This window comes from Candidatus Abyssobacteria bacterium SURF_5, from assembly GCA_003598085.1.
In the GTDB taxonomy this organism is placed as follows: domain Bacteria; phylum Abyssobacteria; class SURF-5; order SURF-5; family SURF-5; genus SURF-5.
Window position 1 is genome coordinate 1 of sequence record QZKU01000065.1, and the last position, 44,600, is coordinate 44,600.

Sequence of the window (44,600 nt, forward strand, 5' to 3'; positions counted from 1 at the left end):
ATCTCCAAAACCACAAAGGAAACCCAACAGAGCCAATAAGAAGGAGCAGTCAGCAAAAATCCGCCCCCAAGGGCCGATTTAGATGCGTAAGCCCTAGTTGACAAGGCGGTTGAGACCGAGATGATAAATGGATATATACCCGGCGAGGAAGGATTGAAGCCGGTTCCCCAGGCGAAGCATCGGCTTGAGGTGAGGATTGACAAGGTTTTGACCCTATCGACGGGCCCGCACTCGGACGAATGATGAGAGCCGCAGGTTTCGGATTTGCGGAAAAATCGCCCGTGTTACTTGAAAAAGTTGTGGAAATCTGGGGCTCTTTCTGATAGACTGTTGGCGCAACCCCGGGCCGATAACCCCCGGCAGGACCTTTGGAATCCGCCGAAAGAAAGTCTGTCTGCTACGTCGGCTCGCGGCATGGACTAAGAATGCAGGTGTTTTGTCTGAGGCTGAGCTTCAAAGGAGAGGACGTATGGGTAATAACTACTACCGTATCAACAAGCGCGACATCGATTTCATCATGAATGAGCAGCTCCGCGTGGAGCAGCTCTGCGAACTGGAGAAGTACAAGGACTTTGCGGTGGAAGACTTCGACATGATCATCACCGAAGCGATCAAGTTCGCTCAGGAAGTGCTCGGTCCGATGAATCAGGACGCCGACCGCGACGGCGCGAAGTACGACAAGGGCGTGGTGAAGGCGCCGGAGTATTTCCACAAGGCGTACAAGCTGGCCTGCGAAAACGGCTGGATCGCGATGTCCAACAGTCAGGAATGGGGCGGACAGGGGCTTCCGACCGTGGTCGCCATGAGCGCGGGCGAGATTCTGACGGGCGCCTGCACCAGTTTCATGCTGTATTTCCCCGGCCCTGGCGTTGCGCATATGGTCGAGAACTTCGGCCCGCAGTATCTGCGCGAGTTGTTTTGCGAGAAGCTTTACACCGGCGAGTGGGGCGGCACGATGTGCCTGACCGAGCCGGGCGCCGGAACCGCATTGGGCGATCTGAGGACGTCGGCGAAGAAGGACGGCGACACCTATCTTATTTCCGGCACGAAGTGCTTTATCACCTCGGGCGACCACGACCTGACGCCGAATATCATTCACGGCGTTTTGGCGCGCGTCGAGGGCGGCCCGGCGGGAACGAAGGGCATCACTCAGTTTATCGTGCCGAAGTACTGGGTGAACAAGGACGGCTCGGTCGGCGATTTCAACAATGTCACCTGCGCCGGCATCGAGAAGAAGATGGGCATCAAGGCATCGGCCACCTGCGTTCTGAATTTCGGCGAGAGCGGTCCCTGCCGCGGCTATCTGCTCGGTGACGCCGAGAACCAGGGCATGAAGCAGATGTTCCAGATGATGAACGAGGCCCGCATCACGACCGGACTGCAAGGGATCGCGCTCGCGGCGGCCGCATATGAGAATGCGGTGCAGTACACCCAGGAGCGCATCCAGGGCGTGCACGTGTCCCAGATGAGGGACCCGAACGCGCCGCGCGTTCCGATCATCAAACACTCCGACGTGCGCCGGATGCTCCTGTTCCAAAAAGGTTTTATCGAGGGAATGCGCGCATTCGCGTACCGGCTGGCGATGTTCGAAGACCTCGCGCACGCGCATCCGGACGCAGAAAAGAAATCCTATTATCAAGGTTTCGTGGACCTGATGACCCCGATCATCAAGGCCTACTGTTCCGACATGGGATTCGAGTCGGCGTCCATGGCGATGCAGTGCTACGGCGGCTACGGCTACTGCCAGGAATATCCGGTCGAGCAATACTGCCGCGACTCGCGCATCGCGATGATCTTCGAGGGAACCAACTTCGTTCAGTCGGCGGACCTGATCGGCCGCAAGCTGAACATCGGCGGCGGCATCCTGATGCAGAACTACATGGCATATCTCGACGAGTTCATCGGCGGGCTGAAGGGCGACGGCGAAGTCGGCAAGATGGCCGAGCAGCTTGACGCCGCAAAGAACACCCTGCTGGAGACAACGATGAAGATCGGCGGGATCGCGATGGAAGGCGACCTCGATTACGTCATGTCGGTGTCGACCCGGTACCTGCACATGTTCGGCGAGATCGTGATCGCGCGCGAACTGATCGAGCAGGCAGCCATTGCAGCCGAGAAGATCAAGAGCGTCGCGTCCGACAGCCAGGATTACGCCTTCTACTCCGGGAAAATCCACTCGGCAAAGTTCTTCGTCAATAACGTTTTGCCGGGCGTCGAAATGAAGGCAAAGGTGATTGCAAACGGCGACCGGAGCTGCATCGAGATTCCGGATGCCGGTTTCTCGCTTGCGTAACAAATGGGGCTGATACGGATCGCCTGATTTCGGGAGAGAGAACGGCCGGCCGTCGAAGTCAAGGAGGCTTCGGCGGCCGGCTTAATTTTTGTGGCGTTTTAGGTCAGAAGGGCTCGATGTGAATCTGCACGTCGGTTACGCCCGGGATTTGCTGTTTGAGGCTGCGCTCGAGCCGGTGCGCCAGGGCGTGGGCTTCGCCGACTTCCATTTTCTGGTTCACCACAATGTGAAGGTCGATGTTGATATCATCTTTCCGGCCGCGCGTCCGGATTTTGTGGCATTTTTCAATGCCCTCGATTTTGGCGCAGACCTCTTCGACGCGCGTCTTGTCCAGAACCATACGATCGACCAACACCATGGAACTGCGCCGGAGGATCATGAAGCCGGCATGGCCGATGGCGAAGGCGATGCCGATTGCGACCACGATGTCCCAGCGCGGGTACCCCATGTGCGCGAGCACGAGCGTTCCGATGACCGATATTGAGACGAAGATGTCGCTTCTCGTTTGGGCCGAGTCGGCTATCAGCACGTCACTCGAAAGCTCCTCTCCCCGGCGGCTTTCGTAGCGGGTTACGAAGATATTGACGATAATGGTGATAATCATGACGCCGAAACTGGCCGGCGAGACCTCGATCGGCTGCGGATTGAACATTCGACGAAAGGCTAACTCGATCACTTCGAAGCAGGTAATGAAAAGGAGGATCGATATCGCGATTGCCGTGAAGGTCTCATATTTCTTGTGACCGTAGGGGTGCACCTCATCGCGTTCCTTTGCGGCGACGGTAAGGCCGACAAGACCGATGACATTCGAGGCCCCGTCAAGAAGCGAATGGAAGCCGTCGGCGATCATGCTGAGTGAGTTGATTAAATAGCCGACCGCCATCTTTGCAAGCGCGACCGACCAATTCAAGAGCAGAACCAGCAGCAGCACCCTGCGCGCGCGAGCGAAGTTATCAAGTCTTGCCAAGCCGCGTCCATCCTCCTTCTTCTTCCGATGTCAAGTTTATCAGTCGACTGGTCCATCTGCAAAATGGAACGAGCAAACATCCTGCGGTGGCGCCCGTCCCAAATTCACATGATTCGCTTGCGGAACCTCAGAATGCACATGGCTATCATGAACAAGCCGAAGATAACGAGAGGATATATCTGTGGCCAAAGGATTCCGGCGCCGACTCCCTTAAGAACGATGCCTCGAATGATAATCAGGAAATAGCGTACCGGCATCAGGTACGTCAGGTACTGGATCCATACGGGCATATTCGCGATCGGAAAAATGAATCCGGACAGCAGGATCATCGGCATGATAAAAAAGAAGGTTACAATCATCGCTTGCTGTTGGGTTCTGCAGAACGTCGACACGAGCAGTCCCAGACTCAATGTCGAGAGCAGGAACAGACCGGACAGCGCGAAAAGGAGCGGGATGCTGCCGCGAATCGGGATGTCGAACCAGAAGACCGCGGCAAGCAGAATGATGGTGACGTCAAGCACTCCAATGAAGACGAAGGGAATCAGCTTCCCGAGGATCAGATTTACGGAGCGCACGGGGGTGACGATCAACTGCTCCATCGTGCCGATCTCCTTTTCGCGCACCATGCTCATCGACGTCATGATCGACGTCATGATGAGCAGAATCAACGCGATGACCCCCGGCACCATGAAGTTCCGGCTCTGCAGGCTGGGGTTGTAACGGACTCGGATGCGATCATCCACAAGGAGGACTCCTTCAGCCGTGTGTTCGGCGGCATGAAGAAGGCGCGCATCTCCCACGATGCGCAACCAGGTATACAAGCTGTCCAGCGCATGCCGCTGAGAAATTCCGGCAGCATAGTTGGCAGCCAGCGTCGCTTCATTTGAATTGGTTCCATCGATGAACATCTGGACCTTCGCCGTTCGACCGCGATGCAGATCGCGGGCGAAATCGGGAGGAATAACGATGGCCGCAGTGACTTTGCCGGCATCCAGAGCGGAACGAACGTCGTCATACGCATCGACATAAAGAGTCGCTTTGAAGTACCGCGAATTGAAGAAGCGCCTGAGGTATTCACGCGATTCCGCGGACCGGTCAAGGTCATAGACGGCGGTGGGAATGTTTTCGATGTCGAATGTGGCCGCGTACCCATAAATGATCAACTGCAAGGTCGGCGCTATCAGGATCAATGGGAACATCCGCCTGTCGCGCAGCAACTGGAGCAGTTCCTTGAGGGTGATGTTGAGGATTTCCCTCAGCATTATAATCTCCTCCGGGAGACTCGTCTCGACGACAGAACGAGCATTGCCGCCGAGAAAGCTGCAAGGCTCAGTATGTGCGGAAGGAGAGACTCGGCGCCCACGCCTTTCATGATGATCCCCCTGAGAATCACGATGAAATAGCGCACGGGAACGATATAGGTGACCAGCCGTATTCCCCAGGGCATGCTTTCGATCGGGAAAATGAAACCGGATAACAGAAACGACGGGAGCGCCGTCGTAAGCATGCAGATGGTCCATGCCACCTGCTGGCTGGATGCGATTGTCGAGATGAGGATCCCCAGTCCGAGCGCGCTGAGAAGGAAGAGCGCCGACAGCCAGAACAACAGCGTTATGCTGCCGCGGAACGGCACATGAAAGAATTCCCATGAGACAAAGAGCAGAACAAACATGTTGGCCATCGCTACCACGAAATACGGCGCGATCTTGCCAAGCACCAGGGCCACCCTCGGAAGCGGCGCGACCATCAGCATCTCAATGGTCCCGCGCTCCTTCTCCCTGACAATGGACATTGCCGTCAAAACCGTTGTTGTGACCATCATCACCATCGCGACCAAGCCCGGCACGAAGAAGTTCTCACTGATCAGCTCCGGGTTGTACCAGATGCGGGTTTCAAGATCGACCGGCAGAGCAGGGTCCTGAGCGAGTGCCCCGCTCCGCTGAAATGTTTCGAGGAAAACGCGCGTCGAAAACTGCTGGATAATGAGGTTGATGTAACTGAGCGCGATAGCGGTCGTATTATTGTCGGAGCCGTCGATCAGGATGCCGATCGGGGCCGGCTGCGCTTTTTTGATGTTTTCTTCGAAGCCGGGTGGAATTTTCAGCGTAACCCGTATTTTGCCACTGTCCAGAAGATGCGCAATCCGCCGATCATTCTCGCTATACTCCGTAATGGTAAAATAGCCGCTCTCGGTAAAGTTGCGGATCAATTCGCGTGAGACGGGAGTTCGATCGAGGTCCCAGACAACCAGGTTAATATTATTCAGATCGAGCGAGATGGCGATCCCGAACAGGATCAGCATCACGCCCGGCATGATGAACATGATCATGAGCGAGACGGGATCTCTCAGCACCTGGATGACTTCTTTTTCTATGAGCGCGAACAGGCGCAGCATGACAAGGCTCCGGAAAGTTTCAGTTTTTTCTGGAAAGGGAAACGAAGACGTCTTCGATGGAAGCCGGTATCGGCCCAAGCTCGTAGACGTCTATATCGGCCTGCTGCATCAAGCGTCGAATGATCGAGATTCCGGATTCTCGCTCCTTGACAACGACATGAATTTCCTCGCCGTAGATGTTGCTGTCGGTGACTTCGCCCGACCTGAGCAGCGTCTCGAACGCTTTCTGGATGTCGGAGCAGCGAAGTTTGAGAATCTCCTCGGTCATGACCCGCGTTTTCACGTTGAGCGGAGAATCGCAGGCAACAAGGCGCCCGCGCCAAATGAAACCGATCTTGTTACAGCGCTCGGCTTCCTCCATGTAGTGGGTGGTGACGAAAAGCGTTATCCCCTTGTTCTGCGAGAGGTCATACAGGATGTCCCACAGGGTGCGCCGCGATACGGGATCAATGCCGGCGGTAGGCTCGTCGAGGAACAGTATTTGCGGCTCGTGGACGACGGCGCACGCGAGGGCAAGACGCTGTTTCCAGCCGCCGGATAATTTGGCGCTCAAGTGCTTGCGATACTCGCTAAAACCCATTGTCTCGATTACCGCGTCCCGCCGGAGCCTCGCTTGTTTCCAGTCTTGAAGATAAAGGCGGGAGTAAAAAGCAAGGTTCTCCTCGACGGTGAGGTCATTGTACAACCCGAAGCTCTGAGACATGTATCCAATGATGCGCTTGATTTGTTCGGGCTGCCGCACGATGTCGAAACCGCCGACGGTAGCCGTCCCCGCCGTCGGCCTCAGGATTCCGCATAACATCCGGATGGTGGTGCTTTTGCCCGCTCCGTTTGGCCCCAGAAAACCGAAAACCTCTCCCCGAGCGATCTGCAAATCGAGGTTATCGACAGCGGTGACCGGACCGAATCTGCGCGTGAGGCCACTGGTCTCTATTGCGTTACCATTCGGTTTCTGAACCATCGGGCTCACCCTTGCTAAAGCTGTCTTTGCGTCTGCGAGCCTGGGGAAAGCGAGTCAAGCTCTATATCGCCATACATGCCGGGCTTGAGCAGTCCTCCCGCATTATCTATTCCAACTTTGACCGCGAAAACCAGCTTTACCCGGTCTTCCCGTGTCTGAATGTTTTTGGGGGTGAACTCAGCTTCATCCGCGATATAGGTGATATGACCGGTAAAAGGACGCGCGGGGAAGGCATCCACTCGCACAACCGCTTGTTGTCCGACCTTCAGTTTCCCGATATCGACCTCGTCGATGTATATCTTGACCCACATGTCATCAAGATCGGCAACGGTAACAATGGGCACGCCTGGAGACATAACCTCACCCTGTTCGGCGTTCTTAACGAGGACGACGCCGCTCAGCGGTGCAGTGATCCGCGCTTTCTCGAGGCGGACCTCCGAGAGCCGAAGCGCAGCCTCAGCCTGCTCAACCTCGGCCCGGGCGGCATCAATGCGATCGGGCCGCGAGCCGGCCTCGAGCAATTTCAGTTCCTCGACGGCCACGGCATACTGCCCCCGCGAAACGTCGCGGTTGGCAACGGCGGAATCAAGTTGATGCTGCGAGGCTACCCCTTCCTTGTGAAGGTCTCTGGCACGGCGCCATTCAGCCTCGTCGAGAGCCATTTTCGCTTTCGCGAGTTCGACCCGGGCGCGCGCCTGGCTCAGTTCCTGAGTGCGTGCACCGGCTTCCAAATCTCGAAGCGCCGAGCGGGCAGATTCAAGCAGTCCCCGAGCGCGAAGGACCTCGGCTTCCAGCAGGCTCGTATCCAGTTGCGCGATCAAAGCACCGCGCTTGACATGGTCTCCTTCCTTGACGGCCAGCTCGAGTATTCTTCCGCCGATCTCAGCCGCAATATCGACCTCGGTGGCCTCTATCGTGCCGGTTGCAACGATCAAATGCCTCAGATTATTCCTGTTCGTCACAAAATCCATCCGCAGTCCAATGAATCCCAATACAAGAAAAAACGCCAGAATAACTGCGATTTTCAGAATCGGCCGCTTCTTAGTTTTATCGCTCATGCTCTTGTTCTTTTCCCTGCTGCCGGACCTGCAGCAGTCCCTCGAGGTAGATCTGTTTGATCTCATCTACGGCTTGTTCCGGGGAAAACGTTCCGGGATCAAAATAGCGCCGCAACAGCGTCAACTGCATTCCTCCGAGAAGAAAGGAAGCCGCGATTTGAGGATCGACTTTCTTGATCCGGCCGAGCTCGATTCCTTCGGAGATGACTCCTGCAATCAGCGAGGCGTACGGGGCAACCGCGACATGAAGAATTCGCGCCATCTGTACTTTTGCTCCGGGCCTTTTTCCATAAATGATCTGGAAGATATTACCCTCTTTCGTGAAGAAATGGAAATGGAAAGAGATTAGGCGGTCGAGCTTCTGCAGGCCCGGCGGCTCATTCGAGAGGGCATCGACCAATGCGGACAGATACGACCCGGCGAAACAGGTCACGGTATGGATAAGCAGGTCGTCCTTCGTGCGGAAGTAGTTATAAATCGACCCCTCGGCTACGCCCGCTTTCCTGGCGATTTCCGCCGTCGTCGCCTGGTCGAATCCCTTTTCGGCGGCGATGGCAAGCGTAGCATCGACGATTTTCTGCTTGGTTTCCGATGCCGATGCGGCCTTATTTTTTGAGCTGGCTGTTCGCATGGGTCGTGTCGTCGGGGCCCGCGTGAGTGAGTGCTCACTCATTAAATCTTACCACTGAAGCGGCTCTCTGTCAAATCGTATCTCTGATATCTCCGGCCGCCAGAGCTAGACACGCCTGCTTCTTCGATCACTGGGCGCAATTCGACTGAGCGATCGTTCGGGCGTTTCCCTTTAACCGCATTTTTTCGGTGCGGGAGGAGTTGAAAAACTCTGGCATTTTTATTATAATTATCTTTTCCTCAATATGTGTGGAACGCGTATCTTTATGGAGGCTGTTGAGAAATGCCGACTTATGAGTATGAGTGTACAAGCTGCGGTCACATCTGTGAAGTGTTTCACGGGATGACCGTCAAGCCGCGCGTCAAATGTCCCGAATGCGGGGGGCAAACGAGAAAGAAAATAGGCGCGGGTGCCGGGATCATCTTTAAAGGGTCCGGTTTTTACGAGACCGACTACAAGCGCAAATCCAACGATGCGAAGTGCCAACCGAACTCTCCGAAGCCTTCGGAAACGAAGAACGATAAGAAAACTGATAGCCCAAAAGCCGACTGATGTTGATTCGTAAATCGAGGTGCGCATACAGGTCACTTCCGGATGAACACGAAAGAAATCGTAGATCTGAATCACGCGTACGTCATTGACACGTATGGAAAACAACGGAATCTTGCCTTAGTGAAGGGAAGGGGGACGCGTGTGCAGGATGCGGACGGAAGGATTTATCTTGATTTTCTTTCCGGTCTTGCCGTGAACGCGTTGGGACATTGCCATCCCGCCGTCGTGGATGCTTTGCGGAATCAAGCCGAGACCCTTATCCACGTCTCAAACCTTTATTACATAGAACCTCAGGTTCGGCTGGCGGAGGCGCTCGTATCCCATTCCTTCGCGTCGAAATGTTTTTTCTGTAACAGCGGCGCCGAGGCGAACGAGGCTGCCATCAAATTGGCGCGAAAATGGGGGAATACCTCCGGCAAAGGCGGCCGGATCATTACCTTCAGGAATTCGTTTCACGGGCGCACGCTTGCAACAATTACCGCTACCGGACAGGAGAAATTTCAGCGAAACTTTCAGCCGCTGGTCGATGGGTTCTCATACGCTTCCCTGAACGATATCGAATCCGTTGAGGAGCTTGCAGATGGGCGGACGTGTGCGATTCTTCTCGAGCTGGTGCAGGCCGAGGGGGGCGTGCATGTGGCGTCTCAAGGTTTTGTCGACAGTCTGAGGAGATTCTGTGAGGAACGCGATCTTCTATTGATACTTGATGAAGTACAAACCGGCATGGGCCGAACGGGCCGGCTGTTTGCCTATGAGCATTACAATCTGGAACCCGATATAGTGACCCTTGCGAAGGCGCTCGGCGGGGGCGTTCCCATCGGGGCGATGTTGGCCGGACCGAAGGTGGCCGACGTGCTTCAGCCGGGTGATCATGCAAGCACGTTTGGCGGGAATCCGCTTGCGTCGGCGGCGGCGCTGGCCGTTCTTGACGTCCTCACATCCGACGGTTTTCTGGACACAGCGAAGGGACTTTCAGATTATCTTCTTGGACTTCTGGGGGAGACGGCAAAGCACCATGCGTTTATAAAAGAAGTCCGCGGGTTGGGGATGCTGATCGGAATCGAATTTGATTGGCCGGTCAAGCGCGTGGTTGCAGGTTGTCTCGAACGCGGTCTGATTGTCGGGACCGCCGGCGAAAATGTCCTCCGTCTCTTGCCTCCACTGATAGCCACACGTGAGGACATGGACGAAGCCGTTTCGGTTCTTCGCTCGGTGCTGGAGGTACAGAAGAATGAAAATGCTCAAGCATAAGGACCTTATATCGATTTTTGATCTGGCGAGGGAGGAGATTGAGGAGATATTCTCTCTGGCTCAGTCCCTGAAGAAGCGCCTGCGTGATAACGAGGTTGTCACGCCGCTCGCCGGGAAGACACTGGCCATGATTTTTGAGAAACCCAGCCTCCGAACGCGAGTCACGTTCACGGCCGGAATGACACAACTGGGCGGGAACGCGATCTTTTTGGGGCCGAACGACATCAACATGGGTGTACGCGAATCGGCGGCCGACACCGCCAAAAACCTTGAGCGATGGGTCAACGCCATTATGGCACGCACATTCGCGCATGAAACCGTTCTTGCGCTTGCGCGCGAGGCCTCCATCCCCGTAATCAACGGACTCACCGACCGGTTGCACCCATGCCAGGTACTGAGCGATTGCTTCACCCTGCTCGAAAAATTCGGATCTCTCGCGAACATCAAGGTATGTTTTCTCGGAGACGGGAATAACGTTGCGCATTCCTGGTTGAATGCGGCCGCTCGACTGGGGTTCCACTTCTCGATAGCGTGTCCGCCCGGATATGAGCCGCTGGGTGAAATCGTCGATGAGTGTCGGGCCGAGGCGGGGGAGAGAATTCAGGTTACTCATGATGCTGCGGATGCATTGGAAGATGCCGACGTCGTTTATACCGACGTGTGGGCGAGCATGGGGCAGGAGCATGAGGCTGAGCAGCGAAATAAGGTTTTCGCGCCGTACCAATTGAACAAGGCGGCGCTTTCACTCGCTCGCCCCAGCGCGCTCGTCATGCACTGCCTGCCGGCGCACCGGAACCTGGAGATCACCGACGAAGTGATCGACGGACCGCAGTCGATTGTGTTCGACCAGGCGGAGAACCGGTTGCACGTGCAGAAGGCAGTACTGGTTCTCCTGATGGCGGACTAGACTGAAATCCATTACGCCTTTAGCCCGCTGAGTACCATTCGTTTTACCAAGGGAGAAGCGACGGGAAGATGAGAGACAGCGTCAAAAAAGTGGTGCTTGCGTATTCCGGCGGACTCGATACTTCGGTGATCCTCCGGTGGATTGTTGATAACTACGACGCCGAAGTGGTCGCGTTCACAGCCGATCTCGGGCAGGGCGAGGAGCTGGATTCCCTCGAGGAAAAGGCGAAGAAGACCGGCGCCAGCAAAATCTACATCGAAGACCTGAAAGAAGAGTTTGTTCGCGATTTCGTGTTTCCCGCCGTCAAAGCGAATCTCGTTTATGAGGGTACCTACCTTCTTGGAACCTCGATAGCCCGTCCTTTAATCGCAAAAAAACAGATCGAGATAGCACGCAAGGAAGGCGCCGATGCCGTCGCGCACGGAGCAACCGGCAAGGGAAACGATCAGGTGCGTTTCGAGCTGACGTATTTTGCGCTCGAGCCGGCAATCAAGGTGATCGCGCCCTGGCGCGAGTGGTCGTTCAAATCGCGCACCGATCTGATTACCTATGCCCGCGACTGCGGCATTCCGATTACCGTAACCGAGCGGAAACCTTACAGCAGCGATCGAAACCTGTTCCATATCAGCTTCGAGGGAGGTATTCTGGAGGATCCCTGGAACGAGCCTCCCGAGGACATGTTCCTTCTGTCCGTTTCACCGGAACGTGCGCCTGACAAGGCGACCTCTTTGGAGATCGAGTTTGAACACGGCGTTCCCGTCGCTCTCGATGGGAAACTCCTGGGTCCGGTCGAGATGCTGACCAAGCTGAATGAGGTGGCTGGCCGAAACGGCATCGGGCGGGTCGACATGGTCGAGAACAGGTTCGTCGGCATGAAGTCGCGCGGCGTCTACGAGACACCCGGCGGGACGGTCCTGCACGTCGCGCATCGGGCGCTGGAGTCGATCACGCTCGATCGCGAGGTAATGCACCTGCGCGATTCGCTGATTCCGCGGTACGCCGAGCTTGTGTACTACGGCTTCTGGTTTGCGCCCGAAACGGAATTGCTGCGAAAGATCGTCGACGAAACACAAATTTCGGTGAGCGGAACGGTCCGCCTCAAGTTGTACAAGGGTAACTGCAGCGTGACCGGTCGAAAATCGGAGCGCTCATTGTATCACGCCGATTTCGCCACATTTGAAAAGGAAACCATCTATAACCAGGCGGATGCGGCCGGCTTCATCCGGCTGAACGCGCTCAGGCTGCGCATCCGGGCGCTCATCGACAAATAGGATCGTGCGCACCGACCGGGGAAATCAAGCATGACCGCAAAATTATGGGGTGGCCGGTTTCGGAAGGAGCAGGATAAGCGTGCCCTGCTTTACTCGCAGTCGATCACGTTTGATTATCGGCTGTATCCCTACGACATCGGGGGTAGCATCGCTTATGCGAAAATGCTCGGCCGGTGCGGCTTCATCAAGAAGAAAGATACCGACGCGATCGAGAAAGCCTTGTCCGATATCCTCGCACAGATGGATGCCGAGAAATTTTCATTCGATATCGATCTGGAGGATATCCATACGAATATTGAGGCAGCCCTGGTGACGCGGGTGGGTGCGGATATCGGAGGGCGGCTGCATACCGGCCGCAGCCGAAACGATCAGGTGGCGCTCGATATGCGGATGTACGTGAAGGATGAGGCACTGGAGATCAGGGGCGGCCTGCAGCAGGTCCGCCGAGCGCTGATCGCGCAGGCCGAGAAAAATCTGGACGCAGTCATGCCGGGATTCACGCATCTGCAGCATGCGCAGCCCGTTCTTTTAGCCCACCATCTCCTCGCGTACAATGAGATGCTCGTACGCGATGAGGAAAGATTTCTCAAGGCCTATGAAGCGGCCGACGTGATGCCGCTCGGTTCGGCCGCACTTGCAGGAACAAGCTTTCAAATTGACCGGCAGTTTCTGGCAAAAGAATTGAACTTTGCAAAGCTCTCGAATAACAGCATCGACGCTGTTTCCGATCGAGATTACCTTATCGAGTTGCTTTCCGCCTGCGCCACATTCATGATGCACATCTCGCGCCTGAGCGAAGAGCTTATTCTCTGGTCATCGTCGGAATTCGGATTCGTTGAGATGGATGACGCTTTCACGACCGGCTCCAGTATCATGCCTCAGAAAAAGAATCCGGATATCGCCGAACTCGCGCGGGCAAGGACGGCAAAAGTATACGGCAACCTGATGACCTTGCTTTGCCTGATGAAGGGGTTGCCGCTCGCGTATAACCGGGACCTTCAGGAGGATAAGCCGTGTGTCTTTGATTCGGTGGATATCGTCAGAGACACTCTGGATGTGTTCGCCCCCATGATCGAAACACTGGTCGTGAACGCGAAGAGGATGGAGCAGGAATGTAAAGCCGGTTTCCTCAATGCCACCGATCTGGCCGACTATCTCGTGAAAAAGGATGTGCCGTTCCGACAGGCTCATGCGATAGTGGGAAAGGTGGTAAGCTTCTGCATCCGGGAAAACGCGGCGATAGAAGACCTTCCTCTCGAGAAACTGCAGGAATTTTCTCCTCTCTTCCAGAAAGACGTCTACAAGGAGATCAGCCTTGCTGCCGTCATTAATTCTCGTCGAGCGCCCGGCGGAACTGCCCGGCCGAACGTCCTGAAGGCAATCCGAAGAGCTAAGAAAGACCTGGGCATGGAATAGGTTTTCTTCTCTCCTTTCATCCTCCTCTCCAATACCGGGCACTTAAAATACTCTGGCACAAAGCTTGCTAAAATAGTATTACGCGCCGGGTGGGGACTCCCCTTTTGGGCAAAAAAGGGGTATATGGAGAGAGTACGCTTACAATTTTGGAATGCACTCGGATATCTGTCCACCTTCTTGTATCTCCTCTTCGTGCTGCTCGCTGGCATCACTTATGCCGGTTACCTGCCGGATGCGCTGAAAAGGCATGTCTCCTCTCTTCTGCAGTATCCATTCGAGAAAATCTTGCCGCCTCAGTTCATGTGGGCGTTCTTCGCTGCGGCTGCCGTTTTTTCCCTCTACATAGCTGTGCTCAGCGATCGATGCAGAATCCGGTGGCGGCCCGCTGGACTGGAAGCCTTGCCGGCGCCGGACGGGGGATATCTTCAAAAGGTAGGGACGCTCTATCTCAGGCAGGAACTTGATGATGTCCTCCCGAGCGTGCGCCGTGAAGCGAAGAGGTTTTTCAGGCAGGGGGAGAGACACTTCGCCGCGAACCAGTACCAGGCGGCGGCGAGCGCGTATCTGAAGTCGATCAATGCGGCGCGCACCATATCCGCTCATCTGAATCTTGGAGTATGTCATTGTTACCGGTCAGCGTTTGACAGGGCCATGGAGAATTTTGAACTCAGCCTTGCGCTCGCGCGCAGAAGCAAGAACGAAAAGTTGGCGGCGGCCTCTTTGTGCAATATGGGGATTTCGCACCGCGAGCGCGGCAAACTGACGGACGCGCTCCTTGTGTTTAAGCAGGCGGTTGGCATCGGCGGGAAAATGAATGACTTTATAAGCCAATCCTGCAGTCAGGGAAATCTCGGCACCCTCTTTATGGCGGAGGGGAGGCCGGATGAAGCACTCAAGCCATGGCAATCTGTGCTAAAAGGTTTTGAGTCGACGGATTATCGTGCTGGTCTGGCGGTCGCGCTCGATAATGTCGGAAGCGTTTATGGGATGAAACGCGAGTACAGATGCGCGCTGGATTATCACAAGAAGGCTCTCGCACTTTATAGAAGCATCGGTAATCTGCCGGGAGAGACACAGGCATTGACCAATGCGGGTCTGATGTATCTCAGGCTGGGGAAATTACGGAAGTCGCTCAAGACAAATCGAGAAGCCCTCCGGCTGGCGGGCTGGCTCAATTGTTCAAGCGATCGGGCGAGGGCGCACGGCAATATCGGCCTGCTCTACGAGAAGAAACGAAAATTGGGGGACGCGCTTAAATCGATGGACAAGGCGCTCGAGCTTTATGAGCGGATCGGAAACCCGATCGGTGCGGCCACCCAACTGATGGCGATTGGCGGCCTCTACGGCAGTCAGGGTAAAAGGGCCGAAGCCCTCAAGAGACTTGGAGAGGCAAGAGCCAAATTTGTCCAAAGTGGAATCCTGAGCAGCCCTATCGAGAGCGCAATCGAGAGGGCGCTTCGACAAAATCCTTACGATAAATCCCCCCGCAAAGGACCTCGCGAGTTCATTCAATCGCTCTTCATCAGGAGACCGAAGAAGCAACCCGCTCCAAAAGCGCTTTAGTTTAAGACAAGCGCTGGGCAGATTTTCCTGTTGCGCCAAACATGAGAATCCGTATATACTAGCGCCACCCCATACGCTTGTCGATTGGTAAGGGGGGGTAGAAGACGCAAAAAGGGGCGGTCAGATCCCTGCTAAAGGGCAGTGCGGGCTGAGGGTGTATCCGCTGCTGCGATTAGTCCTTGATATAAACCGGGACGGCCTGACTCATCCATCCATTTTTTCATGATGTAGGCCGTCCCGCTCTTCTTATGCCTGATACTCCGCCCGGGGCGCGCAGGGTGGCGGTAATTTCATGAATGTGACATGATTTTTCGATAGGGTCGTCCGCACAAGGGGGAAGTCTGCAATCTCGTCGGGCATCAACTCAATTCGAGAAGGTCCCTCGTGGGCGTCTGTGCGCGAGCAAGAGAGTCGAACGAAAGGAATCAAAAATGGCTGGCAAGGATTTCACCCCGCGGCAGTTGATCAACCGTGCAATAGGAAAAGAAGTTGAAGCGAACATGATGTACGAGATATATGCCGAAAAAGTGGAGGATGAGCAAGGAAAGAGCTTGTTGAAAGAACTTGCGCGGGAAGAACTTGCTCACAAACACACGCTGGAGAAGATCAATCCGGAGAAACCGGGAGCCTTCAAGTCCCAGTCGCTCCCGACCGGAGAATTTATTGAATTTGCGGACAGACCGCAGATCACGAAACAGTCAACCATGCAGGAGGTTCTGCGGTATGCAATTGGAGAGGAGATGGAAGCCTTGAGTTTCTACACCTCCCTGTCAGAGTACGCCGGCAATGAAGAGGTTCGGGGTCTCCTGAACCGGATCGCCTCTGAAGAGAAGAAGCACAAAGACAAGTTGGAACGCATGTACGACGAGATGTATCGGCCGGAGAATTAAAAGTCCCGGATCATCAAGCTTCAAAGTCTGTCGCCAAGTCCCCAGCTGATAGATTGCCCGGCCCGTAAACAGGCAGGGATATCGTCCGGACGACTAAGAACAATGGATAGATTTGCCCAGCCGGGCAGAGGAGGATGATTAATGCTTGAACTTTACCAGAAGGAAGGATGCCCGTATTGCCAGAAAGTACGTGCGAAGATGACCGAACTTGATCTCGATTATATTTGCAGAAACGTTCGTGACGGTGGCAGCAAGAAGGCCCAACTCCTCGAGAAGCTGGGCGGTATGGTTCAGGTGCCTTTTCTGATCGATACCGATCGCAATGTTGCGATGTACGAGTCGGAGGATATCATCAAATACCTGGTTGAGCACTATTCCTGAACGGTTATGGGATCAAGACCTGAGATAATTGACAGTACCTGCGGGTCGTGTTAGAATGTACGCAAGCTAGGGGTGTGCTGAGCACTGAGAGTCCTCATTCAGGCAACCCTTTGAACCTGATCTGGTTAATACCAGCGTAGGGAAGCGCAACAACGGCAACTGCGGGCGAAAGAATAGAAGCTGCCGCATTTCCTACGGGGGATGCGGCAAATTGTTTTTTTGGCATCATGATGAGAATCCAGCTCAACGGGGAGCCGTATGAATGTCCCGACGCCGCCACTGTCGCCGATTTGCTCGGGCGATTGGGAGTGACGGGGAATCGGGTGGCGGTTGAATTGAACCTCGATATTTTGCCAAAGGGCGAATACGGCGCAACAAGGCTGAAAGAGGGCGACCGCATTGAGGTTGTACATTTTGTCGGAGGAGGCTCTCAATAATGATCGGGGGAGATTATGAATGACGATCTTATTATTGCAGGTCGAAAGTTTCGATCGCGTTTGTTGATCGGAACCGGGAAATATGCGACCTTTGAGCAGATGCGCGAAGCGCTTGACAAATCGGGTGCGGAGATCGTGACCGTTGCCGTTCGCCGGATCAATATTTCCGACAGGAGCAAGGAGTCGCTGCTCGATTATATCGATACGCGCAAGTACACGCTGCTGCCGAATACCGCCGGCTGCTATTCGGTTGAGGACGCGGTGCGAACGGCGCGATTGGGGAGGGAGGCCGGCCTGTCCGATCTGGTCAAACTCGAAGTGATCGGCGACGAGAAGACGCTGTTCCCGGATAACGCCGGTCTGATCGAGGCCGCCAGGATACTCATTAAGGAGGGATTTGTCGTCCTTCCGTATACCAATGACGACCCGATCGTGTGCAAGAGGCTCGAGGAGATTGGATGCGCAGCCGTCATGCCACTTGCCGCTCCGATCGGATCCGGCTTGGGCATCAGAAATCCATATAATATCCGGATAATTCGGGAAAATGCCAAGGTGCCGGTCATTGTTGATGCCGGCGTGGGAACCGCCTCGGATGCGGCTATAGCGATGGAACTGGGAGTCGACGGCGTGCTGATGAATACCGGAGTCGCGGGAGCGAAAAACCCGGTGCTGATGGCAGAGGCGATGCAGCTGGCGGTTGAGGCGGGCCGAAAGGCCTTCCTTGCCGGTCGAATTCCCCGCAAGCTGTATGCTACCGCCAGCAGTCCGTTGGAGGGCGTCATTGCCGGTTAACTTCAATCTCTATCTTATAACCGATCGCCGCCAGTGCGCGGGCGACGACCTTGCGGCCTGTATTGAGCAGGCCCTGCGCGGAGGCGTTGGCGCGGTCCAGTTGCGGGAAAAGGACCTTCCCACACGCGACCGATATGAGCTCGCTCTGAAGTTGCGTTCCGTTACCCGCGCGAGCGGGGCCTTGCTGTTAATAAATGGCGACGCAGCACTCGCACGTGCGGTCGGCGCCGACGGACTACATCTCCCGCAAGACGGGCTGCCGGCGAACGTATGCCGGCGGATCGTCGACCCGCATATGCTGATCGGCGTCTCGACTCACACGCTGAATGAGGCGAAGGATGCTGAAGCAAGGGGCGCCGATTTCATAACGTTCGGTCCCGTTTTTCAGACGCCATCGAAGGCGCAGTATGGCTCTCCCGTTGGTCTTGAGGCGCTTCAGACGGCTTGTCGGACAGTGACTGTGCCGGTTTTTGGTCTCGGAGGGATTTCCGCTGCGCGAGCGGAGACAGTTGCTACGGCGGGAGCGGCGGGCATCGGCGTCATCTCTGCGATTCTCGCGGCTCCTGATAGAGAGGGCGCCGCGAGGGAAATAGCGCGCGCCTGGAGAAAGGCGCTGGCACGGTCGGACGAAACCATGACGAAAGGTTGATTCACATGAACCAGGTTCTGCAGGCAAGACAGGGCATCGTGACGCCCGAGATGGAAAAGGCGGCAACCGACGAACGGCAGTCGCGAGAGTATATCCGCGATGGGATTGCCGACGGCAGCATCATCATCACCAGAAACCGGAAGCATACGAATGCGAACGTTCTGGCCATCGGCAAGAACCTCAGAACGAAGGTGAACGCCAATATCGGCACTTCCGGCGATAAGGCTGACGTCGAAGAAGACTTGCGCAAATTGGAGGTGGCGATCGAGGCGGGCGCGGATACCGTAATGGATCTCAGCGTTGGCGGAATGGTGAACGAAGTCCTCAAGGAAGTGCTGGCGCGTTCATCAATACCTGTCGGAACGGTCCCAATCTATCAGGCCGCCCTGCAGGCGCCCCTCCGAAAGAAATCCTTTGTCGAACTCGAACCCGATGAAATATTCGAGACAATCGAAGAGCACGCACGGCTCGGGGTGGATTTCGTGACCGTTCATTGCACCGTGACGCAGGAATCGGTGGCCCGCTTGCGAAAACACCGGCGTATTCTGGATATCGTCAGCCGTGGAGGCGCGCTGATGCTGGAATGGATGGCTCACAACAAGAAGGAAAATCCGCTGTTCGAGCATTTTGTCCGCCTGCTCGCGATCGCAAAGAACTACGACATGTCGCTCAGCCTCGGTGATGGGATGCGGCCCGGCTGTCTTGCCGACGCCACCGACCGCGGCCAGATTCAAGAACTCGTATTGCAGGGCGAGTTGGTGGAACAGTGCCGGCAGGCGGGGGTTCAGGTTATGTGCGAAGGCCCCGGGCATGTGCCCCTCGACCAGATAGCGGCGAACATGATTGTGCAGAAGCGTCTGTGCCATGGCGCGCCTTTTTACGTGCTCGGGCCACTCGTTACCGACATAGCTCCCGGCTACGATCATATAACGGCTGCGATTGGCGGCGCGGTCGCGGCTCTTGCCGGAGCGGATTTCCTCTGTTATGTGACGCCGTCGGAGCACCTGCGTCTTCCCTCTGTTGAAGACGTGAAGGAGGGAGTGATTGCTTCGCGAATTGCGGCGCATGCCGCCGACGTGGCGCGAGGAATCCCGGGCGCGGTGGAACGCGACAATGCCATGGCCCGGTGCCGCAAGAATCTCGATTGGGAGGGCCAGATAGCTCTTGCGATTGATCCGCAGAGGGCGCGAGAGTTGCGGGAGAGCAGCCGGCCGACCGACAGCGAGGTATGCACGATGTGCGGAGAGTTTTGTGCGATCAAAGTGACGCGCAAGGCATCCGCCCTGTGAGGAGCACCTGTTGAAACGTTCCGTCCAGATTGTGCTGCTTTCGCTCATCCTGCTCTTGGCGCTTCTGTTGCGAATCTGGCACTATACCGGTCCAATCGGCAGTGACGACCACGACTATTATCTTGCCGCCTATGACATCTATCAGGGCGCGTATCAGCCTACCGAGAACTACTGGAAGAACCGCTTCGCGATGATCCTTCCGATCACGGCATCGTATGCCGTTCTGGGAACAAACGAGTATGCCGCGGCTGCGTGGCCGATGCTTTCGGCGCTGGGTGCAATCGCAGTCTGCTTTTTCCTCGGGAAGTCCCTCGTAGATGCCCGGGCCGGTCTGCTTGGCGGATTGCTGCTGGCTTTTTACCCTCTGGACATCCATTATTCAGGCCTGATCCTTCCTGATATCCCGCTGTCTTTCCTGATGGCGGCATCGGTATTGGCTTTTCTGCGTGCGACCGAAGGCGGCAGGTTTTCGTTACCTCTGTTTTTCACTTCTGGCCTGCTCATGGGCGTCTCCTATTCCGCTCGCTCCATGTCGATCATCCTGCTTCCTTTTTTCCTGGTTTATGCGGCTTTCTTTGTGCGAAAGATCAAATGGGGATACGCCTTGTTTGCGCTAGGAGGTTTCGCCGTTCTCGCTCTCGAGGGGCTCTATTATCATCTGCATGATTTAAGCCCGTTCTACAATCTCTGGCTTAACAAACAGGCCGCTCTTGAGGTAAACGCATCCGGTGAATGCTCGACCAGTCAGCTCTACTATCCTCAGGTGGTAACGAGAAATCTTTCCGTTTTCGGCCCCTATTTCTATCTGTTCGTGCCGGCTCTGCTGCTGCCTGTAGTGAAGAGGGAGAGGGGTCCCCTGATTCTGGCGCTCTGGGCGGGCATCATTCTGCTGATTCTGCAGTTCGGGATCGTAAGTCTTTCTCCTCTGATCCATGTGGTCAAGGTGAGAAAATTTCTGAACTACGCCACCGTCCCGCTTATCCTGCTTTCAGCGTGGGCGCTGCTGCAGCTCCGGCTGCGGCTGCGAATTGCGGTCGTAGTTCTGGTGGCGGGGCTTTCTTTATATTTCCTGAGACCATACAGGTACAGCATGAATTCAACACCCGAAACGAGCGGCTCGAATATACGGCAGGTGGCGAGATACCTCGCGGAGGCGCCCCCAAAGCCCATTTACGCCGATCCTCGAACGCAAGCGATGCTGACGATCTTTTCTGAATTCTCCTTCACGCCGGAGAGATTTCGGAATCTGTACGAAGTGAAATCTGCATACGACTTGAAGAATTGCTACGTTGTAATAAACGGGTATTATGCGCAGTTCGATTCGGCAAAGCCGTGGGTGCCGCGGTTTGTGGGTCATTATCCTGAAGGCATTCCTGGCGAGTGGGTTCTCAAAGACTTTTATCTTTCGGGCGTCTATACGGTTCCTTGAGGGTAAGCATGAGCGGCTTTCTTGAAATCAAGCGACATCTGAATAAACCGGATGAGCGCTACAGATGCGAGCTCGTCCGGCGCGAGCCGGCCAAGATAGTGCTGAAATACAGGAGTGATCGTTCGTTTCAAAGCTCCAAATTGGGCGTCACGTTCCCGCCCGGCTGCGTGACGCTTGCCTTTTACTGGCTCGATAGGCCTTATGTCTTCTGGGCGATCTATTCACCGGAGGGGGAGCCGCTCGGGTATCTGGTTCATATCTGCCGCGAGATGGAGATTTTTTCGGATTCTCTGACCTACGTGGACTTGCTGCTTGATATCTGGTTTTCTCGGGACGGCGATTACCTGATTTTGGATCAGGATGAGGTTGATGACTGCGTTCGTTCAGGCAAGCTGGCGGATGCCGATGTCGCCTATATAGATGCGGCGAAGGAAAAAGCTATCGCCGATTTCCCCCAGAACGCAAAAAACGCGACGATGCTTGCGGCTGAGCTTGACATTTCCCGCTGATCTTTTTAAAATGGACGGTGTTCTCACCTCTGCGCCATCGCGGTAAAGTATCCGGAATTCCTGAAAAAGGGAACGAAATATGTCTGTACAAGAATTCTTCAGCGTGCTGAACAGCATCGCCCTGCAAACCGGTGTTTTCAGCCTCAAGTGGGGCCATTTTCTCATGTGGGCCATTGGCCTCATCTTCATATACCTCGCCATCGGCAAGAAGTACGAGCCGCTGTTGCTGCTCCCTATCGGGTTTGGGATTTTTATTGTGAATTTTCCACTCACGCCCATGATGGGGGTCAATCCCGAAACAGGGCAGGAGCATCTGCTGCAAATCTTCTACCATTACGGCGTCGCGTGGGAGGTGATTCCCTGCGTCATCTTTTTGGGATTGGGCGCGCTGACCGATTTCGGCCCGCTCATCGCAAACCCGAAAACGTTGCTGGTGGGCGCCGGCGCTCAACTTGGAGTATTCGTTACCTTTACTGCGACGTTGATTTTCGGGTTCACGATGAAAGAGGCGGCGTCGGTCGGCATTATCGGTGGAGCAGACGGCCCCACCACGATCTACCTTACGAACGCGCTTGCGCCCCATTTGCTGGGTCCGAACGCGCTTGCTGCGTATTCCTACATGGCAATGGTGCCGATTATCCAGCCCCCGCTCATGCGCCTTCTGACAACGAAAAAGGAGCGCAAGATCGTCATGCGGCAACTGCGGCCGGTATCCCAGAAGGAAAAACTGCTTTTTCCATTACTAGGCGCGGGTTTGATCGCATTATTGATTCCGGCGATCATGCCGCTGTTAGGCATGCTGATGTTCGGTAATCTGATGCGCGAGAGCGGCGTAGTCAGACGTCTCAGCGATACTGCACAAGGGTCGCTAATGAATATTGTCACGATTTTTCTGGGTCTTTCGGTCGGCGCCACGATGAGCGCCGAGAAATTCCTGACGCCGAAACCGCTGGTGATCTTTACGTTTGGACTTCTCGATTTCGCCGTCTGCACGCTGGGCGGAATCTTGACCATAAAAATCATGAACCTGTTCATAAAGGAAAAATTGAACCCGCTCATCGGTTCAGCCGGTGTGTCCGCCGTACCAATGGCCGCGCGCGTTTCGCAAATGGTCGGATTGCAGGAGAACCAGGAGAATTATCTTCTGCTCCATGCGCTCGGCCCTAATCTTGCCGGCGTTATCGGAACTGCGGCCGCTGCCGGTCTCTTCATCGCGATGTTTTCCTGACGAAGCTTTCTGAGCTCCCGCCAAAACATGATTGCCGGACATGCGGTGCCGGGCGCCCTGCCTCGCCTGTTTCTTTAGCCAATGAACGGTGCCATTATTGACGTACGCACGCATTCTCTTCAGGCATTGTGGAAGCGAGAGCGGCGCCGCATTTTCTAAGGATATCCTTTTCCGAATGAGGAGGGGATCATGCCCGAATTCAGACAAAACATAGCCACCAGGGAATGGGTAATAATAGCCGCCGAGCGGGCGGAGCGGCCGGATCAATTTGTGCGCCGACGGGAAAGAAGGAAGGCCCTGCCGGAATTTTCCCAAAGCTGCCCCTTTTGTCCCGGCAACGAACATCTGACGCCCGCGCCCACATTGCTTGTCGGTCGCGGCGACAACTGGGATGTTCGGGTGGTTCCCAATAAATACGCCGCGCTTCGACCGGACGACAGTAATGAACGCGAAAAGATCGGGCTGTTCCTGAAGGCTGGGGGATATGGGATTGCAGAGGTTATCATTGAGACGCCACGACATGATTTAAGCATCGCGACAATGTCCGAAACGCATGTAAGGCTCGTGCTGGGGGCGTATCGGCAGAGGAAAATGGAAGTTGCGAAGAGGCATAATATCAATTTCGTCACGCTGTTCCGAAATCACGGAGAGCGGGCGGGGACTTCGCTTGAGCACCCGCATTCGCAGCTCATTGCGACCCCAATCATTCCGCCGAACGTGCGCGACCAGATTAACCAGTCGATGATGAGTTATGACTCGTACGGGACGTGTGTCTACTGCCAGATGGTTGCAGAAGAAACGCAACAGGGAAGCCGACTGCTCATCGATAGCGAGAAATTTGTTGCGTTTGTGCCATTTGCCTCACGGTCGCCGTTCGAAGTGATGATAGTTCCGAAACAGCATCGCGCTTATTTTGGAAATGTGGCCGATGAGGAGTTGGACGATCTGGCGCGAGTCCTGAAGACGATCCTGTGCAAAATTCATAAAGGGCTGGATGACCCGGACTACAACTATATTATCCAATCGGCCCCGGTGGGCGATGACGACGTCAAATATTATCACTGGTATCTTTCCATTGTGCCGCGGCTGACGACGCGGGCCGGGTTCGAGATGGGATCGGGGATCAACATAAATGTGATGGCGCCCGAACGCTGCGCCCAGATCCTGCGAAACGTTGAAATCGAGGCGTGCGCGTAAAAGGAAACGCGGCAGCAAAAGCGGCCATTTACTCGATGTGGTGAGTCCTCATTTTCCGCCAGAGCGTAGTCCGGCTGATGCCGAGGATATTTGCAGCCTGCGTTCGATTTCCTGCTGCTTCTCGAAGAGCCTGCGTGATAATTGAATGCTCGGCCTTGGTTTCAAGGCGGGAATGCTTGAGCAATCGTATCTTTCTTTCCTGCGTCGGCTCGAAATCTTCCATTTTTCGTATCTCGAGCGGGAGGTCGTGGGGCTCAATCAACGTGCTTCGGGAAAGCACGATTGCGTGTTCGAGCGCGTGCTCGAGTTCCCGGATATTGCCGGGCCAGTCGTAGTTCCAGAGAAAAACCATGCTCTCCTCGCTCACCCCGCGGATTCTCTTGGCCATTATCTTATTGAAGCGATTGATAAAATGGTTGATCAGGAGCGGCAGGTCGTCTCTTCTCTCCCTCAACGGCGGCAGAAAGATCGGGATAACGCGAAGGCGGTAGTAAAGGTCGGGCCGGAATTCTGCCTTCTGGACGAGGTCCTTCAAGTTGCGACTGGTGGCCGCGATAATGCGAACATCGCTTTTGCGTGAGGCCGTTTCGCCGACGCGTTCGAATTCTCTCTCCTGGAGGACCCGCAGCAGTTTCAACTGAATGAACGGGCTGAAGTCGCCGACCTCGTCGAGAAATATCGTGCCCCCATTGGCGGCCTCGAATCTTCCCACCTTATCATACAGCGCCCCCGTAAAGGCCCCTTTTACGTGCCCGAACAGCTCGCTTTCGAGCAGCGTCTCGGCCAGGGCGGAGCAGTTAACCTTGATAAAAGGGGCGTGAGCCCGGTGGCTGTGATAATGGATCGCATGGGCCACAAGTTCCTTTCCAGTGCCGCTTTCGCCCTGGATGAGGACAGTGGAATCGCTTTCGGCAGTCTGCAAAATGCGATCATACACCTGCTGAATCAGATGGTTCTTGCCGATAATCTGGTCCAGCCTGTATCTTCCCCGTAGTTCCTCTTTCAAGCTGTAAATCTCGGTTACATCGGCTATGCTGATGACGGCGCCGGCGGGTTTGTCTTCGTAGATATCGGATAAGACGGTGCTCGTGATGTTGATCGTTTTCAACCGCCCGTCCTTCGTGGTTATCTCGAGCCCATAATTCTCGATCCGGCGATTTGCGGAGATACTCTGGACAACCATTTCGGTAAGCGCCTCTTTACGGGAGCGCAGAATCACATGAAGCGGCTTATCAAGGGCCTCATCGGCGGAAAAAGCGGTGATTTTTTCGGCGGCCTTATTGAATTGCTGAATCTTGCCGGCGGGATCGACTGTTATTATGCCGTCGTACAGGCTATCGAAGATCGATCTGAGGTTTTCCGCAAAGCGCAGAAAAAAAGGCGAAAATTGTGCTGAGTGTTTATCGTCCGACACGGTCCCCCCCTGGCCGACTATAAATCATGATACCACTGCTCTTTTTTAATTTGCAAGTTAAAGCCCCACATTTTGTCAAAAAGGATGCCTTCAAGCCGCTTGATTAAGCAGTATCGCTATGTTAATATTACAGAGGTGCTTTGCTTAATGGGCATTCAAATGTACTCTCAATAGAGGAGGTTGGCAAACCTTTCAACAGGGGGAAGCAACGATGGAAATTGAACGTATCGGAGTATTGACCGGTGGGGGCGACGCCCCAGGACTCAACGCCGTCATTCGAGCAATTGTCATTGCGGCCGACCAACACGGAATCGAAGTGATAGGGATAAAACGCGGGTGGGCCGGACTTCTCGATGGGGGAGAAGCGGAACTGCTCACGGTCGATCAGGTTGACGATATCCATCGAACCGGCGGGACTGTCTTGCGGACCTCGAGAACCAACCCGGTGAAACACCCGAACGGGATGGAACAGATCAGGAGGAACCTCGAAAAATATCACATCGACGCGCTCATTGCGATCGGCGGAGACGATACTCTGGGAGTGGCGAACAAGCTGCACTTGGAGGGCATAAAAGTTGTCGGGGTTCCAAAAACGATCGATAACGATTTGTGCGGCACCGATTACACCTTCGGTTTTGATACGGCAATTAATATTGCGACCGAGGCGATGGACCGCCTTCACACAACGGCAAAGTCGCACGACAGAGTGCTGATTGTCGAGATCATGGGCCGCTACGCGGGCTGGCTGGCTATGAATGCCGGCATGGCCGGCGGTGCTCATATAATCCTTCTTCCCGAAGAGAAATTTGATCCCGATGAGGTGGCGGATATCGTCAAGAAGCGCCGCGAATCGGGCAGAAATTATACCATTATAGCGGTCTCGGAGGGAGCGGTGCCTGCGGATGCTCGCGAGTTCATCACTCAGGACGACAAAGTGGACGAATTCGGCCATGTGAAGCTTGGCGGGATCGCGAAACGGCTTGCGAAGGTCATCGAGAAGAAAACAGGGCAGGAGACGCGCTCGGTAGAGTTGGGCCACGTCCAGCGTGGAGGCGCCCCATCGGCCTTTGATCGGGTTCTGGGCGCCAGGCTTGGCCTGAAGGCGGTGAACCTGTTGCTCGAAGGCAAATTCGGGCAGATGCCCGCTCTCCAAGGGACGACAATTATTAATATCCCTCTGGAGCAGGCTATCGGGAAGCTGAAGCTGGTGGATAAATCCTTCATCGACGAGATGAAGATTTTCAGGGGGAGATGATCCGCCCCCCGCACGACTGGTACTGAATGCGCAGGCGCAGCCCTTTTTCTGATCAAGAAAGCTCTTGCCGATCGTAAGGAGAATATATGAATATCTTCATTTCCGGAGGGACCGGCTTCATCGGCAGTCATTCGGCGGCTCGACTGATCGATGCCGGCCATCATGTGCGGCTCCTGAGCCCGAAGGGGCCGGGGCATGCACAAGGCCTTCCGCAGGAACACGCGGAATTTGTCGGCGGAGACCTCCTCGATCCGGATTCGCTGAAGGGGAAAATGGACGGCGTCGACGTTGCGGTCAATTTCGTCGGGATCATCGTCGAGGTCGGGGAAGCCACGTTTGAGCGCGTTCACGTCCACGGACTTCACAACTTGCTGTGGGAAGCAAAGAGAGCAGGCGTAAAGCGCTTTGTGCACATCAGTGCCCTGGGCACCAGCGACAGGCCCGTCAGCGAATATTTCCGCACAAAATGGCAGGCCGAGCAGCTTATCAAGAACAGCGGAATCCCATATGTCATTTTGAGGCCGTCGCTGGTTTTCGGGCCTGAGGACAAGTTTTTCAACATGCTCAAGCCGATGCTTTACTTGCCTATCGTCCCCGTTGCCGGCGGCGGCAAGACGAGGTTCCAGCCGATATATGTCGAGGATATCGCATCGTGCATAGTGGCGTCGGTCGAGCAGGAAAAGCCGCTGAACGGGATTTGGGAAATCGCGGGCCCCGACCAGTTCACGTTCGATGAGATGCTCGATCAGATGGCCGATGTGATGGGAAAGGCGCACCGCCTCAAACTGCATATCCCCATGCCGGTGATGATGTTGGTCGCGCGCGTGGTCGAAAAACTTTTTCCAAAGCCGTTTGTCACCACGGACCAGCTAAAAATGCTCTCGCTCGATAACGCAACCGCCGAGAATTCCCTGACCGACGTCTTCGGAGTTCAGCCCCATGTTTTCCGCGACACCTTGCGGAAGTACTGGGGAACATGAGCGATCTCTTGGAATAGCCTTTTTGTCCCGGCCGGATCCCGTGCGATGCCGGTTGTTGTCTCAGCCCCCCTCGAACATCCAGCCTTCGTTCTTCATGAACCAGTTGCCGGTGTCGTCGAGGTATTCGAGCGTCTCCTGCAACAGTTCGTAATGGTGCTTTTCCATCAGACTCAGGTGCTTGAACGCCGTCTTCTCGATTCCGCTTTGAGCCTTCTCGTAAGCGTCGTTATAGAGATTATACCCCTTTTTCTCGAAATCGAGGGCGATGCGCATAGCCTCCGTATCGCTGGGGTCGGCCTGTGTCCGGTTGCGAGCCTCCTCTCCGGCCGCTTCGAAAATCGTCTTGAACCGCTGTCGTATCGGCTCTAGTTTGCTTCTGGACACGATTTCCTCGATTTCCTTGATACCGGATTTCCCGTAGAGTTTCTGGAGTAGTTCTATATGGTGGCGCTCATCCTCGACCAGTCCCTCGAACGTCTTCTTTCCGAAGGCATCATTTGATCGTTCCGCGAATTCGCGGTACATCTTCAGGCCGTCATGCTCGAGTTGCAGCGCAAATTTTACGATTTCCTCAATTGTTTTTGGGACTTCAGCCATTTTCGCCTTCTCCTTTTTTTGTCTTTGGTTCTGCCCTTGCTCCTGGGCGCATTCGTATGAAGGGGATCGGTTACCGCCTCGAATTGCTCCTCCGTCATGATTCCGCGCTGAATGGCCAGCTTCTTAATTGATTCGCCCGTGAGAAGCGACTGGTGCGCTATCTCGGCTGCATTCAGGTATCCAATGTGAGGGTTCAGCGCCGTAGCAAGGGCGACCGACCCCTCGAAATACCTCCTGCAGCGTTCTTCATTTGCGGTAATCCCCGTAATACACTTCTCGATGAAGTCCGGCAGGTACGAGGAAAGGAGTCGCATCGACTGGAGGAGGTTATAAGCCATCAGCGGCATCATGACGTTGAGATCGAATTGCCCGGCCTGCACCGCCAAAGAAACTGTCAAGTCGTGACCGATCACCTGGAAGCAGATCATATTCAGACATTCGGCCATCACCGGATTCACCTTCCCCGGCATTATCGAGGAACCGGGTTGTACCGCCGGCAGGTTGATCTCGAAGATGCCTGTCGTTGGTCCGGAACTCAGCAGGCGCAAATCGTTCGAGATGCGAGTCAACTCGAGCGCCAGGTCCCGCACAGACCCCGAGACCGCGGCTATCCGGTGGTTCGACTGAATGGCAGATATGCGGTTTCGAGCCGGTCGCAACCGCACCCCGGTGATTCTCGCAAGATACCCAACAGCCGCCTGCGGATATTTCGGGTGCGCGTTCAATCCGGTCCCTACCGCGGTTCCTCCCAGCGCCACCTCCTTGAGAAGATCGGACCGCCGAACAATTTCCTGTCTTGCCGCCTCAATGGCATCGGCGTATGCTTCGAATTCCTGCCCCAATGTGATTGGTACGGCGTCCTGAAGATGAGTTCGGGCGGACTTTGCGACTCGCCTGAACCTGCGGCCTTTGCCGCGAAAGGCCGATATCAGCTTTCGAAGCGCGGCATCCAACAGATGGACCTCGAGCAATGCCGCAATATTCATCGCGGTCGGGAACGTATCATTTGTCGATTGGGCCATATTGACGTGGTCGTTCGGACTGAGATATCGGTAATCGCCGCGCCGCCTTCCCAGCTTTTCGAGCGCGAGGTTCGCAATGACTTCGTTGACGTTCATATTGAACGATGTGCCCGCGCCCGCCTGGTAAACATCCAGACCGAACTGGTCGGCATGCGCTCCGCCCAAAATCGCGTCGCACGCCCATACGATCGCGTTCGCGCGGCGCCTGTCGATTACTCCCAAGTCCAGATTCGCCCGGGCGGCTGCCTTCTTGATCGAGGCATAAGCTCGCAGCAGCGAAGGAGGGTGCCTCAATCCGCTGGCGCGAAAATTTTCAAGCGCTCGCGCGGTCTGGATGCCGTAATACGCATCGGCTGGAACCGCCTTCTCGCCAAGCGAATCTCTTTCGGTCCTTGTGCCGGCGGCCTGTTTTACCCGGCGCATTTTGTTGTTTGATGTCATATTCCCGATTCTACCTTATCAACGACTGCATGCTTTCGCTATTAATCGACAACCTCTTCGAACATGTCCTTCGCGACACCACACAAAGGACATACCCAATCTTCCGGAACATCGGCGAAGGCCGTTCCCGGCTGAACTCCGTTTTCCGGGTCGCCCAGTGCGGGATCATAGATATAGCCGCAAACGGTACAAACGTATTTTTGCATGATTCTTCCTTCCTCCACTAGAGAGACATGGTCTGCAATCGATCATGAAATGAAAGAGTCGGTCGACTCTTTACTCCTTAAACCTGAATACCGGTCCGAAAATTACATGACTAAGGTAAAAGAGCGCTGCAAAACCGATGGTGACGAGCAGATGAATCCAGTTAATCGCGATGACATCGGGATGAAAAGAAGGAATCACCAGAACATATTTCTCAAGCAAGAGGCCGGCAAGAACAAAACTTGATGAAATGAGCGGAATAAATCCGGTCGCTTTGGCGCGGCGTGGCATGAGAATGGTGAACGGAATGACAAACGCCAGCGCCAGCATGGTTAGCGTCACCGCTCGCCATGGGCTGCGAAAGAAAATGAGATAGACGAATTGCGTCTCTTCCGGAATGTCTCCGTACCAGATCACGATGTATTGGCTCCACAAAAGGGACATCCAGAACAGAGAAAAGGCAAACAGCAGCTTTGAAATCCTTCGCCTGTCCCCATCCGGTATGGCCGCGAAATAGCCCGCCACGCACAATCCCGCGAGTCCGAGAAAAAACGCGCTCACCGCGAAATAGGCGCCCAGCAGCGTACTGTACCAGTTGGGCTGCAGAGACATGACCAGATCAAATGCGAGATAGGTGTAAACAACCATAAAGAGTATTACAAGTGCGACCGCCCACGGAGAGGCTTGAATCGGGTCGGAAGCCTCACTTTGTTTTCCGGTCTTGTAGAGGAATATCCAACTGAAGAGAGCCAGGAGACTCAATCCCAATAATCCGCGAATCGCCAGAAACGGGATATTCAGATAGGCCGCCTTTTGGGGTACCGGGTCAGCAACCCAGGGAAAAATGGAGACGCGCCCCAGCAGAAGGACTGCAAATAGGATGACTACCACCGGCAAAAATGCAGCAAACGAGCGCGCGATGCCGACATACGGACGGCCCCACCTCGCATTGGTGAGATTCAAAGAGGCTGCAAAAATGACGCTGCCCTGCGCAAGGCTCGCCCAAAAGAGAAAGTTAACAAGAAAAGCCTGCCAGAACAGGTTCACATAGTCGCCCATTGCCCTAACCTCTTCCTTCTCCTTCAAGCAGTCTTACGTCAAGTGTCCCCTCGTTTTTCAGTGCGGAGTGGACTTTCTCGCATTGTGGCGACTCGTGCCGGACCACAAGCGCAAATTCATTCTGCGAGCATCCTGGATGATAGATGCCGCCGATGCGCGGCAGTCGCGAGGTGAACAGAAATCCTGCAAAAGTGGCCGTGGCCCCGAAAAGGATTGTCAGCTCGAATGCAATGACTACGAAGGCCGACAGGCTGACTATCGGCTTTCCGCCAACCGGAATCGGCCACGACAGCACGGTGTAAATCTGAAGCCACAGGCCGAATGCGGCGCCCGTGAGGCAGCCGATGAGCGCAAACCAGCGCACCTGGCTCGGCCGGCGCGGCACGAGTTCCTCCATCTCGGGCAGTGGAATAGGGCTGCAGATGTCGATTATTTCCATGTTCAATGACTGGGCCGCTTGCACGGCGCGTGCGAGTGCTTCTGCCGTTGAATAGATTGCGATGCTTTCACAACGCTCACTCATGTGTTTCTCCGCCCTCTCTATGCAGTTGGCTCTTCAGCTCGCTGATGGCGACAGCAGGGAACACCTTCATCAATGAGATAAACAAGAGGAAGAACAGCCCCCAGGTACCCAACATGATGCCCCACTCGATCAACGTCGGGAAATACAATCCCCAGGCATACGGATTGTAGTCCTCGGAAAGGCTGGTGACGATGATAACGAAGCGCTCGACCCACATCCCGATGACCACGCCGATCGAAACGATGTAGACATATCTCAGGTTCATGCGCAGGCGATGGCTGAACAGGGACAGCGGCAAAAGGCAATTGAAGAATACCATGGTCCAGAAGAGGTAACTGTATTCGCCGAAAGCGCGATTGAAGTAGGCGTGCTGCTCATACACGTTGCCGCTGTACCATGCGATGAAGGATTCAACGAAATACGAGTACGTCACAATGAGGCTCATGAAAATGAGGATTTTTGAAAGCATGTCGAAATGGCGATGCGTGATCAGCGACTCGAGCTCATAGAATTTCCTGATCGGCAGCAGCACGATGATGATCATCGCCACCCCCGAAAAGATCGCGCCCGCAACAAAATACGGCGCGAAAATTGTGCTGTGCCAGCCGGGGACGACCGAGACGGCAAAATCCCAACTCACGACGCTATGCACGGAGATCACGAGCGGAGTTGCCAGCGCCGCCAATAGCAGGTAAGCCATCTCGTAGTGGTGCCACTGCCGGTATCCGCCCCGCCACCCGAGGGAGAGGATTCCGTAGATCGTCTTCTTGAGACCGGTTGACCGATCACGAACGGTCGCGACATCCGGAAGAAGCCCCAAATAGAAGAACATCATGCTGACCAGCATGTAGGTGGTAATTGCGACGACGTCCCACAAGAGCGGGCTCTTGAAGTTCGGCCAGAGCTGCCGGTAATTCGGATACGGCAACAGATAATACGCGACCCATACACGCCCCAGGTGAATGAGAGGGTAAAGTCCCGCCGTCATGATCGCGATAACGGTCATCCCTTCAGCAATCCGGTTTATGCTCGTCCTCCATTTCGCCAGGAACAGGAAAAGGATGGCTGAAATGAGCGTGCCGGAATGGGCGAGACCGACCCAGAAAACAAAATTTGTTATGTAGACGCCCCAGTTGACGGGGTTGTTGATGCCCGCCACCCCGATAGAAGCCAATATCTGGCGCAGATATGCGAGAAATCCGAGAGCCAGGAATAGGGACATCAGCGCCGCGAAAAGAAAAAACAGCTTGCTCGGACGCAGCATTCCGCGCAGGACGGCCTCCTCGATTCCAAGAAAGGTGCCGGCGACCGACGGCGGCTGTTTTGTCGGTTGCACGATCCGTTCGCTTGTCATCGGCCGCTTCCCTCCGTATCAGCGGAAAGAGTACCCTGGCTAACGATCTTTTTCAAATAGGTTATGGACGGCTGTGTGTTCAAGTGCTCCAAGACAACGTATCCTCGCCGATCGGCGACGTGCTTGGCAATCCAACTATCAGGATCACGAAGATCGCCGAAACGGATAGCGTGCGTGGGACAGCTCTGGGCGCAGGCGGGAACAATTTCGCCGTCGCGCAACGGGCGGTTTTCGTCCTTTGCGATCTCCTTAAGCTCGCGAATCCGCTGAATGCAGAACGTGCATTTTTCCATTGTCCCCCGCGTCCTGACCGAAACAAATGGATTGAATTGCCTCTGAAGAGGTGGAGGATATTTATAGGTGAACCAGTTGAACCGGCGCACCTTGTACGGACAGTTGTTCGCGCAGTAACGCGTCCCCACACAGCGGTTATATATTTGTACATTGAGTCCCTCGCTGTTATGAACAGATGCGTAGACCGGGCAGACCGTTTCGCAGGGCGCATGCCCGCAATGCTGGCACAGCATCGGCTGGAAGATGGTCAGCCCTTTGTCCGCGAGCCGCTGGATGCGCAGCCAGGAAAGCTTCCGTCCTCTGAGACACTGCTCCTTGCCAACGACAAAGACATTGTTTTCCGCCTGGCACGCAACCGCGCACGCTCCACACCCGATGCACAGGTTCAGGTCGATCACCATCGCCCACTTGTGGATCGGATACGCATATTCCGGGTAGAGCTCGCCGGCTGCGTGCGGCGCCTCCTCCTTATGATTCTCTTGAAGCTCTCCCGGTTGAGTGAGGACGACCGCCTGCGCGATCTCCCGTTCCCCCTGCTCGAAAGAACCCTGTATCCGTGCGAGCGGCACTCGCTCGATCACTCCGGCGAATTCAACCGGCGCCGCCGTCCATGCTAGCGAGCCGGCATATGGATCGATCTCTCCGCCCAAGGCATGGAACGGATTCCCTTTGGGGTATGCATGAAACGGCATGTACTCGCCCGCGGCTCCAATAGGGAAAGCGATGACGCCATCATGAGTACCCTCCTGCAGGGCAACCGGCGCCTCGAGCGTTTTGCCGCCAACGCTCACACGCACAATATCGCAAGGTTTGCAGTTCCAGCGTTCCGCCATTGCCGGCGAAATGAGAAGCGGATTATCCCATGCGATCGTGGTAATCGGATCGGGAAGTTCATTCAACCACGGCTTATCCGTATGCCGCCCATCGCCGTAGCGAACGGTGGCTATCGGGATAAGGATGCTTCCTTCCGATGTCACATCGGGAGTAATGCCGTTGAGGGTGGCGGCCGCGTCTTCCAACAGCGTCACCGCGCGCTCATCGGCGGGCAACCAGATGCCGCCCTGCTCGAGCGCGGTTTTCCAAAACGCATCGAAACTCTGATCGGGCGCCGTTTTTTTCCGAACCTCCTGCCATCGAGTCTGAACGAAGTCCACGTAATTGAAAGAGGGCTTGCCCTTACCGCTCAAAGTTTGTACGAGATCTGCCAACACCTGACCCGCATGCAGGGAATCCGTAAACGGTTGGATGATTGGTTGGCGCACACAATTTATTCCCGTTCTCGGCTCCACGAGGTCCCAGGTCTCGATCCAGTGAAGGATCGGAAGGATCAGGTCGTAGTCGGAAGAGGACTCTTCAATTACCGTCGCCAGCTTTATCTTGAGGGGTACATTGGCCAAAGCCGTTCGCAATCGGTCGGGGTCGGCAAACGCGAATTCCAGGCTCGTATCATGGACGATAAGGGCGCCAACTTCGCCCTTCTCCATTTCCTCAACCGTTTTCAGCATGTCCCGGTATGAACCGACCGGAGAATGTTCATATCGATTAAAGGAAACGGTTTTCCCATAATTTCCGGCGGCATAGTTTATGAGATTCACGAGTACCTGCAGTGCAGTTGCGTGAGTCGTTCGCGAGGTCGGGCCGCCGGCGAGCACGAGGCTGGGTTTTCGAGAACGTAATAGAACAGCGACGTTTCGAATTGTCTTCGCTGGGAGCCCGGTCGCTTTGGAGGCTTTCTCCACGGAGAAAGGCTCCAGAGCATCACGCCACTTCTGCAGTTCCGGGCGTTCGGTAATGGCATCGGATATTACTTCTGCCGCAATCGCGCCGACAAGCGCCAAATCGGTTCCCGGAGGAATGGAAAAACGTTCGTCTGCGTTAGCGCCGGTCAATGACCAGTGCGATTCAAATTGGATGAATCTGCTCTTTGAAGGATCAGTCACGCTGCGAGTTGCCGCGAATCCATGCGCACAACTGACGGGCGAAAGCCACGTCTCCAGAAAATCGGCGCCAAACGAGAGAATGAGACGGGCGTGTTCAAACTGATAAATCGGAATGCCTTTGATTCCGAAAGAAAGGTTATTCGCGGCGGAAACGAAAGGATATTCGAGCGCTTCAAATATCAAGTGCTCGAGTTCCGGCGCATCCGATGTCAAGTCTTGAAGCAGAGTCTGCATCGCGCCCGTCACGTGCCTGCCGACGATGACGATCTTGCCCTCTTTCGGTGAAGTCCCTGCAACTTCCAGTGCCGCCTGCCAGGTGAGAGCCTCGAGTTCGCCCGATTCGGTCCTGCGCAGAGGTGATTGCACCCTTCGCGGGCTGTATAAGCCTTGCAACGCTGACTGCCCGCGTGCGCACAGGCCTCCATGATTGACGGGATGCTGCGCGTTCCCTTCGATTTTCGTGGCGTTCGAATTTATGAGTCGGACCCGCACTCCGCATCCCGCGGGACATTCATTGCAGGTTGAGCTGCGCCAGTACGAGACCCCGGGAATCAGTTCTTCCACCGGTATGAGATGCTTGAGCAGGAGCGCGGCTCCTGACCGGCCGGTCGGAACGACTGTTGCCGCGCCGGCAAGGGCCGTAGCTTTCAGAAATTCCCTTCGGTTCATCGTTTCGTCACCCTGTTTCTATTGATGACAGGTGTTGCATTCGATGGGCGCGCCTCTGCGCCGGTGACAATTCACGCACCAGCCCATCCCCATGTCGGAAACCTTCTGTACCGTGCTCATCAGTTCCACCGCCCCGTGACACTCCTGGCACCTGACTCCGGAAAGTACGTGGCGCTTATGCGAGAAGTAGACCCAATCCTGAAAATCGTAGATGCGCACCCAATCAATTGGTTCGCCTGTCTGATGGAATGCGGTGAGCTTGATGATCTCAGGCCGATCGGTTGCGACCGATTCGTGGCATTCCATGCACAATGCCGTGTTCGGAATACCGGCGTGAATCGATTTATCGGCATATCGATGACAATCGCCGCACTCCATTCCAACGCGCTGCACGTGCACGTGATGCGGGAACTCGATGGGTTGTTCCGGATGCAGACTCGGCCGCCGGATCGCGAGTCCGAACAACAGGACCAGTGCCGCCACAGCACCGAACCATCCCATGATGAGAAGAGCGAAGATATGGAAACTCTTCACGTCTTTCAAACGGTCGATCAGTCGCAAAAAGGACCATCCTTATCTCGGTGCTCATTCATGACGTTCAAATTAGCGGGGCGTCTGTCCCGGCTGTTGCGCCTGCTGGGATTCATCCGTCTCTTGCCCCTGTTTCCACTCTTCATTCAGGACATACTCCGTAATCGCTTCGGTCTGCTCTTGCGTAACAGGCAATTTGGGCATTCGCGGCAGTTCCGGGTTCACCTTCACCGGGTTCAGAACGAATTGCGACATTTCGTCCGGGTTCCCTTTATATTTCTCAACCATGTAGGTCAGCGGCGGGCCTACCGTGACCTGTTCCTGCGAGTGGCAGCTTGCGCAGAATCGATTAAACAGAGCTTGTCCGCTCGGCGCTCTGGCCGCTGCGCCTTCCTCTTCCGGCGGGGTGTATGTCTCAAGGAACTCCTCGACCGACGCGAAATAGAGCTCCGTATTCTGTTTCGCAATCTGATCCGGCCCGCGCAACAGGTTCAAGCGGACCGTGTCCCGAATGAAGCTCATCACAACGGCGACCGAGCCGATCGCAACCAGCGCAATCGCCATTTTCTTAACGGAGAATTCTTGAATTGCCGAAATCACGGCGACGGCGCCCACGGTCACGAGAGCAATCCCCACAAGCACGAGGATCAGGAGGGACGTGGAATAAAAACCGCGCGGCATCGTAAACAGATTCAACGGACCAAATACCCCTTGCAGGAGCGTCGCGATGAGAGCCCATCGCAGGCCGAGGTTGCGCGCGCGGGGATAGAAGGGATCGTCCGACTTTCGCCCGACGTACCAGAAATATGCGGCGGTGAAGAAACCGATGTTCGCAAAATCGGCCACGAAAAAATGCAGATAGCGCGGTAGTACGTTCGGCAGCAGCAGCGACCGAAAGAATCCCGTATACTCGTGCCATTGGAACGGCAGCAGCATCAGGTTGATGTTGGCCAGAAAGATCAGCGGAACAAATGTGAAGATGCCTGCGGCGGCGGCGCCGATACAGATGTGAATGATCGGGCGCCTCTTGCTCAAATCGTCCCAGGTGTACTTGTACGCGTACAGGAGAAGGAAGGCGAGGATCACCAGCCACACGATGGAAAGGAAATAGGGGTAGGTCAGTTGGATGACCGAGTACCAGTAAATGGTGAAGATCAGGCTGATCACCAGCAGCGGAGCGACTCCGATGACAACCGCCATGCTTTTGTTTATGGTGACCGTGTCGAGTATCTCCTTCGCGAAGCGCAGCGAGAACTGATCTTTGAATCCAAGAATTCGATAGATGACACTGAAATACGTGCCGCCGACCATCAGCCCGACAAAAAATATGTGCAGAATGAAGGTCAGTACCAGCAGCACGCGCAGAAAAGTCGGCCCGCCGGGCAAATCCAACGGTATCTCTATCGGGATGTTGGTCATCCGCCGCCTATCCCTTCGGCCAAAAATTCGGCCAACGCCTCCTTCTCGTCCTGCGTTCCGATGAACGGAGGCATGTACGGGTACGTGAACTGCATATTGTCAAGGAATTGAATGGCCGCTTCTTTAGTGCCGATGATGGGGCCCTTATTGAAGATGCCGTTCATTCCGCGATAGGTGTGGCAAACGGAACATTCGATTATAAAAACCGCATGCCCTTTGGACGCCGGCGCTCCTCTGGGACCGGCTTGCTTTTGGGCCCACGTGTAATACTTCAAGACCCCCGTGCTCGAGAGATACGGCGCCTCACGCTTCCGGATGCCGTTGCTGTACATGTACTCCTCAATGACATATGGTTTTCGCGAGAATTCGCGCACGCGTTCGAATTGGGCTGTCCCAATGGTCAGCAGGATGAAAGGGGCAACCGACAAGACGCCATAGCTGCGCCGCGTCGCGAACAGAATCAGGCCGGTCAGGAAGAGGAACCCTGCCACGAAAAGGAAAAATATCTGGCTGAAGGAAGCGTATTGCGTGAGGCGCAGCGTCATCAGGGCCACCGGCATGAATTGCGACGCGCGTTCGGGCAGCACCTGATAGTAGGCGAACGTGGCGAAGAGGTAAACCGGCGTTACGAACAGCAGGTACCTCCCGCAAAACCGCAGAAACTCGCCGCGAATGTCCCGGAATCTGTGTCGCATGAACGAAAAAATGAGCAGGTTGAACGCGCATGCCAGCATCGCCGCCAGCGCCATCCGGCTGAATGACTGCGGGAGATATGTCACGTTGAAGAAAGCAGGCCAGAACGAGCGCGTCTCCAGCCATTTCCCCGGCGTCATCTGGAAACCTAATATTCCAACGATCGCAAACAGCGTCATCAATGATACGAGAATATAGGCCACACCGACGCGCAGGTGCTTTTCCGGCTTCATCACGCGCCACGTCAGATAATATATCGATACCAGCGACAGTTCCGCTACAAAAACGCCCCACTCGATAAACCAGACCCAGAAGAACAGGCGCAGAAGCGAGCCGATGCCGACCGGCGAAAAAATCTGCGTGCTGAACCAGATGCCGACTCCCGTGAGGGCGCCCACGGCCGTTGTCAAAATGAAAAACCAGCGCGCCATGTGGTACGCAGCTTCGTTCAACATCTGGTTCTTTTCGCGGATGGATTTGTATTCGAGTAAAACGATGAAAAGAGAGCCGCCCACCGCCATTCCATGGCTGACGAGGACGTGTACGATGCCGATTATCGCGATCACCATCCGGTCGCCCAGAACGGGAAACAAAACGGCGGGGAAATTCATTCGGAAATCCTCACGCTAATTATAGTTCCGCACACGATGCGGTAGTTGTGCCCAGCGCAAGCGCATCTTATCACAGAGGCCGGTCGGTTGGTAATAGTAATCGTTAGCAAATATAACCGGATTCCCGCTTATACGCAAGCGCAAAGGCGGAAATTTCAGCAGGCGGTCTATTTTGACAATACCTCTGATGATCGCCTATACTGCAACGCGGCGCCGGCAATTTTCACATTTCTCATGGCGCAGCGGCATACCGCGCTTCCGCACAAGTTGGCGGGACAAGCCTTCGCAGCGCACTTCGTCTGCATCTTGTTGCGGCAGCGCCGTGAGAATACCAACAGTGTTGGAGATGCGAAGTAACTGCATGCGTACCAGTCCCGTGACAGGAGGAACAGATGACCGGAAATGGAGCTTTAAAGATCGAAAAAGATGGATACGTCGCCTGGGTCACGATGAATCGGCCCGAAAAACGCAACACCTTCACGATGGATATGTTCAACGCATTCATCGATGTGTTCCCGCGGCTCGATGACGACCCCGACGTGCGCGTCGTCGTCATCAAGGGCGAGGGCAAAAGCTTTACCGCTGGATTGGACCTCATGGAGGCCGGCAGTCTGTTCGAGCCCACGCCGGGCGCCGATTCCCGCGAAAGGGCGCGCAAGCACCTGCTTCACCTGCAGGAGAGCATGAATGTGATCGAGCGATGCCGAAAACCCGTCATTGCGGCCGCACACAGCCACTGCATCGGAATGGGCGTCGATCTGCTCAGCGCGTGCGACATCAGGCTGGCCAGCAGGGATGCCGTCTTCTCGATCCGCGAAACGAGAATCGCCATCATCGCCGACCTGGGAACGCTCCAGCGCCTGCCGTACATCGTCGGGCACGGCTGGGCCCGCGAGCTGGCCCTCACGGGCAGGGACTTCTCCGCCGAGGAAGCGCTGAAGATGGGATTCATCACGCACCTGTGCGAAAACAGGGAGGATTTGTACAGGAAGGCCGGCGAGATCGCCGGGGAGATAGCCGAAAACTCCCCGCTCGCGGTGCAGGGCGCGAAAGACGTGATGATGTACAGCCGCGACAACGGCGTCCGTGCCGGCCTCGACTATGTCGTCCAGAAAAACGTTGCGGTTCTGCCGTGCGAGGACCTCACGGAGGCCTTCCAGGCCTTCATGGAAAAGCGCAAGCCGGTCTTCAAGGGGAAATGACAGGTGCCAGAACGATCTATTTCTGACTTTCATTTCTGATTCTCCACTCTCACTGTCGCGGAATGGTTAGGTGAGAAGGCTTCACCGCGCTGACGCGTTTTGCCTGATCTCCGTCTGGCGCCTGCACGAGTCGCACTTGTACCGGGAGCGCCCGCCGAAGCTGCTCATGTAGGTGGTGGCCGAGCCGCATCTCTCACACAGAACACCCCGCCTTTCCGGCGGCGCAAGGCGCATCTTTGTCGTCGATTGTTTGAAATGCTTTCGCAAGGACTGCGGGATGAGGATGAGCGTGCTCCAGAAGGGATCGGTTTGTGCCAGATGTCGGCAACATGTGGATATGCCTGTGGATGTCCCTGTGGACAAGGGAATTTCTGCTCCTGTTTGGTTGAGGGCGGGTTGCTATCGCTCCGAGCTGATTGCGGACGTTGAGAAAGCGCCTGTGATGGTTTGCCGCGCGGCCATGGCTTCCGGCCGTGCAGCGCAGCAGCTCATCCCCTCCGGCCGCTGCGGTCTGCGCGGGTTCTCCTCGATCACCCGCCCGATCTCATCAAGGTAGTTAGGCAATCAGTATTCGGCCATCGCTTTCCTCCCTTTTTCCCGGAATCAGAATAAAACAAGAAGAGAGGGGCCAGCGACGACGTTTATGTTTTCCGTCAAACGGTGTGCAGCAGAGAGTTTGCAGACTTCATCTTCGGAGTTATTGCGGCGGTTTTAGGGAGCATGAACATCGGGAGCAAAGTCGACGATCCTTGTCCGGTAGGGGCCGAATTTAATCGGCCGGTCTTCCTGCGCAATTTCCATTGCGCGATTATCATCGCGCTCGGCGAGGACAAGGGTAGCGGGCTCCTTGCGTCACAACCAGACGTGAAAAAATAGTTGCATTATGATATACTAATCTAGGAGAACTCTGTTAGTCAGGCAGCCCTCTCCTCCCGAAATCGCAAGTATCGTTTCTGTCATGAAAAGTGTCTGATATTCCATACTTTGTTTTGGAGGATCTCTCATCGTGGCCCAGTCGAATAAAACGAGGGTCGAACTTCTTGAGGAAGTAAAAACCCTGCGCGACCGTCTGGAAGAAGAAGAGCGTGCGCGTGTGCGCCTCGAAGAGATGATAAAGGAATTCACGGCGGCGGCGAAAGCAACCCTTCCTCACGGAATCGAAGAGACTGAAGAGGAGCCTGCGGAATCGATTCGAAAGTTGTTGTTGATCCTGGAACGGACGCCCGATATGATTTCGTATGCCACCCCGGATGGCAAGGTGAAATACATGAACCGAGCCGGGCGTCTGGCGGTCGGAATTCCACTTGATATAGACTTCGTCGGTTGCTCTATAGCGGACGGACACCCCGGGTGGGCGAACAAGATTTTGACGGAAGTTGCCATCCCAACAGCGATACGTGAGGGGATGTGGCTGGGAGAGACCGCTGTTTTGACCCATGATGGCGTCGAGATTCCGGTTTCGCAGTTAATCCTCGCACACAAGGGACCTGCGGGCGAGATCCAATACCTCTCCACGATCTGCCGCGACATCAGCGAACGCAAAAAGGGGGAAGAACTGCTCCGGCATGGATTGACGGAAATAGAATCCATCTACAATTCGGCGCCGGTAGGCCTGTGCTTCTTCGACCGCGAGCTTCGATATGTCCGGGTGAATGAGCGGCTGGCGGAAATCAATGGGATCCCACCCTCTGAGCATATCGGCAAAACACCCCGCGAGATTGTGCCCGATCTTGCGCCGCTTGCAGAACGAATAGCCGAGGAGATTTTTCGAACGGGCATGCCCATCCTCGATATTCAGTTCAGTGGGACAACACGGTCTCAGCCCGGAGTGCAACGATATTGGAAGGAGCAGTGGCTCCCGCTAAAAGATGCTTCCGAAAGAGTCTTCGGTATCAATGTGGTGGTCGAAGAGATCACCGAGCGAAAGCGGGCCGAAGAAGCTTTGCGGCAGAGCGAGAGCCGCTATCGGACTTTGTTCGAATCGATCGACGAGGGATTCTGCATTATCGAGATGATCTTTGACGCGAGCGGTAAACCTACAGACTGGCGCTTCCTGGAGGCGAACCCGGCCTTTGAGAAACACAACGGACTGCACAATGCGGTGGGGAAGCGGATGCGGGAGTTGGAGCCGCGCCTGGAGGAGCATTGGTTCGAAACTTACGGGCGTATCGCTTTAACGGGAAAACCAGAACGTTTTACAAACGAGGCGAAGCATCTTGATAATCGGTGGTTCGACCTGTATGCTTTCCGCGTCGGGCGCCCCGAAGAGCGGAAGGTGGCCGTCCTCTTCAAAAATATCACCGAACGCAAGCGGGCGGAGGCGGCGCTGCAGGAAGCGCATAAAAAGCTTCAGGTCACTATCGACAGCATCACCGACGGCCTGATGGTTCTCGACCGCACCTGGAACGTCACCTACTTTAGCGAGACCGGCGCAAAGATGCTCGGTATGCGCCGTGAGGGCCTCATTGGCGGATATGTCTGGGATCTTTTCCCGTACGCCCGGGAAAGAAAGTTCTACGGAGAATATAACCGTTCGGTCGAGACCGGACAGCCCGCGCACTTCGTGGAATTTTACCCTGATCCAATAAACAAGTGGATAGAGTGTCATGCGTATCCGAGTGAGGAAGGCTTGACCGTATACTTCCGCGATATCACTGCGCGCAAAGAGGCTGAAGAAAAGATCGCGCGGCAGAGCGCCGTGCTTGATGGGATCAACAGGATATTGCAGGAAACTCTCCGCAGCGAAACCGAGGAGGATGTTGCCCGGGTCTGTCTCGAAGTGGCCGAAAAGCTTACCGAAAGTGCGTTCGGCTTCATCGGGGAGATAAACCGCGAAGGCACGTTCCATACCATTGTCATGAGTGATCTTGGTTGGGCAGAGTGCAAGATGCCGGATTCGAACAAAACACCAATGATACGAGGCCTGAAGATGCGCTGTTACTGGGGAAAGGCTCTTGTCGACAATCAATCTCTGATAGTCAACGATCCTGCGAATCATCCCGATCGGGTGGGCGTCCCGGAAGGGCATCCCGCGATAACTTCCTTTATGGCGGTTCCGCTCAAGCGCGACGGCAAGACGATCGGGATGATTAGCCTTGCGAACAGGGCCGGTGGATACACTGTTGAGCATCAACAGGACGTCGAGGCTTTATCAATTACTTTCGTGGAGGCGCTCGAACGAAAACGGGCCGATGAAGCTTTGCGCGAGTCGGAGGCGCGTTTCAGGGATCTTTCACAGAAGCTGGAGGAAACGGTCAAGCAGAAAACATCCGAACTGCTGCAGGCTGAGCATCTGGCGGCCGTCGGGCAGATGGTCTCGACCGTGGCCCACGAGATCAGGAACCCTATCCAGATTATCCGGACTGGGGTGGACACCTTGCGGGAAGCGCGCGATGGCACAGAGCGGCAGGATCTTCTTTCGGAAATCGAATATGGAGCCAAGATGCTCGAGATCACGATTTCGGAGATCCTGGAATACTCCAAACCGCTCAAGCTGAAGTTCTCCCACACAACAGTTAAAAACGTTGTTGAGGCGACCGTGAAACTGGTTTCGAATGAACTCAAGAACATAACCACCAATGTTGACCTGCAGCGAGACGACGAGGAAATATGTGTGGACGTCGTCAAGTTCTCACAGGTTCTGGTAAACATCATATCGAATGCTGCTGATGCGATGCCGCATGGAGGGACTGTGAGTATTCACTCCAGATCACTGGACCGGGCCGACGGAAAATTCCTGGAGATTTCAGTTGCGGATACCGGGCATGGCATTGAAGAGAAACATATACGTGATATCTTCAAACCGTTCTTTACGACAAAAACGCGGGGGACCGGCCTGGGACTCTCCCTGTGCAGGAAGATAATGGATGCTCACAAAGGGAGCATGAGTATCAAGAGTAAAGTCGGCGAAGGGACCACGGTCACATTGGTGCTTCCGCTGGAATGAGCGAAAGTGTCTTTATGGGTGTGATATTTCATGTTCGCATGATTAACTCGATCAAGCTTCCGGTGGTGAACCGATGTGAGAGCGTGAAGCTTTGTCCCTAGGATGCCGACCTTTCACGTCTGGTTCTTTCCTCGCGAACCCTCATCTGGTAGGGCCGAATTCATTCGGCCGGTCTTCCCATGCAGCTCTCGTCCCGCAACTGCCACGCCATCATCCGATCTTCCTATGCGGCTGTCATCCGGCGACTGTACGCGGTCGTCCAGACCCTGGATTCCTGCCTGCGCAGAGATTTTATTGAAACAGTTTATTTTACATTTTCATCTCTTCATTTGAATCGAAAGTCGAGTTTGAAGTCATAAAGCCAAGGGATGTGCGGGTTG

At 55.2% G+C, this 44,600-nt stretch carries 40 protein-coding genes and 1 riboswitch; of the genes, 23 read left to right on the top strand and 17 right to left on the bottom strand.

The window, feature by feature from the left end; translation table 11 throughout:
• The first annotated feature begins 469 nt into the window (after positions 1–469).
• Entirely contained in the window at positions 470–2,293 is a 1,824-nt protein-coding gene (locus C4520_09235; GenBank protein ID RJP21697.1) for an acyl-CoA dehydrogenase, read from the top strand.
• Between the two features lie 103 nt (positions 2,294–2,396).
• Here C4520_09235 and C4520_09240 read toward each other — a convergent pair whose 3' ends face one another.
• The 6 genes from C4520_09240 to C4520_09265 form a co-directional block, all read right to left on the bottom strand.
• Positions 2,397–3,260 (bottom strand): cation transporter, encoded by an 864-nt coding sequence (locus C4520_09240; protein ID RJP21698.1) that lies wholly within the window; start codon positions 3,258–3,260, stop codon positions 2,397–2,399.
• A gap of 104 nt (positions 3,261–3,364) precedes the next feature.
• The gene (locus C4520_09245) at positions 3,365–4,522 is read right to left on the bottom strand and encodes an ABC transporter permease (protein RJP21699.1); all 1,158 of its coding nucleotides are present in this window, start codon (positions 4,520–4,522) and stop codon (positions 3,365–3,367) included.
• Positions 4,522–5,655 (bottom strand): ABC transporter permease, encoded by a 1,134-nt coding sequence (locus C4520_09250; GenBank protein RJP21700.1) that lies wholly within the window; start codon positions 5,653–5,655, stop codon positions 4,522–4,524. Before C4520_09250 ends, C4520_09245 begins: the two co-directional genes overlap by 1 nt.
• A gap of 19 nt (positions 5,656–5,674) precedes the next feature.
• Positions 5,675–6,616, bottom strand: coding sequence for an ABC transporter ATP-binding protein (locus tag C4520_09255; protein ID RJP21701.1), 942 nt, complete (start codon positions 6,614–6,616; stop codon positions 5,675–5,677).
• Positions 6,617–6,630: 14 nt separating this feature from the next.
• The gene (locus C4520_09260; GenBank protein ID RJP21702.1) at positions 6,631–7,740 is read right to left on the bottom strand and encodes an HlyD family efflux transporter periplasmic adaptor subunit; all 1,110 of its coding nucleotides are present in this window, start codon (positions 7,738–7,740) and stop codon (positions 6,631–6,633) included.
• Positions 7,664–8,347, bottom strand: a complete 684-nt coding sequence (locus C4520_09265; GenBank protein RJP21703.1) for a TetR/AcrR family transcriptional regulator — start codon at positions 8,345–8,347, stop codon at positions 7,664–7,666. The genes C4520_09260 and C4520_09265 overlap by 77 nt, the downstream gene beginning before the upstream one ends.
• A gap of 240 nt (positions 8,348–8,587) precedes the next feature.
• Here C4520_09265 and C4520_09270 point away from each other — a divergent pair, with 240 nt between their 5' ends.
• The 16 genes from C4520_09270 to galT all read left to right on the top strand — a co-directional run bounded on the left by C4520_09270 (position 8,588) and on the right by galT (position 24,066).
• Complete coding sequence (locus C4520_09270; GenBank protein RJP21704.1) at positions 8,588–8,857, top strand: zinc ribbon domain-containing protein; 270 nt, start codon at positions 8,588–8,590, stop codon at positions 8,855–8,857.
• A gap of 42 nt (positions 8,858–8,899) precedes the next feature.
• Entirely contained in the window at positions 8,900–10,108 is a 1,209-nt protein-coding gene (locus C4520_09275; protein ID RJP21705.1) for an aspartate aminotransferase family protein, read from the top strand.
• On the top strand, positions 10,095–11,015 hold the full coding sequence (argF, locus tag C4520_09280; protein RJP21706.1) for an ornithine carbamoyltransferase: 921 nt from the start codon (positions 10,095–10,097) through the stop codon (positions 11,013–11,015). Before C4520_09275 ends, argF begins: the two co-directional genes overlap by 14 nt.
• A 68-nt stretch (positions 11,016–11,083) precedes the next feature.
• The gene (locus tag C4520_09285) at positions 11,084–12,286 is read left to right on the top strand and encodes an argininosuccinate synthase (protein ID RJP21707.1); all 1,203 of its coding nucleotides are present in this window, start codon (positions 11,084–11,086) and stop codon (positions 12,284–12,286) included.
• A 30-nt stretch (positions 12,287–12,316) separates the two neighbouring features.
• Entirely contained in the window at positions 12,317–13,702 is a 1,386-nt protein-coding gene (gene argH, locus C4520_09290; protein RJP21708.1) for an argininosuccinate lyase, read from the top strand.
• Positions 13,703–13,825: 123 nt separating this feature from the next.
• Positions 13,826–15,265, top strand: coding sequence for a tetratricopeptide repeat protein (locus tag C4520_09295; protein ID RJP21709.1), 1,440 nt, complete (start codon positions 13,826–13,828; stop codon positions 15,263–15,265).
• 431 nt (positions 15,266–15,696) lie between these two features.
• Positions 15,697–16,155: a hypothetical protein gene (locus C4520_09300; protein RJP21710.1), complete on the top strand. Its 459-nt coding sequence runs from the start codon at positions 15,697–15,699 to the stop codon at positions 16,153–16,155.
• Positions 16,156–16,296: 141 nt separating this feature from the next.
• The gene (locus C4520_09305; GenBank protein RJP21711.1) at positions 16,297–16,536 is read left to right on the top strand and encodes a glutaredoxin; all 240 of its coding nucleotides are present in this window, start codon (positions 16,297–16,299) and stop codon (positions 16,534–16,536) included.
• 58 nt (positions 16,537–16,594) lie between these two features.
• A riboswitch (TPP riboswitch) is annotated at positions 16,595–16,696 on the top strand.
• A gap of 70 nt (positions 16,697–16,766) precedes the next feature.
• Positions 16,767–16,973: a sulfur carrier protein ThiS gene (gene thiS / locus C4520_09310; protein RJP21733.1), complete on the top strand. Its 207-nt coding sequence runs from the start codon at positions 16,767–16,769 to the stop codon at positions 16,971–16,973.
• Between the two features lie 15 nt (positions 16,974–16,988).
• Positions 16,989–17,765 carry a thiazole synthase gene (locus C4520_09315; GenBank protein RJP21712.1) on the top strand — a complete coding sequence of 259 codons (777 nt, stop codon included), beginning with the start codon at positions 16,989–16,991 and terminating at the stop codon, positions 17,763–17,765.
• A complete protein-coding gene (gene thiE / locus C4520_09320; GenBank protein ID RJP21713.1) occupies positions 17,722–18,414 on the top strand; it encodes a thiamine phosphate synthase in 693 nt (230 codons plus the stop codon). Before C4520_09315 ends, thiE begins: the two co-directional genes overlap by 44 nt.
• Before the next feature lie 5 nt (positions 18,415–18,419).
• Positions 18,420–19,703, top strand: coding sequence for a phosphomethylpyrimidine synthase ThiC (gene thiC / locus C4520_09325; GenBank protein RJP21734.1), 1,284 nt, complete (start codon positions 18,420–18,422; stop codon positions 19,701–19,703).
• 10 nt (positions 19,704–19,713) lie between these two features.
• Complete coding sequence (locus C4520_09330) at positions 19,714–21,132, top strand: phospholipid carrier-dependent glycosyltransferase (GenBank protein RJP21714.1); 1,419 nt, start codon at positions 19,714–19,716, stop codon at positions 21,130–21,132.
• Positions 21,133–21,140: 8 nt separating this feature from the next.
• Positions 21,141–21,641 (top strand): DUF402 domain-containing protein, encoded by a 501-nt coding sequence (locus C4520_09335; GenBank protein ID RJP21715.1) that lies wholly within the window; start codon positions 21,141–21,143, stop codon positions 21,639–21,641.
• A gap of 79 nt (positions 21,642–21,720) precedes the next feature.
• Positions 21,721–22,869, top strand: coding sequence for a sodium ion-translocating decarboxylase subunit beta (locus tag C4520_09340; GenBank protein ID RJP21716.1), 1,149 nt, complete (start codon positions 21,721–21,723; stop codon positions 22,867–22,869).
• A gap of 189 nt (positions 22,870–23,058) precedes the next feature.
• The gene (galT, locus tag C4520_09345) at positions 23,059–24,066 is read left to right on the top strand and encodes a galactose-1-phosphate uridylyltransferase (protein RJP21717.1); all 1,008 of its coding nucleotides are present in this window, start codon (positions 23,059–23,061) and stop codon (positions 24,064–24,066) included.
• Positions 24,067–24,094: 28 nt separating this feature from the next.
• Here the strand turns inward: galT and C4520_09350 are convergent, their stop codons facing one another.
• The gene (locus C4520_09350) at positions 24,095–25,480 is read right to left on the bottom strand and encodes a PAS domain S-box protein (GenBank protein RJP21718.1); all 1,386 of its coding nucleotides are present in this window, start codon (positions 25,478–25,480) and stop codon (positions 24,095–24,097) included.
• A gap of 211 nt (positions 25,481–25,691) precedes the next feature.
• Between C4520_09350 and C4520_09355 the strand changes: the two genes are divergently transcribed.
• Both C4520_09355 and C4520_09360 read left to right on the top strand, forming a co-directional pair.
• The gene (locus tag C4520_09355) at positions 25,692–26,735 is read left to right on the top strand and encodes a 6-phosphofructokinase (protein ID RJP21719.1); all 1,044 of its coding nucleotides are present in this window, start codon (positions 25,692–25,694) and stop codon (positions 26,733–26,735) included.
• Between the two features lie 86 nt (positions 26,736–26,821).
• Positions 26,822–27,715, top strand: coding sequence for a complex I NDUFA9 subunit family protein (locus tag C4520_09360; protein RJP21720.1), 894 nt, complete (start codon positions 26,822–26,824; stop codon positions 27,713–27,715).
• 60 nt (positions 27,716–27,775) lie between these two features.
• Here the strand turns inward: C4520_09360 and C4520_09365 are convergent, their stop codons facing one another.
• The 10 genes from C4520_09365 to C4520_09410 form a co-directional block, all read right to left on the bottom strand.
• Positions 27,776–28,312, bottom strand: a complete 537-nt coding sequence (locus C4520_09365; protein ID RJP21721.1) for a hypothetical protein — start codon at positions 28,310–28,312, stop codon at positions 27,776–27,778.
• A complete protein-coding gene (locus C4520_09370; GenBank protein ID RJP21735.1) occupies positions 28,276–29,757 on the bottom strand; it encodes an aspartate ammonia-lyase in 1,482 nt (493 codons plus the stop codon). The genes C4520_09365 and C4520_09370 overlap by 37 nt, the downstream gene beginning before the upstream one ends.
• A 59-nt stretch (positions 29,758–29,816) precedes the next feature.
• Positions 29,817–29,981, bottom strand: coding sequence for a rubredoxin (locus tag C4520_09375; GenBank protein ID RJP21722.1), 165 nt, complete (start codon positions 29,979–29,981; stop codon positions 29,817–29,819).
• 70 nt (positions 29,982–30,051) lie between these two features.
• The gene (locus C4520_09380) at positions 30,052–31,038 is read right to left on the bottom strand and encodes a hypothetical protein (GenBank protein RJP21723.1); all 987 of its coding nucleotides are present in this window, start codon (positions 31,036–31,038) and stop codon (positions 30,052–30,054) included.
• Between the two features lie 4 nt (positions 31,039–31,042).
• Positions 31,043–31,561, bottom strand: a complete 519-nt coding sequence (locus C4520_09385; GenBank protein RJP21724.1) for a DUF3341 domain-containing protein — start codon at positions 31,559–31,561, stop codon at positions 31,043–31,045.
• Positions 31,554–32,825 carry a hydrogenase gene (locus C4520_09390; GenBank protein ID RJP21736.1) on the bottom strand — a complete coding sequence of 424 codons (1,272 nt, stop codon included), beginning with the start codon at positions 32,823–32,825 and terminating at the stop codon, positions 31,554–31,556. Before C4520_09390 ends, C4520_09385 begins: the two co-directional genes overlap by 8 nt.
• Before the next feature lie 86 nt (positions 32,826–32,911).
• Positions 32,912–35,818: a 4Fe-4S dicluster domain-containing protein gene (locus C4520_09395; protein RJP21725.1), complete on the bottom strand. Its 2,907-nt coding sequence runs from the start codon at positions 35,816–35,818 to the stop codon at positions 32,912–32,914.
• 18 nt (positions 35,819–35,836) lie between these two features.
• The gene (locus C4520_09400; protein RJP21726.1) at positions 35,837–36,379 is read right to left on the bottom strand and encodes a cytochrome C; all 543 of its coding nucleotides are present in this window, start codon (positions 36,377–36,379) and stop codon (positions 35,837–35,839) included.
• A 42-nt stretch (positions 36,380–36,421) separates the two neighbouring features.
• On the bottom strand, positions 36,422–37,768 hold the full coding sequence (locus tag C4520_09405; GenBank protein RJP21727.1) for a hypothetical protein: 1,347 nt from the start codon (positions 37,766–37,768) through the stop codon (positions 36,422–36,424).
• Positions 37,765–39,072 (bottom strand): cytochrome c, encoded by a 1,308-nt coding sequence (locus tag C4520_09410; GenBank protein RJP21728.1) that lies wholly within the window; start codon positions 39,070–39,072, stop codon positions 37,765–37,767. Before C4520_09410 ends, C4520_09405 begins: the two co-directional genes overlap by 4 nt.
• Before the next feature lie 87 nt (positions 39,073–39,159).
• Between C4520_09410 and C4520_09415 the strand changes: the two genes are divergently transcribed.
• The 4 genes from C4520_09415 (at position 39,160) to C4520_09430 (ending at position 44,220) form a co-directional block, all read left to right on the top strand.
• A complete protein-coding gene (locus C4520_09415) occupies positions 39,160–39,429 on the top strand; it encodes a hypothetical protein (GenBank protein ID RJP21729.1) in 270 nt (89 codons plus the stop codon).
• Positions 39,430–39,464: 35 nt separating this feature from the next.
• Positions 39,465–40,274 carry a crotonase/enoyl-CoA hydratase family protein gene (locus C4520_09420; protein ID RJP21730.1) on the top strand — a complete coding sequence of 270 codons (810 nt, stop codon included), beginning with the start codon at positions 39,465–39,467 and terminating at the stop codon, positions 40,272–40,274.
• A 175-nt stretch (positions 40,275–40,449) separates the two neighbouring features.
• Entirely contained in the window at positions 40,450–40,830 is a 381-nt protein-coding gene (locus C4520_09425; GenBank protein ID RJP21731.1) for a hypothetical protein, read from the top strand.
• Positions 40,831–41,280: 450 nt separating this feature from the next.
• The gene (locus C4520_09430; protein ID RJP21732.1) at positions 41,281–44,220 is read left to right on the top strand and encodes a PAS domain S-box protein; all 2,940 of its coding nucleotides are present in this window, start codon (positions 41,281–41,283) and stop codon (positions 44,218–44,220) included.
• Positions 44,221–44,600: the final 380 nt, after the last annotated feature.

Coding starts and splice junctions, on each gene's coding strand:
- C4520_09360 (RJP21720.1), top strand. CDS start 26,822: ATGAATATCTTCATTTCCGGAGGGACCGGCTTCATCGGCAGTCATTCG.
- argH (RJP21708.1), top strand. CDS start 12,317: ATGACCGCAAAATTATGGGGTGGCCGGTTTCGGAAGGAGCAGGATAAG.
- C4520_09270 (RJP21704.1), top strand. CDS start 8,588: ATGCCGACTTATGAGTATGAGTGTACAAGCTGCGGTCACATCTGTGAA.
- C4520_09295 (RJP21709.1), top strand. CDS start 13,826: ATGGAGAGAGTACGCTTACAATTTTGGAATGCACTCGGATATCTGTCC.
- C4520_09370 (RJP21735.1), bottom strand. CDS start 29,757: ATGCGCCGGGTAAAACAGGCCGCCGGCACAAGGACCGAAAGAGATTCG.
- C4520_09355 (RJP21719.1), top strand. CDS start 25,692: ATGGAAATTGAACGTATCGGAGTATTGACCGGTGGGGGCGACGCCCCA.
- C4520_09395 (RJP21725.1), bottom strand. CDS start 35,818: ATGAACCGAAGGGAATTTCTGAAAGCTACGGCCCTTGCCGGCGCGGCA.
- C4520_09275 (RJP21705.1), top strand. CDS start 8,900: ATGAACACGAAAGAAATCGTAGATCTGAATCACGCGTACGTCATTGAC.
- C4520_09250 (RJP21700.1), bottom strand. CDS start 5,655: ATGCTGCGCCTGTTCGCGCTCATAGAAAAAGAAGTCATCCAGGTGCTG.
- thiC (RJP21734.1), top strand. CDS start 18,420: ATGAACCAGGTTCTGCAGGCAAGACAGGGCATCGTGACGCCCGAGATG.
- argF (RJP21706.1), top strand. CDS start 10,095: ATGCTCAAGCATAAGGACCTTATATCGATTTTTGATCTGGCGAGGGAG.
- C4520_09375 (RJP21722.1), bottom strand. CDS start 29,981: ATGCAAAAATACGTTTGTACCGTTTGCGGCTATATCTATGATCCCGCA.
- galT (RJP21717.1), top strand. CDS start 23,059: ATGCCCGAATTCAGACAAAACATAGCCACCAGGGAATGGGTAATAATA.
- C4520_09265 (RJP21703.1), bottom strand. CDS start 8,347: ATGAGTGAGCACTCACTCACGCGGGCCCCGACGACACGACCCATGCGA.
- thiS (RJP21733.1), top strand. CDS start 16,767: ATGAGAATCCAGCTCAACGGGGAGCCGTATGAATGTCCCGACGCCGCC.
- C4520_09305 (RJP21711.1), top strand. CDS start 16,297: ATGCTTGAACTTTACCAGAAGGAAGGATGCCCGTATTGCCAGAAAGTA.
- C4520_09235 (RJP21697.1), top strand. CDS start 470: ATGGGTAATAACTACTACCGTATCAACAAGCGCGACATCGATTTCATC.
- C4520_09380 (RJP21723.1), bottom strand. CDS start 31,038: ATGGGCGACTATGTGAACCTGTTCTGGCAGGCTTTTCTTGTTAACTTT.
- C4520_09365 (RJP21721.1), bottom strand. CDS start 28,312: ATGGCTGAAGTCCCAAAAACAATTGAGGAAATCGTAAAATTTGCGCTG.
- C4520_09315 (RJP21712.1), top strand. CDS start 16,989: ATGAATGACGATCTTATTATTGCAGGTCGAAAGTTTCGATCGCGTTTG.
- C4520_09255 (RJP21701.1), bottom strand. CDS start 6,616: ATGGTTCAGAAACCGAATGGTAACGCAATAGAGACCAGTGGCCTCACG.
- thiE (RJP21713.1), top strand. CDS start 17,722: ATGCTACCGCCAGCAGTCCGTTGGAGGGCGTCATTGCCGGTTAACTTC.
- C4520_09245 (RJP21699.1), bottom strand. CDS start 4,522: ATGCTGAGGGAAATCCTCAACATCACCCTCAAGGAACTGCTCCAGTTG.
- C4520_09260 (RJP21702.1), bottom strand. CDS start 7,740: ATGAGATCAAACAGATCTACCTCGAGGGACTGCTGCAGGTCCGGCAGC.
- C4520_09410 (RJP21728.1), bottom strand. CDS start 39,072: ATGAATTTCCCCGCCGTTTTGTTTCCCGTTCTGGGCGACCGGATGGTG.
- C4520_09300 (RJP21710.1), top strand. CDS start 15,697: ATGGCTGGCAAGGATTTCACCCCGCGGCAGTTGATCAACCGTGCAATA.
- C4520_09385 (RJP21724.1), bottom strand. CDS start 31,561: ATGAGTGAGCGTTGTGAAAGCATCGCAATCTATTCAACGGCAGAAGCA.
- C4520_09335 (RJP21715.1), top strand. CDS start 21,141: ATGAGCGGCTTTCTTGAAATCAAGCGACATCTGAATAAACCGGATGAG.
- C4520_09340 (RJP21716.1), top strand. CDS start 21,721: ATGTCTGTACAAGAATTCTTCAGCGTGCTGAACAGCATCGCCCTGCAA.
- C4520_09285 (RJP21707.1), top strand. CDS start 11,084: ATGAGAGACAGCGTCAAAAAAGTGGTGCTTGCGTATTCCGGCGGACTC.
- C4520_09405 (RJP21727.1), bottom strand. CDS start 37,768: ATGACCAACATCCCGATAGAGATACCGTTGGATTTGCCCGGCGGGCCG.
- C4520_09390 (RJP21736.1), bottom strand. CDS start 32,825: ATGCTGCGTCCGAGCAAGCTGTTTTTTCTTTTCGCGGCGCTGATGTCC.
- C4520_09420 (RJP21730.1), top strand. CDS start 39,465: ATGACCGGAAATGGAGCTTTAAAGATCGAAAAAGATGGATACGTCGCC.